The 57,671-nt window shown below is 48.2% G+C and carries 51 protein-coding genes and 2 tRNA genes (2 of these 53 cut by a window edge); 25 read left to right on the forward strand and 28 right to left on the reverse strand.

The window, feature by feature from the left end; all coding sequences use genetic code 11:
• On the forward strand, positions 1-248 hold the 3' portion of the coding sequence (locus BACPLE_RS07415) for an HpaII family restriction endonuclease (protein WP_007560425.1). Its footprint begins 838 nt before the window's first position; the window shows 248 of its 1,086 coding nt (coding positions 839-1,086); its start codon lies off the left edge, out of view; the stop codon is at positions 246-248.
• 85 nt (positions 249-333) lie between these two features.
• Here the strand turns inward: BACPLE_RS07415 and BACPLE_RS07420 are convergent, their stop codons facing one another.
• From BACPLE_RS07420 to BACPLE_RS07435, 4 genes are all read right to left on the reverse strand, one after another.
• Positions 334-1,311 carry a dihydroorotate dehydrogenase-like protein gene (locus BACPLE_RS07420; RefSeq protein WP_040312633.1) on the reverse strand — a complete coding sequence of 326 codons (978 nt, stop codon included), beginning with the start codon at positions 1,309-1,311 and terminating at the stop codon, positions 334-336.
• Positions 1,312-1,324: 13 nt separating this feature from the next.
• Entirely contained in the window at positions 1,325-1,993 is a 669-nt protein-coding gene (locus tag BACPLE_RS07425) for a YggS family pyridoxal phosphate-dependent enzyme (RefSeq protein WP_007560428.1), read from the reverse strand.
• 18 nt (positions 1,994-2,011) lie between these two features.
• Positions 2,012-2,494 (reverse strand): DUF4494 domain-containing protein, encoded by a 483-nt coding sequence (locus BACPLE_RS07430; RefSeq protein WP_085930674.1) that lies wholly within the window; start codon positions 2,492-2,494, stop codon positions 2,012-2,014.
• Positions 2,495-2,574: 80 nt separating this feature from the next.
• Complete coding sequence (locus BACPLE_RS07435) at positions 2,575-3,813, reverse strand: hypothetical protein (protein ID WP_007560432.1); 1,239 nt, start codon at positions 3,811-3,813, stop codon at positions 2,575-2,577.
• 205 nt (positions 3,814-4,018) lie between these two features.
• On the opposite strand from BACPLE_RS07435, the gene BACPLE_RS07440 reads away from it, so the two are divergent.
• The 3 genes from BACPLE_RS07440 (at position 4,019) to proS (ending at position 8,049) form a co-directional block, all read left to right on the forward strand.
• The gene (locus BACPLE_RS07440; RefSeq protein ID WP_007560434.1) at positions 4,019-5,221 is read left to right on the forward strand and encodes a pyridoxal phosphate-dependent aminotransferase; all 1,203 of its coding nucleotides are present in this window, start codon (positions 4,019-4,021) and stop codon (positions 5,219-5,221) included.
• Entirely contained in the window at positions 5,218-6,468 is a 1,251-nt protein-coding gene (locus BACPLE_RS07445) for an ABC transporter permease (protein WP_007560436.1), read from the forward strand. The genes BACPLE_RS07440 and BACPLE_RS07445 overlap by 4 nt, the downstream gene beginning before the upstream one ends.
• Positions 6,469-6,558: 90 nt before the next feature.
• Positions 6,559-8,049: a proline--tRNA ligase gene (proS, locus tag BACPLE_RS07450; RefSeq protein WP_007560437.1), complete on the forward strand. Its 1,491-nt coding sequence runs from the start codon at positions 6,559-6,561 to the stop codon at positions 8,047-8,049.
• Between the two features lie 75 nt (positions 8,050-8,124).
• Here the strand turns inward: proS and aat are convergent, their stop codons facing one another.
• From aat to BACPLE_RS07475, 5 genes are read right to left on the reverse strand one after another with little or no spacing between them, the layout of a single operon-like run.
• Entirely contained in the window at positions 8,125-8,766 is a 642-nt protein-coding gene (gene aat, locus BACPLE_RS07455; protein ID WP_040312638.1) for a leucyl/phenylalanyl-tRNA--protein transferase, read from the reverse strand.
• A gap of 10 nt (positions 8,767-8,776) precedes the next feature.
• A complete protein-coding gene (locus BACPLE_RS07460; protein ID WP_007560442.1) occupies positions 8,777-10,993 on the reverse strand; it encodes an AAA family ATPase in 2,217 nt (738 codons plus the stop codon).
• A gap of 14 nt (positions 10,994-11,007) precedes the next feature.
• Entirely contained in the window at positions 11,008-11,316 is a 309-nt protein-coding gene (locus BACPLE_RS07465) for an ATP-dependent Clp protease adaptor ClpS (RefSeq protein ID WP_007560443.1), read from the reverse strand.
• A gap of 33 nt (positions 11,317-11,349) precedes the next feature.
• A complete protein-coding gene (locus tag BACPLE_RS07470; RefSeq protein ID WP_007560444.1) occupies positions 11,350-12,018 on the reverse strand; it encodes a glycine zipper family protein in 669 nt (222 codons plus the stop codon).
• 21 nt (positions 12,019-12,039) lie between these two features.
• Entirely contained in the window at positions 12,040-12,834 is a 795-nt protein-coding gene (locus BACPLE_RS07475; RefSeq protein ID WP_007560445.1) for a M48 family metallopeptidase, read from the reverse strand.
• A 74-nt stretch (positions 12,835-12,908) separates the two neighbouring features.
• Here BACPLE_RS07475 and BACPLE_RS07480 point away from each other — a divergent pair, with 74 nt between their 5' ends.
• The 9 genes from BACPLE_RS07480 to BACPLE_RS07520 all read left to right on the forward strand — a co-directional run bounded on the left by BACPLE_RS07480 (position 12,909) and on the right by BACPLE_RS07520 (position 26,847).
• Positions 12,909-15,353 carry a S9 family peptidase gene (locus tag BACPLE_RS07480; RefSeq protein ID WP_040312657.1) on the forward strand — a complete coding sequence of 815 codons (2,445 nt, stop codon included), beginning with the start codon at positions 12,909-12,911 and terminating at the stop codon, positions 15,351-15,353.
• Between the two features lie 5 nt (positions 15,354-15,358).
• Positions 15,359-16,573 carry a metallophosphoesterase family protein gene (locus BACPLE_RS07485; protein ID WP_007560447.1) on the forward strand — a complete coding sequence of 405 codons (1,215 nt, stop codon included), beginning with the start codon at positions 15,359-15,361 and terminating at the stop codon, positions 16,571-16,573.
• Positions 16,574-16,576: 3 nt separating this feature from the next.
• On the forward strand, positions 16,577-20,011 hold the full coding sequence (locus tag BACPLE_RS07490) for an AAA family ATPase (protein ID WP_007560448.1): 3,435 nt from the start codon (positions 16,577-16,579) through the stop codon (positions 20,009-20,011).
• Positions 20,012-20,255: 244 nt separating this feature from the next.
• Positions 20,256-21,245 (forward strand): quinone-dependent dihydroorotate dehydrogenase, encoded by a 990-nt coding sequence (locus tag BACPLE_RS07495; protein ID WP_040312658.1) that lies wholly within the window; start codon positions 20,256-20,258, stop codon positions 21,243-21,245.
• 220 nt (positions 21,246-21,465) lie between these two features.
• A complete protein-coding gene (nrfH, locus tag BACPLE_RS07500; protein WP_040312659.1) occupies positions 21,466-22,026 on the forward strand; it encodes a cytochrome c nitrite reductase small subunit in 561 nt (186 codons plus the stop codon).
• 17 nt (positions 22,027-22,043) lie between these two features.
• The gene (nrfA, locus tag BACPLE_RS07505; protein ID WP_007560451.1) at positions 22,044-23,519 is read left to right on the forward strand and encodes an ammonia-forming cytochrome c nitrite reductase; all 1,476 of its coding nucleotides are present in this window, start codon (positions 22,044-22,046) and stop codon (positions 23,517-23,519) included.
• A 5-nt stretch (positions 23,520-23,524) separates the two neighbouring features.
• Positions 23,525-24,751, forward strand: coding sequence for a cytochrome c biogenesis protein ResB (locus BACPLE_RS07510; protein ID WP_007560452.1), 1,227 nt, complete (start codon positions 23,525-23,527; stop codon positions 24,749-24,751).
• A gap of 10 nt (positions 24,752-24,761) precedes the next feature.
• Positions 24,762-25,550: a cytochrome c biogenesis protein gene (locus tag BACPLE_RS07515; RefSeq protein WP_040312661.1), complete on the forward strand. Its 789-nt coding sequence runs from the start codon at positions 24,762-24,764 to the stop codon at positions 25,548-25,550.
• Positions 25,551-25,566: 16 nt separating this feature from the next.
• The gene (locus BACPLE_RS07520) at positions 25,567-26,847 is read left to right on the forward strand and encodes an alginate export family protein (RefSeq protein WP_007560454.1); all 1,281 of its coding nucleotides are present in this window, start codon (positions 25,567-25,569) and stop codon (positions 26,845-26,847) included.
• 63 nt (positions 26,848-26,910) lie between these two features.
• Here the strand turns inward: BACPLE_RS07520 and BACPLE_RS07525 are convergent, their stop codons facing one another.
• Positions 26,911-27,600 (reverse strand): Crp/Fnr family transcriptional regulator, encoded by a 690-nt coding sequence (locus BACPLE_RS07525; protein WP_040312642.1) that lies wholly within the window; start codon positions 27,598-27,600, stop codon positions 26,911-26,913.
• A 194-nt stretch (positions 27,601-27,794) separates the two neighbouring features.
• On the opposite strand from BACPLE_RS07525, the gene BACPLE_RS07530 reads away from it, so the two are divergent.
• From BACPLE_RS07530 to BACPLE_RS07550, 5 genes are read left to right on the forward strand one after another with little or no spacing between them, the layout of a single operon-like run.
• The gene (locus BACPLE_RS07530; RefSeq protein ID WP_007560458.1) at positions 27,795-28,310 is read left to right on the forward strand and encodes a pyridoxamine 5'-phosphate oxidase family protein; all 516 of its coding nucleotides are present in this window, start codon (positions 27,795-27,797) and stop codon (positions 28,308-28,310) included.
• A gap of 36 nt (positions 28,311-28,346) precedes the next feature.
• The gene (locus BACPLE_RS07535) at positions 28,347-29,495 is read left to right on the forward strand and encodes an aspartate aminotransferase family protein (protein WP_040312663.1); all 1,149 of its coding nucleotides are present in this window, start codon (positions 28,347-28,349) and stop codon (positions 29,493-29,495) included.
• Positions 29,479-30,288, forward strand: a complete 810-nt coding sequence (gene thiD, locus BACPLE_RS07540; protein ID WP_040312664.1) for a bifunctional hydroxymethylpyrimidine kinase/phosphomethylpyrimidine kinase — start codon at positions 29,479-29,481, stop codon at positions 30,286-30,288. The genes BACPLE_RS07535 and thiD overlap by 17 nt, the downstream gene beginning before the upstream one ends.
• A 23-nt stretch (positions 30,289-30,311) precedes the next feature.
• Positions 30,312-30,845, forward strand: a complete 534-nt coding sequence (locus tag BACPLE_RS07545; RefSeq protein ID WP_007560464.1) for an HD domain-containing protein — start codon at positions 30,312-30,314, stop codon at positions 30,843-30,845.
• Positions 30,846-30,863: 18 nt separating this feature from the next.
• Complete coding sequence (locus tag BACPLE_RS07550; RefSeq protein WP_007560466.1) at positions 30,864-32,399, forward strand: glycoside hydrolase family 28 protein; 1,536 nt, start codon at positions 30,864-30,866, stop codon at positions 32,397-32,399.
• Between the two features lie 96 nt (positions 32,400-32,495).
• Here BACPLE_RS07550 and BACPLE_RS07555 read toward each other — a convergent pair whose 3' ends face one another.
• A complete protein-coding gene (locus tag BACPLE_RS07555) occupies positions 32,496-33,749 on the reverse strand; it encodes a GTP-binding protein (RefSeq protein WP_007560468.1) in 1,254 nt (417 codons plus the stop codon).
• Positions 33,750-33,922: 173 nt separating this feature from the next.
• On the opposite strand from BACPLE_RS07555, the gene ric reads away from it, so the two are divergent.
• Positions 33,923-34,651: an iron-sulfur cluster repair di-iron protein gene (gene ric / locus BACPLE_RS07560; RefSeq protein ID WP_007560470.1), complete on the forward strand. Its 729-nt coding sequence runs from the start codon at positions 33,923-33,925 to the stop codon at positions 34,649-34,651.
• A 69-nt stretch (positions 34,652-34,720) separates the two neighbouring features.
• Here ric and hydF read toward each other — a convergent pair whose 3' ends face one another.
• The 6 genes from hydF to BACPLE_RS07590 form a co-directional block, all read right to left on the reverse strand.
• Positions 34,721-35,905 carry a [FeFe] hydrogenase H-cluster maturation GTPase HydF gene (gene hydF / locus BACPLE_RS07565; RefSeq protein ID WP_007560472.1) on the reverse strand — a complete coding sequence of 395 codons (1,185 nt, stop codon included), beginning with the start codon at positions 35,903-35,905 and terminating at the stop codon, positions 34,721-34,723.
• Positions 35,906-35,933: 28 nt separating this feature from the next.
• Positions 35,934-37,352, reverse strand: coding sequence for a [FeFe] hydrogenase H-cluster radical SAM maturase HydG (gene hydG, locus BACPLE_RS07570; protein ID WP_007560474.1), 1,419 nt, complete (start codon positions 37,350-37,352; stop codon positions 35,934-35,936).
• A gap of 14 nt (positions 37,353-37,366) precedes the next feature.
• On the reverse strand, positions 37,367-38,413 hold the full coding sequence (gene hydE / locus BACPLE_RS07575) for a [FeFe] hydrogenase H-cluster radical SAM maturase HydE (protein WP_007560476.1): 1,047 nt from the start codon (positions 38,411-38,413) through the stop codon (positions 37,367-37,369).
• A gap of 4 nt (positions 38,414-38,417) precedes the next feature.
• Complete coding sequence (locus BACPLE_RS07580; protein ID WP_007560478.1) at positions 38,418-39,893, reverse strand: 4Fe-4S dicluster domain-containing protein; 1,476 nt, start codon at positions 39,891-39,893, stop codon at positions 38,418-38,420.
• Between the two features lie 62 nt (positions 39,894-39,955).
• Positions 39,956-40,495 (reverse strand): FHA domain-containing protein, encoded by a 540-nt coding sequence (locus tag BACPLE_RS07585; protein WP_007560480.1) that lies wholly within the window; start codon positions 40,493-40,495, stop codon positions 39,956-39,958.
• Positions 40,496-40,514: 19 nt separating this feature from the next.
• The gene (locus BACPLE_RS07590; protein ID WP_007560482.1) at positions 40,515-41,639 is read right to left on the reverse strand and encodes an HU domain-containing protein; all 1,125 of its coding nucleotides are present in this window, start codon (positions 41,637-41,639) and stop codon (positions 40,515-40,517) included.
• A gap of 115 nt (positions 41,640-41,754) precedes the next feature.
• Between BACPLE_RS07590 and BACPLE_RS07595 the strand changes: the two genes are divergently transcribed.
• Positions 41,755-42,543 (forward strand): DUF4738 domain-containing protein, encoded by a 789-nt coding sequence (locus BACPLE_RS07595; RefSeq protein WP_007560484.1) that lies wholly within the window; start codon positions 41,755-41,757, stop codon positions 42,541-42,543.
• 68 nt (positions 42,544-42,611) lie between these two features.
• Here the strand turns inward: BACPLE_RS07595 and yihA are convergent, their stop codons facing one another.
• The gene (gene yihA, locus BACPLE_RS07600) at positions 42,612-43,223 is read right to left on the reverse strand and encodes a ribosome biogenesis GTP-binding protein YihA/YsxC (protein ID WP_007560486.1); all 612 of its coding nucleotides are present in this window, start codon (positions 43,221-43,223) and stop codon (positions 42,612-42,614) included.
• 145 nt (positions 43,224-43,368) lie between these two features.
• Between yihA and recR the strand changes: the two genes are divergently transcribed.
• Genes recR through BACPLE_RS07615 form a run of 3 tightly spaced genes read left to right on the forward strand, consistent with a single transcriptional unit; the run spans position 43,369 to position 44,983 of the window.
• Positions 43,369-43,986, forward strand: a complete 618-nt coding sequence (gene recR / locus BACPLE_RS07605) for a recombination mediator RecR (RefSeq protein ID WP_040312670.1) — start codon at positions 43,369-43,371, stop codon at positions 43,984-43,986.
• 12 nt (positions 43,987-43,998) lie between these two features.
• Positions 43,999-44,460 carry a hypothetical protein gene (locus BACPLE_RS07610; protein WP_007560491.1) on the forward strand — a complete coding sequence of 154 codons (462 nt, stop codon included), beginning with the start codon at positions 43,999-44,001 and terminating at the stop codon, positions 44,458-44,460.
• 7 nt (positions 44,461-44,467) lie between these two features.
• Positions 44,468-44,983 carry a GNAT family N-acetyltransferase gene (locus tag BACPLE_RS07615; protein ID WP_007560493.1) on the forward strand — a complete coding sequence of 172 codons (516 nt, stop codon included), beginning with the start codon at positions 44,468-44,470 and terminating at the stop codon, positions 44,981-44,983.
• A gap of 252 nt (positions 44,984-45,235) precedes the next feature.
• Here BACPLE_RS07615 and BACPLE_RS07620 read toward each other — a convergent pair.
• From BACPLE_RS07620 to BACPLE_RS07645, 6 genes are all read right to left on the reverse strand, one after another.
• Positions 45,236-45,310, reverse strand: a tRNA-Pro gene (locus BACPLE_RS07620).
• A 35-nt stretch (positions 45,311-45,345) separates the two neighbouring features.
• A tRNA-Pro gene (locus tag BACPLE_RS07625) sits at positions 45,346-45,420 on the reverse strand.
• Positions 45,421-45,580: 160 nt separating this feature from the next.
• Positions 45,581-47,707, reverse strand: coding sequence for a S9 family peptidase (locus BACPLE_RS07630; protein ID WP_007560495.1), 2,127 nt, complete (start codon positions 47,705-47,707; stop codon positions 45,581-45,583).
• 23 nt (positions 47,708-47,730) lie between these two features.
• On the reverse strand, positions 47,731-48,621 hold the full coding sequence (locus tag BACPLE_RS07635) for an ion transporter (RefSeq protein WP_007560497.1): 891 nt from the start codon (positions 48,619-48,621) through the stop codon (positions 47,731-47,733).
• Between the two features lie 134 nt (positions 48,622-48,755).
• A complete protein-coding gene (gene yidC, locus BACPLE_RS07640; protein ID WP_007560499.1) occupies positions 48,756-50,615 on the reverse strand; it encodes a membrane protein insertase YidC in 1,860 nt (619 codons plus the stop codon).
• Positions 50,616-50,644: 29 nt separating this feature from the next.
• A complete protein-coding gene (locus tag BACPLE_RS07645) occupies positions 50,645-52,243 on the reverse strand; it encodes a CTP synthase (protein ID WP_007560500.1) in 1,599 nt (532 codons plus the stop codon).
• A 339-nt stretch (positions 52,244-52,582) separates the two neighbouring features.
• Here BACPLE_RS07645 and BACPLE_RS07650 point away from each other — a divergent pair, with 339 nt between their 5' ends.
• Together BACPLE_RS07650 and BACPLE_RS07655 are read left to right on the forward strand one after the other, a co-directional pair.
• Positions 52,583-54,049 carry a DUF3078 domain-containing protein gene (locus tag BACPLE_RS07650; protein ID WP_007560502.1) on the forward strand — a complete coding sequence of 489 codons (1,467 nt, stop codon included), beginning with the start codon at positions 52,583-52,585 and terminating at the stop codon, positions 54,047-54,049.
• 28 nt (positions 54,050-54,077) lie between these two features.
• On the forward strand, positions 54,078-54,695 hold the full coding sequence (locus tag BACPLE_RS07655) for a trimeric intracellular cation channel family protein (protein WP_040312672.1): 618 nt from the start codon (positions 54,078-54,080) through the stop codon (positions 54,693-54,695).
• Positions 54,696-54,706: 11 nt separating this feature from the next.
• Here BACPLE_RS07655 and mtgA read toward each other — a convergent pair whose 3' ends face one another.
• The 4 genes from mtgA to BACPLE_RS07675 all read right to left on the reverse strand — a co-directional run.
• Positions 54,707-55,402, reverse strand: coding sequence for a monofunctional biosynthetic peptidoglycan transglycosylase (gene mtgA, locus BACPLE_RS07660; RefSeq protein WP_007560507.1), 696 nt, complete (start codon positions 55,400-55,402; stop codon positions 54,707-54,709).
• A gap of 82 nt (positions 55,403-55,484) precedes the next feature.
• Complete coding sequence (locus tag BACPLE_RS07665; protein WP_007560509.1) at positions 55,485-56,201, reverse strand: OmpA family protein; 717 nt, start codon at positions 56,199-56,201, stop codon at positions 55,485-55,487.
• A 24-nt stretch (positions 56,202-56,225) separates the two neighbouring features.
• Positions 56,226-57,506: a serine hydroxymethyltransferase gene (gene glyA, locus BACPLE_RS07670; protein ID WP_007560511.1), complete on the reverse strand. Its 1,281-nt coding sequence runs from the start codon at positions 57,504-57,506 to the stop codon at positions 56,226-56,228.
• Positions 57,507-57,536: 30 nt separating this feature from the next.
• Positions 57,537-57,671 carry the end of a porin family protein gene (locus BACPLE_RS07675; RefSeq protein ID WP_007560513.1) on the reverse strand. Its footprint extends 603 nt past the window's final position, so the window shows 135 of its 738 coding nt (coding positions 604-738); the start codon falls outside the window, past its right edge; it ends in the stop codon at positions 57,537-57,539.

Raw genomic sequence — 57,671 nt, forward strand, 5'->3', positions numbered from 1 at the left:
TGGGACTTCGTCCGGCAAAGCTGTATAACGGAACAGACTCTGCCATTGCAGGGTTCCTTTTCGTGACGGGTGACGGGGAAGTGTTGTGCTATCAGCGTGCTTTCCGCCAGACATTTGCCGATTTCCTTTTCCAGAACAGTCGCTTGGAGAAAGGTTCTACGGAAAAAGACAAGTATGGTTACCTGGAACGTGAAAATGGGGTATATTATTTTAAACTGAACCTGAAAATCGGTTTGTTGAAGCGATAAAGTTCGGATAGTAGATAAATGAAAAACGGATTCTCCGACCGTCGAAGTCAGGGAATCCGTTTTTTATGCATTTCCGCGAAGAGAATTATTCTTCGTGGTTGCTGTAATATTTCATGAACTGTGTACGTTCGAACGGGTTGATGTCACCTGCGGCTGAGGCATTCATCTTTCCTTTGAACTGTGCAATGGAATCATAGCCTTTGTCGTCCATCCATTCAGCCAGTTCTTTCTTCATCTCTTCAATCATCTGGTTGCCATGCTGGTAGATAACGCTGCAAACTTCTACGGCAGCAGCGCCTGAAAGCAGAGACTTGATAACGCCTTTTCCGTTGTGTACGCCACCTGAAACCGCATAATCCAGTTGAGGAACTTCTGCCGAAGCAATGGCTGTCCAGCGAATGCGGTCAGACAGTTCAGAGGGTGAACTCATGACGTTAGCTGTAGTGAAAGTCAGGTTGTCAATCTGGATGTCCGGCTGGTAGAAGCGGTTGAACAATACCACAGCGGCAGCACCGTTGGCATACAATTGGTTGATAAGTGCAACCGGGTTAGTCAGATTGCTGCCCAGTTTCATGATAACCGGAATGCGGACTACTTTCTTGATGTGGCGCAGGATGTCGATGTGACGCTGTTCAAAACTTCCCGGTGTATAATCCTTGCTGGTCTGCAAAGAAAGGATGTTCAGTTCCAGTGCATCGGCTCCGGCTTCTTCCATCAGGCGGGCAAAGTCAGTCCATTCGCTGTCACTATAGCAGTTGATGCTGGCGATTACCGGAATCTTGCAGTGTTTCTTTACGTCTTCAATCAGGGTGATATGTTCGTTCAGCGCATGTGAGCGTACGTATGCTCCCAGGTAATCGTCGGCTTCTGGTGAGCCATAGCCCTGCATGCTTCCTGCCTGCATGTTGATTTGTTCTTCGAATACTGATTTCAGTACTACTGCACCGGCTCCGGCTTCTTCCAGTTTCTGAATTTTAGCCAGGCTGTTAGTCAGTCCAGAACTACTGATAATGATCGGGTTGTTCAGAGTTAACCCTGCAAAAGTTGTTTTTAGTTGTGCCATATTCTTCTCGTTTTTAATATACTCTATCTCCAAAAATCTTGCTGCCTACACGCACCATCGTGCTTCCGGCCTGAACAGCCAGCATATAGTCGTGCGACATGCCCATGGAAATTTCCTTGAAGGTGTCACAATCTTTAAAATAGGTAGCTTTCAGTTCGGTAAAGAAACGGTGAAGGCTCTCAAATTCGTTGATGATTTGTGATTCGTCGTCTGTATTGGTGGCCATTCCCATGACTCCGCTGATGCATACATGAGTCAGCTCTTTCCACGGGGTGGTTTCCAGCATCTCGCGACAGGCTTCAAAAGAAAATCCGTATTTGCTTTCTTCTTCTGCGATATGGATTTCCAGCAGGCAAGGTATCACCCGGTTGCATTTAGCCGCTTGTTTGTCGATTTCAGCCAGCAGCTTGTAACTGTCTACGGCATGAATCATGGCGATGTAGGGTGCGATGTACTTCACTTTATTGGTCTGCAGGTGGCCGATGAAATGCCACTGAATATCGGCGGGCAGGGAAGCCTGCTTCTTGCTCAGTTCCTGCTCCTTGCTTTCTCCGAAGATGCGCTGCCCGGTTTCGTATGCAGCCAGAATCGCTTCGTTCGGGTGAAACTTGGAAACAGCAACCAGACTGACCTGGGGAGGAAGTTGTGCCCGTACTTCTTTTAAATTAGACTGAATATCCATGGTGTGGTAGGTGTTTGTTTATCGTTTGTCTGCATCCGGGAACTCCGGTTTTACGTCAGGCTCTGCAGAGTAGGGATATACGTCCATCAGTGCGGTTTCGGCAACCGATGCGATGACGTAGTCGGCCATTGTACCCTTCATGCCTTCGTCTAGTTTCTTCACGGCATCGCGCAGGTCGGCAGCCTGTACCAGTACGTTGGTAGCTGTTTTCTTTTCCGCACCGCTTTTCTCATCGAGGGTGATGAAGTAGAGCTTGCACTTGAACCAACGGTCAGCAGCTTCCTCGTCGCTGGGGAAGAGCTCGCTATAGTTGGCGCGTTTGATGTCGGATACAGTGAATTCTCCGCTGATGAACGGAGTGATTTCTTCGATAATACGCGATTCGGCTTCGGTAAAGCTGAGTGCGTCCACCAGATAGGGTTCCGTTACTTTCTTGTTCATTCCGTTTTCGGCTACTTTCTCGTAACGGATCTTGCATTCAAACCAATTATGCATCATAATTTTTCTTGCTTTTCAATTTGTAATATTTCACACAAAGATACGATTATAAATTGAATGAGAGAATAAATGGTTTTGAAAAATCAGTCAATTCTCGGTTTGCAGCGGTTTTGTTGCATGAATTCCTGAATGAGGTCGGTGTAATTCCCTTGAATCAGGATGTGGTGGTTGCCCAGCGGATTATGCAGGAAATAGTCAGCCGGCTTATCCAGGCGTACCTTTAGCTGTGTGCGACAACAGGTCACCATGTTGGTATTTTCGATGCAATGTCCAGAACTCAGATAATATTCGTCCAGACATTCTCCCCCGCATTTGAAGAGGGTGACTTCGCCCGGATGTACAATGCCTTGAATGGCGATGCCGCTTTCTGTTTCAAAATGGTTGCGGATAATAAACTCTTCGGTCATTTTGGTAGGAATGGAGCAGTGTGCCAGTAGTACTTCGTTGCGGGCAAGGTCTACAAACGAAGGATTGGCCATAAAGCCGGGCTTTCCGATGAGTTCTTTTACCATCAGCAAGGTCATGATGGATTGCAGGTCGCCTTCGCATCCGGCAGGTATTCCTTCGTCATTCAGCAAAGAAAGGGCCAGGCAGCCTGTGGTCTTCAGGCTCTGGATCAGCGAGAAGCAGGACAGGGTAAGAGCGTCCAGGTTTTCTTCCTGGCATACACGTCGGATAGCTTTGTACAGGCGCATGGCCCGAAGCAGTTCTTCCGGAGTAGCCTCCTGAATCCCTTTGGCGCGGTGGGCAAACAAAGAGGCTTCTGGTCCTATTTCATCTTCCGTAATCTCGTGGAAAGCTTTTTCTACGGTCTCAATGGAGATGTCCGTGTAAGTCACTCCCCAACGTTGTCCGGCTAACAGATAGTCTACGTGGCTGGCTACCAGCCAGGAGGCCGGAGTGCCGATTACGCCGATGCGTTTTTTCTTCAGGGAACGTTTGGCGGCAAATGCCTGGTGATGTAAAAGTACCTGATTTACCATGTCGGGCACTAATCCATGGATGATTTTGACCTTCATGTCTCTCGACTGAATCCATGCCGAGATTTCAAGGGCGGCAGCCAGTGAGTTGTTCAGGCCGTCTGTCAGTAGGGTGATGGGATAGGGCAGGATGCTGAAAAAACGCACCACTGCATTTTCCACGCCCCCGCTGGCAATGAAAGCCATTTTGTATTCATGACTGGGAATGCTTTCAGAGTCTGTATAGTTGACAAGGTGAAGGGTAAAATGTTTTTCCAGTTCCACGAACAGGTCTTTATGCTTTTCGTAGACTTGCTCCACCTTGTATGTGCCGGCTGTAAATATAATTAGGTAAAGGTTCATAATGCTTGAGTGTTTGGTTATCGATAGCAAACATACGGATTTTTTGGGTAGAAGACTTGGAAAATGCCTGAAAAGGCGTTAAACTTTACTTGGAGGGCCTTTTTCTCAAAAGAAAGGAGTAGTCGTATTTTTCTGAGCACAAAGTTGTTTAATTTCGACATTCGCTTTATCTTTGCATTTCAGAATCTTTTTTAAACTATAAAATATGCCAAAAATATCCATCAGAGGAACTGAAATGCCGGAGTCGCCGATACGTAAGCTTGCGCCTTTGGCTGAAGCTGCGAAAGAGAGAGGAATTCATGTATATCACTTGAATATTGGTCAGCCTGACCTGCCTACTCCACGAGCGGCCCTCGATGCGATTCGAAATATTGACCGCAAGGTGTTGGAATATAGTCCCAGCCAGGGATACAGAAGCTACAGAGAGCGTCTGGTGGGATATTATGAAAAGTACGACATTCACCTGGATGCCGATGACATTATCATTACTACCGGAGGGTCGGAAGCTGTGCTGTTTGCGTTTATGAGCTGTCTGAATCCGGGGGATGAGATTATCGTGCCGGAACCGGCGTATGCCAACTACATGGCGTTTGCGATTTCGGCAGGAGCAGTTATCCGTACGGTGACGACTACTATCGACGAAGGTTTCTCTTTGCCGAAGGTAGAGAAGTTTGAGGAGTTGATTAATGAACGCACCAAGGGTATCTTGATTTGTAACCCGAATAACCCGACAGGGTATCTGTATACTCGCCGGGAGATGAACCAGATTCGGGATTTGGTAAAGAAGTACGACTTGTTCCTCTTCTCTGATGAAGTGTATCGTGAATTCATCTATACAGGTTCTCCTTATATTTCAGCCTGTCATCTGGAAGGCATCGAACAGAATGTGGTATTGATTGACTCCGTATCGAAACGGTATTCGGAATGTGGAATTCGTATCGGTGCGCTGATTACGAAGAATCCGGAAGTGCGCAAGGCGGTGATGAAATTCTGTCAGGCTCGTTTGAGTCCACCGTTGATTGGCCAGATTGCAGCTGAGGCTTCGCTCGATGAACCGGAAGAATATGCTCGCGAAACATACGATGAATACGTGGAACGTCGTAAATGTCTGATTGATGGATTGAACCGTATACCGGGTGTTTATTCTCCAATACCGATGGGAGCTTTCTACACTGTGGCTAAACTGCCGGTGGATGATTGTGAGAAATTCTGCGCATGGTGTTTGTCTGATTTCAATTATGAAGGAGAGACCGTTATGATGGCACCTGCCAGCGGATTCTATACCACACCGGGCGGCGGTAAAAACGAGGTGCGTGTGGCTTATGTATTGAAGAAAGAAGACCTGGTACGGGCTTTGTTCATTCTGCGTAAGGCGCTCGAGGCCTATCCGGGAAGGGTGGATGAATGATGAGCAACTGGAAATTTTTTATTGCCCGACGGATTTACCGTAGCAGGGAAGGAGAGAAAGAAGTATCAAAACCGGCCGTACGCATTGCGATGGCCGGTATTGCTATCGGACTGGCTGTGATGATTGTGTCGGTGGCGGTGGTCATCGGCTTCAAGCATCAGGTGCGCGACAAGGTGATAGGTATGGGTTCTGATATTGTGGTTTCCAGCATCGAAGGAGCTCAGCTTTACCAGATGAATCCGGTAGTGGCAAACGACAGCCTGTTGTCGGTGATACGGAATATTCCCCAGGTGAGCCACGTACAGCGTTACGCTACGAAACCGGGCATGATTATGACCGCTGATAACTTTCAGGGAATGATTGTGAAAGGGGTGTCGCAGGAGTACGATTGGACGTACCTGAAGGCACATTTGCAGGAAGGAGAGATTCCTGCACTGACGGACTCCGTAGCTAGCAACCGTGTGCTGGTTTCCCGCTCCATGGCCGACAAACTTGCATTGAAGGTGGGTGATAAGCTTTATACCTATTACATAGAAGGCAATGTGCGTGCCCGCCGGCTGACGGTGAGCGGGATTTTCCAAACCAATTTCTCTGCTTTCGATGATTATTTCCTGATAACTGACATGTATACGGTCAACCGTCTGAACGGATGGGAACCAGATCAAGTAGGAGGTGTAGAAGTGGCTGTGTCGGATTATCGTTTCTTGAATTCGGTGAATGATGACATTCGTGGTCATATTCAGGAGCAGACAGACCGTTATGGGGCAATCTATTGCTCTCGCACTTCAGAGGAGCTTTATCCTCAGATCTTTGCATGGCTCGACTTACTGGATACTAATGTATGGGTCATTCTGATTCTGATGACCGGAGTGGCGGGTTTTACCATGATTTCCGGATTGCTGATAATCATTCTTGAACGTACGCAGATGATTGGGGTACTAAAAGCCTTGGGAGCCGACAACGCTTCCATTCGTCAGATATTCCTGTCGTTTTCTGTTTTCCTTATCGGAAGGGGAATGTGCTGGGGAAATGTCATTGGGCTGTCGTGTTGTCTTATTCAGTATTTTTTCGAACCGATTAAGTTGGATCCGGCTACGTACTATGTCAATGCAGTGCCCGTGGAGCTTCATTTGGGTTGGATTGTATTGTTGAACGTGTGTACCTTGCTGGTATCGGTAGGTATGCTGGTCGGTCCTTCTTATCTGATAAGTCATATTCATCCTGCAAAATCCATCCGTTTTGAATAAATCCTGCTTTAAAATCAAGAGCAAACGAATCTTTTTTACTAATTTTGCACTCTCAATTGATATTAAAGAATAAAATAACTACATAAAGTTATGGCAAAAGAATTAAAAGACCTAACCAAGAGAAGTGAAAACTATTCACAATGGTATAATGATTTGGTGGTAAAGGCCGATTTGGCTGAACAGTCTCCTGTGCGTGGCTGTATGGTAATTAAGCCTTACGGATATGCCATCTGGGAAAAAATGCAGCGTATCCTTGACGATATGTTCAAGGCTACAGGACATGTGAATGCGTATTTCCCGTTGCTGATTCCGAAATCTTATTTGAGCCGTGAAGCTGAACACGTAGAAGGCTTCGCTAAGGAATGTGCGGTAGTAACTCACTATCGTTTGAAGAATGCAGAAGATGGTTCGGGTGTGATTGTAGACCCGGCTGCCAAACTGGAAGAAGAACTGATTATTCGTCCGACTTCAGAAACTATTATCTGGAGTACTTATAAAAACTGGATCAACTCATACCGTGACCTGCCTATCTTGTGCAACCAGTGGGCAAACGTAATGCGCTGGGAAATGCGTACTCGTCTGTTCCTGCGTACAGCTGAGTTCTTGTGGCAGGAAGGTCATACGGCTCATGCTACTCGTGAAGAAGCTGAAGCAGAAGCACAGAAGATGTTGCACGTGTATGGCGATTTCGCTGAAAAATACATGGCTGTGCCGGTTATCAAGGGTGTGAAGTCTGCAAACGAACGTTTTGCCGGGGCATTGGATACTTATACTATTGAAGGATTGATGCAGGATGGTAAGGCATTGCAGTGTGGTACCTCTCACTTCCTGGGACAGAACTTTGCCAAGGCATTCAACGTACAGTTCGTCGACAAGAACAATAAGCTGGATTATGTATGGGCTACTTCATGGGGTGTATCTACTCGTCTGATGGGTGCCTTGATCATGACACACTCTGACGACAACGGTCTGGTTCTTCCGCCGCATTTGGCTCCGATTCAGGTTGTTATCGTACCTATCTATAAGAACGACGAACAGTTGAAGCAGATTGATGCCAAGGTAGAAGGTATCGTCAACAAACTTCGCAGCATGGGTATCTCTGTGAAATACGATAACGCTGATAACAAGCGTCCGGGATTCAAGTTCGCAGACTATGAATTGAAGGGGGTACCTGTACGTCTGGTAATGGGTGGTCGTGACCTGGAAAACAACACGATGGAAATCATGCGTCGTGATACACTGGAAAAAGAAACTCGTTCTTGCGACGGCATCGAAGAATACGTACAGAACCTGTTGGAAGAAATTCAGCAGAACATCTACCAGAAAGCATTGAATTATCGTAACGAACATATCTATAAGGTGGATACTTACGAAGAATTCAAGGAACAGATTGAGAAGGGTGGATTTATCTTGGCTCACTGGGATGGTACTCCGGAAACAGAAGACCGCATTAAGGAAGAAACGAAAGCAACTATCCGCTGTCTGCCTTTCGAAGCAGATGAAGAAAGCCTGACTCCGGGTGTGGATATGCTGACTGGTAAACCTTCTGCACGTCGTGTATTGTTTGCCCGTGCATACTAATTGGCTATACTTACAGTAATATCATAAAAAAGTCCGGTTCTCTTGAAAGAGGGAATCGGACTTTTTTGATGGGCTTTATTCCGCTTTCAGGCATTCCATATATTCTTCGTAACTGATGAACCGGCCACCCATTGACTTGAGGTGAGGCGTTTCAAACTGACAGTCGATGAGGGTACCTCCGTGCGCATGGAGCAGTTGGGCCAGTCGAATCAGGGCAAGCTTGGAAGCGCTGGGTACGAGCGAGAACATGCTTTCGCCGAAGAAACACGTACCCAAAGTTACTCCATACAGACCTCCGACCAGCTTATCGCCTTCCCATACTTCTACGCTGGCGGCCAAGTTTTGTTCGTACATGCGGATGTAAGCTTCAATCATTTCTTCTCCCAACCAAGCTCCTTCTTGTTCGATGCGGAGCTTGGAACAATTCCGTATCACCTGTTCAAATGCATGGTTGAAAGTTACCTTGTATTTATCTTTATTCATCAGTGTGCGCATGGAATGGGAGATATGAATCTCTTCCGGAAAGATGACGAAACGCTGCAACGGGCACCACCATTGGATAATTTTCTCGCGGAAGGCATACCAGGGAAAGATACCGTTGGAGTAGGCCAGGATAAGGCGGTCGACGGACAAGTCGCCTCCAATGGCCAGCAGGCCGTCAGGGTCTCCCCAGTGCGGGTCCGGAAAAGCCAGTCTTTTTGTCAATTGGAAAACCATGTCATCGAAATTATTTGAGAATACTCAGTTGATTGTTTTCGGCCGTTACCGTGATGTTGCCTCCCTGCTTTAGCGAGCCGAACAGAATCTCACGCATGAGCAGCGGCTTCAGGTGGGCGGCGATGGCACGGTCCATTTCGCGGGCTCCGTATTCCGGTTTGAAACCCTCTTTCAGCAGCCATTCATGTGCTTCAGGTGTCAGGTGCAAGCAGACGTGACGGCGAGCCAGCTTTTCATCCAGTTGGCGCAACTTTTTGTCGAGCACTTGCGTAGCCATTTCCCGACTCATGTCATGGAATACGACGGAAGCCGACAAACGGTTGAGGAATTCCGGCTTAAATGTTTTCTTTACCTGGCGAAGCATAGCCTGTCCGGTACTTACTTGGCTGTTGAAACCAATGGAAGCCTGATGTGCATACTGAGCACCGGCGTTGGAAGTCATGATAAGAATCAGGTGTCGGCAGTCCGATTTCCGTCCTTTGTTGTCTGTCAGCACTGCATAGTCCATCACCTGCAACAGGATGTTGAAAATGTCGGGATGAGCCTTTTCGATTTCATCCAGTAGCAGCACACAGTTGGGTGTTTTCCGGATGGCATCTGTCAGTAAGCCACCATCCTCGTATCCGATGTAACCAGCCGGAGAACCGATAAGTTTGGCGATGGTATGCTTTTCCATGTATTCACTCATGTCGAAGCGTATCAGTGAGATACCTAATTCCGAGGCTAATACTTTGGCTACTTCAGTTTTTCCCACTCCCGTAGGACCGACAAACAACAGACTGGCCAGCGGCTTGTTCTCGTCCAGCAATCCGGCTTTGGCCATTTGTACCGCCTCCACTACCTGACGAATGGCTTCGTCTTGTCCGTAAATCTGTCCGGATATGCGTTCGTACAATGCTTCCAGTGAAGCGTTGTCTTCCTCCTTGAGTGCATTAGCATCAATCTTGCAGGTACGTGAAAGTACTTCGGTAACCAGCTTTCTGTCCACCGTCTTTGTGCCGTCTGTAGCCGGGTGAATTTCGCGGTAAGCACCGGCCTCATCAATCAGGTCGATTGCCTTGTCAGGCAGGAAGCGGTCGCTGATGTAGCGGGCACTGGCCTTTACAGCATACTCAATTACTCCCGGTTCATAGGTCACGTGGTGATACTCCTCATATTTTTCCTTCAATCCTTCTATGATACGGATAGCCTCATCGATGCTGGGCTCCTGAATGTCGATTTGCTGGAAACGGCGTACCATTCCTTTGCTGCGTGAGAAATAACGGTTGTATTCCTCATAAGTGGTAGAACCGATGAAACGGATGTCTCCCTGTTCCAAGTAAGGTTTCAGCATGTTGGAGGCATCCATCGACCCATCGCCGATTTGTCCGGCTCCGATAAGATTGTGTATCTCGTCAATATAGAGAATGGCTTTCTTCTCTGCGCTGAGGCTTTTCATTACACTTTTCAACCGCTGTTCGAAGTCGCCCCGATATTGTGTACCGGCCAGCATACTACCCAAATCCAGTTCGTAAATGCGGCTTCCTTTCAGACGCTCGGGCACCTCTCCAGCTTCAATGCGGGCTGCCAGTCCGTAAGCCAAGGCTGTTTTTCCCACTCCTGGTTCACCGATGTGCAGCGGGTTGTTTTTGTCTTTCCGGCACAGCACTTCGATGGTACGTTCCAGTTCCATTTCTCGTCCTATCAGCGGATTGTGATTTTCCAGCTGTTCGTTCAGGCAGGTGATGAAATTTTTGGAAATACCATGAGGTTCGTCCGAATCATTCTCATCCAGACTAAGGTCGTCTCCATAAATGACCACCAGTTGGCTGATGAAATCCGGAATCCGTTCCTTCAGGTGTTTTTTCAGGAAGTAGCAAGCCCAGGATTCCGGCAACAGTAGCATGGCCTGTACTACGTGAGGAATGTCCAGCACTTCGGCATTGGATGATTCCACGAAGGCATACGCATTCTGAAACAGCAGGTTTGATTGTACGGAAAACTGTAGTTCATAGTTGGTATCTTCCGGCACCTGTTCCATTTTCTGTGCCAAATATTCGTCCACTTCCTCTTCCATCACCGGGATGTGACAGAAACATTCTTCTACGGCCTCCACAAAAGGGTCCTGGTTAAAGAGTGCGCTGAGAATATGCTCCGGAGTAATGAATTCATGGCGATAACGGAACGCCAGTCCCTGAGCAAACGACAGCGCTTTGTCTACATATACAGATTTTTCGATGTGACTCATTGATTGTTTACTGTTTAATTATCTTCGGGTTCTACGGTCAGTCGCAGAGGAAATCCTTCCTCACGTGCCATCTGGGTGGCTTTCTGTGCTTTGGACTGTGCCACGTCGTAAGAATAGACGCCTGCCGTGGCCGATTGCTGCTGGTGTACTTTCAGCATCAGTGCCTCGGCTTCCTCCTGCGATTTGAAAAACACGATTTTTAGGACCTTCACCACGAAATCCATGGTGGTGAAGTCGTCGTTGTGGAGTATCACCTTATAATGTTTGGGTTCGTGCAGCTCCACACGCTTTTTTTCTTTGCATAACGATTGTTCTTTTTCCATTTGTCTACTTTGATATAGCGATTCAGACTCGCATCAACGTGCCGTGTTCAGCGTAAATTCCTTCTGGTCGTACATTTGTCCACGGGTATCGGTCACAGCCAGTCGGAAAGTCACAGTACCCGTTTTGATACGTTTTCCAGCAGTGACGGTAGCCGTATACTTTACCCCGTTTCCCGGCAAAATCTGTTCCACCAGAATGGAAGGGGAGATATGCAGATGTTTCATTCCGCTGATTTCTGCCACGCTGGGAATCACGTTGTAGGCAATTTCATTTCCTTCATTCATGATTTCGAAGATGATTTTGCTACTTTCTCCCGAGCTGATGACATGGTCGCGGTCGTTATCAATGAAACGGATGTTTCGGATGTATAAAGAGGAGAGGGCAGACTGTGTATAGTCCGGCTCGGCGTACACCTGTTCCACCGGATAGTTTGCCCTGTTTTCTTCACGCGATTTAGGCGCTGTCAGCGCACCCCCAATAGCAGCTCCGGCCAGTGTGCCGACAATGCTTCCAATGGCAGAACCCCTGTAGCTTCCTCTCCAGCCATGACGGGAGTCGCCCACCAGTCCGCCGATGGCACCTCCCACACTATTGCCGATGGCGGCACCGCCTACAATGGCACCGGTACGTTCCGGTTGCGTAGTTCCGCATCCGCTACTCAGTAGGGACACAATTAAAAATAAAATTGCGACTTTTTTCATGGATGTTTTTTGATAAAAGTTTTATTTGCGGTATTTAGCTTTAATAGCTGGAAGTTCCTTCTGTATGTCACTGATACGGCGTGCATCACTGGGGTGCGTGCTCATGAACTCGGGAACCTTGCCGCCTGAACTGGCCGACATTTTCTGCCAGAAAGTCACGGCCTTGTCGGGGTTGTAGCCCGCCATGGTCATCAGAACCAGTCCCATGTAGTCTGCTTCCGTCTCGTGCTTGCGTGAGAAAGGAAGGGTTACTCCGTATTGCGCTCCCACACCGTACACCGTGCTGGCGATGGCTTGTACCATCTCGCTCTTTTGTGAGAGGCTTTCTCCCAGTAGTTGTGCTCCGTATTGAGTAAGCATCTGTTGGCTGATGCGCTCGTTGCTGTGCTTGGCTACGGCATGTGCTACTTCATGCCCTAATACCACGGCCAGTTCATCGTCCGACGATACCAACTTCATCAGTCCTTCGTATACCACAATTTTTCCACCGGGCATACAGAATGCGTTGACTTCGTCACTCTTTACCAGATTGAATTCCCAGGAGAATTCCTTGATTTCATCAGAAAGTCCGTTGCTGCGCAGGTATTGTTCTGTGGCTGCGGCAATGTTCTTTCCTACTCGTACCACCATGGCCGTTTGGGTGGCATTGGTTGATTTCTGGGCACTTTTTATGTAGTCATTGTACTGGGTCAGGCTGGAAGAAAGCACTTCCTGGTCTGAAACCAGTAATAACTGTTTACGTCCGGTGAGCGGTACCGAACTGCATCCTGCCAGCATCAGCAAGGAAAGGACATACACACTTAGTTCTTTTTTCATAACGGTTTCGTTAGTTATTGTACAAACATAGCAAAAAAATGATTATGTTTGTGGCAATAAACTGTAAAAAAGAGATGAAAAAGGAACTTTTTATAGCATGTTCTCTATGCGGGACCATGCTGGTGAATGCTGAGAATATAGAGGTCACTTCGTTTAAATACGCAGGACCGTATGCGTTGATGCAACCTTATCAGGTTGATAGTGTGGATGTTAATTCCAAATTGTGGAAGGCAGAGTCGCTACTGGATACGCCGGTGTCGTTTTCTTTGCTCGAAGGAGCAGAAGTAAAGCAGGCGAGTCAATTATCTCCCTCGTCGGGCTATGCTCTTCACCTTATGGGGTTTGTGTTGGAGAATACACACTATGGAGAAGTATCGCTGAAGGTGGAAGGGGCTGAACATTATCAGGTGTATGTGGATGGAAAGCGCGTGGAAGATGCGTCGCTATCGCTGGATCCGGCCACGCATCAGGTGGTCATCAAGTATCTTTCCATGCCGGGTGAAAAGAACGTGCCGAAGGTGAGTCTGGATGCCAAGCAGGATGGAGTGTTTACCTTGCGTACCGAGCAGGGACGTCTGTTTACACTGGCCGATGTGCTGCACGGTACTCGCTTTACGGGCACTGAATTATCAGCCGACGGAAAATACCTGATTACGTCGTATACTGTCACAAAGGAAGGTGGGGAAACGATTTCGCAGACCAAGGTAAAGGAACTGAAGACTGGAAAAATATTGGCAACCCGTGGGGAAACCCTGCACTGGATGCCGCGTTCCGTAAAATATTACTATGTACGTCAGGGTGTATCCGGCCGGGAGCTGGTAACGGTAGACCCTGTATCCGGACGCGAGGAAGTGTGGGTGAGCCATCTTCCGGAAGGCAACTTTCAGGTAGCACCTACAGAGGATTATCTGCTGTTTACTCTTGTACAGAAGGGACCGGAAGAGAAGAAGGAAATCTATGAATTCATTGACCCGGACGACCGTCAGCCGGGATGGCGCAACCGTACGTACCTGGCCCGTTTTGATGTGAAGACTGGCGTGTGTCAGCCTTTGACCTTCGGTTACAAGAATGTATGGGCTACGGACATCTCTTCCGACGGACGCTTTATCCTAATGATGGCTTCCAACCACCGTATGGGAAAACGCCCGACCACTCTGTTCTCTGTGTACAAGATGGATGTGCAGACCTTACAGGTGGAAGAATTGGTGAAAGATGACGGTTTCCTGACCAATGCGCAGTTCTCACCCGACGGCCGCCAGGTATTGCTGGCCGGTACACCGGAGTATCTGGGTGGCATCGGCAAGAACGTGAAGGAAGGACAGACCCCGAGCATGATTGACAATCAGCTTTACCTGATGGACTTACAGAGCAAGCAGATTGAACCGCTGACCCGGACATTCAATCCGAATGTGATGCAGACGGTATGGTCGGCTGTAGACAATTGTGTGTACTTCACCGCCGAAGACCGTGACAGCATCGCGCTGTTCCGCCTGAATCCGGCAAAGAAACATTTTGAAAAGGTGAATGTGCCCGAAGAAATGGTATTGGGATTCTCTGTGGCTGAAAAAGCCTCCTCATTATCGTTCTACGGAGAAAGCGCTTCCAATTCTCACCGTTTGTATGTGGTCGATTTGAAGAAGGATGCCTCCAAACTGGAAGAAGATTTGAATGGGGAATTGAAAGATGTGCTGCTGGGTGAATGCAAGGCCTGGGACTTTGTCAACTCCCGTGGGGATACCATTTGCGGACGCTACTACCTGCCGCCTCATTTTGACCCGAACAAAAAATATCCGATGATTGTCAACTACTACGGTGGATGCAGTCCCACAAGCCGTAATTTTGCCAGCCGTTATCCGCATCATGCGTATGCCGCATTGGGTTATGTGGTGTATGTGGTAGAACCGAGTGGAGCGACCGGTTTCGGTCAGGAATTCTCTGCCCGCCATGTGAATACGTTCGGTGATTATGTGGCCGACGACATCATCGAAGGAACGCGTAAGTTTGTGGAAGCTCATTCCTTTGTTAACGGCAAGAAAATCGGTTGTATCGGTGCTTCCTATGGTGGCTTCATGACTCAGTACCTCCAGACAAAGACCGATTTGTTTGCGGCTGCTATTTCCCATGCCGGTATCAGCGACCACACCAGTTATTGGGGCGAAGGCTACTGGGGCTATTCTTACAGTGAAGTGTCGGCAGCCAATAGTTATCCGTGGAAGAATCCGGAACTCTTTGTCGACCACAGCCCGCTGTTCAATGCCGACAAGATACACACTCCGTTGCTCTTCCTGCATGGAGCGGTAGACACCAATGTGCCGGTGGGCGAAAGTATCCAGATGTTTACGGCCCTGAAACTGTTAGGACGTGAAACGGCATTGGTGGTGGTAGACGGACAAGACCATCACATCAAGGATTATCAGAAACGCATCCAGTGGCAGAACACCATCTTTGCTTGGTTTGCCAAATGGTTGCAGGATGACCCGACCTGGTGGAACACGCTCTATCCTCCTAAAACCTTGTAAATCGGATGAAAATATTACATACCAGTGACTGGCACTTAGGGCAGCAACTGTTTGAATACGACCGCAGCGAGGAACAGCAAGACTTTCTGCGGCAGTTGCGCCACTGGGTAGCCACAGAACAGCCCGACGCGTTGATCGTGTCGGGCGACGTGTTTCATTATTGCACCCCTTCGGCAGCCGCCCAGCGGTTGTACACGGATGCGCTGGTGGAATTTCATGAAACTTGTCCCTCCATGCAGATTATCATCACGGCAGGCAATCACGACAGCAGTTCCAAGCTGGAAATCAACCGGAATCTGTGGAAGTATGCCGGAGTCACCGTGGTGGGGGCTATCCGAAGAGACGAAGCCGGTCAGGTAGACCTGGAACGTCATATTGTGGAAGTAAAGAACAGTTGCGGCGAACTGAAAGGCTATGTGATAGCCCTGCCCCATGTGTATCCGCAAAACTTTCCGGCGTTCGATGAAGAAGTTCCGCATGAAGAGCGGCAATCCCATTTCATCCAAACCTTGCTGAACCGTGTGAAGGAACGCAACCAGGGGAACCTTCCGGTGGTGCTGATGGCCCACCTGGCCCTGATGGGAAGTGACATTACCGGACAGGACGACGGACGCGGCGGCATGGAATACACGGATATCCGTCTGATGGGTGAGGGATACGATTACCTGGCCTTAGGACACATTCATTTTCCGCAAACCTTATCCGGCGGACGGGCCCGTTATTGCGGTTCCCCGCTTCCGGTCAGCTTTGACGAGAGTTACGGGCATTCCGTCAGTCTGGTAGAACTGGCTGCACACGGTGCTATGCCCGAAGTGCGTACCTTGCCGGTGCGGAATACGTGGCCCTTGAAGGTACTGCCTTCGCAGGCCGTGCCGCTGGAAGAGGCATTGGAGGTGTTGCAGGCCATCCCTGATGAGGAAAAAATGTATGTGCAGTTGCACGTCCGTATTCAGGACGTACCTCCGGGCTATTGCATGGAGCGGGCCTACGAACTGACCCGTGGCAAGCAGTGCCGTTTCTGCCGCTACAAATGGGAACGGGAAGTAGTGGAAACGCAGAAGGAGATTACAGAGCTGGACGTAGACCGTTTGCAGACTTTTTCTCCGTCGCAGGTAGCAGCCATCTATTATCAGGACAAGTTTCAGCGGGACATCGCTCCGGAAATGCTCGACATGCTGGAGGAAGCCGTGAAACGGGTACGAAGCCAAGAGGAGGAATAGCACATGAAATTACAGAAACTGATTATTGAAAATATAGCCTCTATCGAGAAGGCGTGCATTGATTTTGAGCACGGGCCGTTGGGCGAGGATTCCATCTTCCTGATTTGCGGACCGACGGGAGCCGGAAAGTCGACGTTGCTGGATGCGGTGTGTCTGGCACTCTATAACACCACTCCGCGCTTGAAGCAGGCGGCCAATGAACGCTACCTGGACGAGAACGACAGCTTTTCCGGCACGGGTGAAGTAAGCATCGACGATTCACGCATGCTGATGCGGCGCGACAGTGTGTCGGCACAAGTGGAGCTGTGGTTTACGGATGCAGCAGGAGATGCCTTGCGGGCCGTGTGGAGCGTGGCAAGGGCGCGCAACAAGGCCGGAGGGAAAATTCAGAAAGTGGTCTGGACACTTTCCTTGCAGGACGGCACTCCGCTCACGAATAAGTCGACCGAAACACGTACGGAGATAGAGCGGCGTATCGGTCTCACCTTTGAGCAGTTCTGCCGGACCACGCTGCTGGCACAGGGAGAGTTTACCAAGTTCCTGAAAAGCAAGGAGGAGGAAAAATCGAATATCCTGGAGAAACTGACGGGTACGGAAATCTACTCGCGCATCAGTCGGGAAATCTACGTGATGAAGACCGAAAAGGAGGCGGAGTTGCAGGAACTGAAGGCGCAGACGGGCGGCATTGTGTTGTTGACTGATGAGGAACTGGCCGCGCTCCAGACGGAACAGCGCCAGGTGACGGAAGAGACCGCCACGCTCCGCACGCAGTTGAAGCAGGAGCAGGACCTTCGGAAATGGATGACCGACGAGCAGAAGTTGGCACATGATCTGGAGGAGACCGGAAAGGCGCTTCAGTCACTGACGGAACGGGTAGAGTCGGAAGATTACAAGCGCAACAAGTCGTTGCTGGATGACTGGGACCGTACGGCTGATGTGCGTTTTCAATGGACAGAACAGGCGGCCTTGCAGCAGCGCATCCGTACGTCGGAAAAAGAACTGGAACAATTGAAAGAGAAGTACTGTTCGCTGAGTACCGGCCTGGGTCAATTGGAGCGTATGCAGGTGCAGTGCCGGGAACAGTGGGCGGCGTGCGAGACCTATCTTACCGGTGTGCAGGAAAAGGTGCCGGTGTACGAATCGTTGCAATCACTTTCAGCTTTATCCGATCAGATTCAGCGCGCGCTCCAGCAGTCGGAAGATTACCGGAAAGAAAAGGCACACAAGGGCGCAATCCATCAGAAAACGCTGGAAGTCCGCCAGGGAGCTACGACATCGTATGAACAGGCCCGAAAGGTAGCGGAAGAAAAGCAGCAGGAGGTGGCAGCGTGCCGCACGCAGTTGGAGGAATTACAAGTCGAGGAACTCCGACAGAAGAAGCAGGAAGCAGACGCCCGACTGGACGGATGGAAGAAATTGCGGGAGGCACTTTCTGTCCGTGCAGAAAAGGAACAGGCCTGGCTGGATGTGCAGAAGAATCGGAAAACTTTGCAGGACGATTGCCGACAACAGCAACAGACGGTAGCGCAACTGAAAGCGCAGGCTGAGGTCTGTCGTAAGGAAAAGGAAGAAGTGCAGCAGGTGTACGACAAGCAGCGGATGTCGTGCGAGGACTGGGCACGCGAAGCCCGCGCACGTCTGTCAAAAGGTGATGTATGTCCGGTTTGTGGCAAGGAGGTAGGTGATGACTTGAAGAGCGAAGCTCATTTTGTGTCGTTGCTGGAACCGGTCCGTGCGTTGCTGGAAGAAAAGGCACGTCGGGTGGAAGAAGTCTTGACTGCGCTGGCACGAGCGGAAGCGGAGGTTCGCTCCCTGATGCGACTGGAAGAAATGGAGGCGAAGAAGGAAACTGCGGCAAAAGAAGCTTATTTTCTGGCGGAAAAGGCCGTGGCAGATATGCCGCTTTATGCCACCGTGAAAGAAGCGGACGAGGTAGTATCTCAGGTAGAGCAAGCCTTGACGGCGCAGCTGGAAGTATGCGACCGGCTGGAAGCGCAGTGGAAACAAGCCGAGGAAGGACAGCAACGCCTGAACCGTCTGACGAAGGAACGGGAGGAACTGACCACTGCCAGCGAGCAATGGCACCGGAAGGTAGAGGAAGCCGACAAAGCCGTGTCACGTTTGGAAACCGAACTGCGTATGCTGGAAGAGGCGCTTTCGCGTGAGGCACTGACCGTCTCCCAGTGTGTGGAGAAAGGGGAGATCTTGATTGTCTTTACGCCTTGGCAGGAAGCTTGGAAGACCGACCGGGAAAACTTCATTACCGCCTTGAAGAAAGAAACCAATCGGTATGTGGAACAGCAGACGAGGAGAGAGCAACTCTCGCACAAGGTAGAGTCGCTGGCTTCTCAGGTGGAGCAGGTGCAGTCCGTCCGTCAGTCCATCTTGTCGGAACTTCCGGCCTGGGGGCAGGCGACGGCAGAAACGATACCCGACGGGCCGTGTCCGGAAGGGCTTCCGGGACAATGGAACGCGCTGAACACTTCCGTACTTTCTGTCTGCCATGCCATAAAGACATCGCAAAAGTTGAGGGAGGAAAAAAGCGCTGGAGTGGAAGCTTTTCTTGTCGGTCATCCTGAGATTTCCCGTGAGTATTTGGAGAAACTGGCCGGACTGGAAGTGGAAAAGGTGAACATGGCACGCCGTACTTTGCAGAAACTGGACAACGACCTGACGAGCCGGCGGGCAGAAATGGAACGGGTCGGTAGGGAACTGGCACAGCATCGGGCACAGCGTCCGTCGGAAACCGAAGGGATGACGCTGGCAACCGTAGAGGAAACCATTTCCCGACTGGAAGAACAGCAGACCGGGAAGTTGGCTCGTTTGGGAGCCATCGCACAGATGCTGGCACATCACGAAGAGTGTCTACAGCGTATCCGGAAAGTGAAGGAACAGATAGAAGTGAAGCAAAAGGAAGTGGACAACTGGGCTGGAGTGGCTGCCTTGTTCGGCAGTGCCGACGGCAAGAAGTTCCGTAACATTGCCCAAAGCTACGTGCTTCGCCAGTTGCTGGCCGGTGCCAATCATTACCTGAGCCGGCTGACTGACCGTTACCGTATGGAGTGTCCGCCGGGGGGACTTACCATTCTGTTGCGCGATGAATACCAGGGCGGGGTGAAACGTCCCACATCCACCATTTCAGGTGGAGAGAGCTTCCTGGTGTCACTGGCCTTGGCATTGGGATTGTCTTCACTCAACCGGAAAAGTCTTTCGGTGGATGTGCTGTTTATCGATGAAGGTTTCGGCACGCTGGACAGTGACTACCTGAATACGGTGATGGAAGCCCTTGAGAAGTTACACCAGATAGGAGGCAAGAAGGTAGGCATCATCAGTCACGTGGAAGCCCTGCGCGAACGCATTGCCACCCAGATTCATGTGGAGCGGGTAAACCATACATTAAGCCGGGTGGAGGTTGTCAATACGATGGGAAATATGTAAATTTGTGGATTTTGTAAATATTTGATTCTTAGTAGATTAAAATTTGACAAAAAACGCCTTTGCGTTTGAACTAAAACGCAAGGACATTTCAGATGAAACGCAAGTACGTTTGAAGTAAAACGCACTTGCGTTTTGTTTCAAACGTACTTACGTTTTTTCAGGTAATAGGGGATAACTTTTTTTTATGACAAAAATCCAGATAGATGTCGTACTTTTGTGTCACGAAACTAAAAACATTATGATTATGTACAAATCTATTCTTCGTCCCTGGTTGTTCCGTATGGATGCCGAGAAAATTCACGGTCAGATTGTTGCTTTACTTCATGTTTATCGTCATTTTCCACCGGTGAAATGTCTTCTTCGTGTATTTTATCGTCCGAAGGCAACTCCGTTTCAATGGCGGAATCTGACTTTTGCCAATCGGGTGGGACTGTCGGCCGGATTCGACAAAGAGGCGAATTGCTTTGACGAGCTGAGTGATTTGGGTTTTGGTTTTCTGGAAGTGGGAACCGTTACTCCGGAAAAGGTTGCAGGAAATCCTTTCCCCCGAATCTTCCGTTTGCCGGAGGATCATGCGCTGGTTTCACGCACGGGCTTCAATAATCCCGGAAAAGAGGTTGTCCTGAAAAATCTGCAGCGGAAACGGGAAGGGAAATACATTCTGGGAGTGAATATCAATACCAATACTCCGACCGATGCGGAGCGGGCCGTGACAGATATTACAGATTTGTACGAGACTTTCAGTGCCTATGCGGATTATTATACGATAAACTGGGGCAGCATGACGCCTGAGATTCTGGCTGACGTGCTGACGGCACTCGAGAGCTACAAGCAGCGTTTCCACAGACCGGTCTTCCTGAAGTTGCCTGCCGATGTGCCGGCGGAGAAACTGGATACGGTGATTGAATTTGCAAAGGTGCATCATATTGACGGCTTCATTGCTACGGGACCTACACAGGACCGTTCGCTTCTGATTCATTCCGCACAGACTGAAGTGGAACGGGTAGGAGCCGGAGGCATCAGCGGACTTCCGGTCATTCACAAGTCTTTGGAGGTGATGAAGCATTTGTCGGCACATGCTCCCAAGGATATGTTGCTGATTGGTGCGGGAGGTGTGATGACACCGTTTGAGGCAAAGGCAATGCGGAATGCGGGAGCTCACCTCGTACAGGTGTATTCCGCTTTCATCTATGAAGGTCCTGGTGTGGTAAAGCGTATTGCCGAGAAAATATGAGCAGTGGCGTACATGTTATATAAATGATGGTGGCCGACCTGTAAGATATAATCTTATGGGTCGGCTTTAATTTTATAGGGAGGTTTCAGGGTTGTCTTCAAATTCTTTGTGATTTTTGGGTAGGAATCGCATGTTATATGTCTGCAAAATTGGGCTGGGTGTCATATTTATTACACCTGAATTTGAAATAATATCTTTTTTTTGCAAAAAAGTATATTATATGATGCTATCCAAACGACAAAAAATGATAACGGCTCTCATTGCAGGAGTGGTGGCAGGCGGTGGACTGTACTTCCTTTACCTCTTGAGAGCACATACGTATCTCACCGACGAGCCTTCGGCTTGTGTGAATTGCCACATCATGTCACCTTATTATGCCACTTGGATGCACAGCTCTCATTCGCGAAATGCGACGTGTAACGACTGCCATGTGCCACATGAGAATTTTGTGAAGAAGTGGACGTTCAAAGGGATGGACGGCGTGAAGCACGTGGCTGCTTTTCTAACCAGTTCGGAGCCTCAGGTCATTCAGGCACATCCGGCCAGTTCACAGGTCATCATGAACAATTGTATCCGCTGTCATGAACAGTTGAATACGGAACTGGTAAAGACCGGCCGCATAGACTATATGATGTCGGAAGTGGGAAAGGGTAAAGCCTGCTGGGATTGTCACCGCGATGTGCCCCATGGAGGAAAGAACAGTCTGTCGTCCACACCGGCGGCCATTGTGCCACTGCCGGATTCACCAGTTCCGGAATGGTTGAGAAAGATGAAAGAATAATTTAAAACTCGTATAGTATGATTCATAATTTTAAATCTTGGCAGGGATGGCTGTTGTTTGGTGCATCAATGGCCGTCGTGTTTTGTTTAGGACTTGCCGTGTCTGCGTTGTCAGAACGCAGGGCCGAAGTGGCAAGCATATTTAATAACCGGAAGAATCCGATGAAAGGGATTGTGGCTCAGAATGAGAAATTCCAGGGAGATTTCCCGAGAGAATATCAGACTTGGACTGAAACTGCCCGCACAGATTTTGAAAGTGAATTCAACGGAAATGTGCAGGTGGATGTGCTGGCACAGCGGCCGGAGATGGTGATTCTTTGGGCAGGCTATGCTTTTTCAAAAGACTATGCCACTCCTCGTGGCCACATGCATGCCATTGAAGACATTCGTGCCACGTTGCGAACAGGAGCACCTCAGGGTGAAAAAGACGGCCCTCAGCCCTCTACTTGCTGGACCTGCAAGAGTCCTGATGTGCCGCGTATGATGCAGGAGATAGGGGTAGATTCATTCTACAATAACAAGTGGGCTGCTTTCGGCAATGAGATTGTGAATCCGATAGGCTGTTCAGATTGTCATGATTCAGAAACAATGGATTTGCATATCAGCCGTCCGGCCCTGATTGAAGCTTTTGCCCGTCAGGGAAAAGACATCACAAAAGCCACTCCTCAGGAGATGCGCTCGCTGGTGTGTGCACAGTGTCATGTGGAATATTACTTTAAAGGAGACGGCAAGTACCTCACTTTCCCATGGGACAAGGGCATGACGGTAGAGGCCATCGAGCAATATTACGATGAAGCCGGCTTTTCTGACTATACGCATGCTTTGAGCCGCACACCGATTCTCAAGGCACAGCATCCTGACTATGAAATTTCGCAGATGGGCATTCACGGACAGAGAGGAGTATCGTGTGCCGATTGTCACATGCCGTATAAGAGTGAGGGAGGAATGAAATTCAGTGACCATCACATCCAGAGTCCGCTTGCCATGATAGACCGTACGTGTCAGGTGTGTCATCGTGAAAGTGAAGAAACATTGCGCAATAACGTGTATGAACGTCAGCGTAAGGCTAATGAAATCAGAACCCGTCTAGAAAAGGAACTGGCTTCGGCACATATCGAAGCTAAATTTGCCTGGGATAAGGGAGCGACAGAGAATGAAATGCAACCGGTATTGAAACTGCTGCGTGAAGCTCAGTGGCGCTGGGATTTTGGAGTAGCCTCTCATGGAGCTGCTTTCCATGCACCTCAGGAAATTCAGCGAATCCTGTCGCATGGACTGGACAGAGCACTGCAGGCCCGTCTTTCTCTTGTCCGTATTCTGGCTAAGCACGGTTGCACGGAGAGTGTGCCGATGCCGGATATTTCTACCAAGGAGAAGGCGCAGAAGTTTATAGGCCTGGACATCCCGGCTGAAAAAGCTGCTAAAGAACGTTTCTTGAATGAAACGGTTCCGAACTGGTTGAAAGAAGCAAAACTGAGGGAACGTATCATTTAAGTGTTATGTGGAAAAATACTTGGGGGATAAAAGAAGGAATAATGACCTGTGCGGGATTGTTCGTCATAGGTCTTATTCTTCATTTGATGACGGGTGGAGTAGACTGGAACAGCTTTTCCTGGCCGTTGAATTTGTATGTGGCAGTGGCTTACCTGGTGGGGCTGGTAGTATTGTATTCTTTGCGGAAAAAGCTTTATTTCGTGCGCTGGGCCATGTCGTACAAAGCGGCGATTCCTTCGCTGGCAGCTGTGTCGGTCCTTACATTCTGTATGGGTATGATTAAGCAGGTTCCGGGACATGTACCTGCCGAGGGTATTTCCATGTTTAACCGCATGATTTCATGGTGGCCTTTCGTGTTGGAGTATTTTTGGATGACGTCCATCGTAGGACTGGTATCGCTCACGCACCTGTTTTCATTCCGGTTTCAGAAGATACCGTTTCTGCTGAATCATCTTGGGTTATTCGTGGCGTTGGTATCTGCCACATTGGGTAGTGCCGATATGAAACGGTTGACGATGAATACACGTGTGGGGCAGACTGAATGGCGTGCTACGGACACGAACGGGCAGTTAATCGAGTTACCACTGGCCATCGAACTCAAGAATTTCAGTATAGAAGAATATCCTCCCAAGCTGATGCTGATAGACAATGCTACCGGAAGAGCTTTGCCAGACAACACACCTGCCCATCTGTTATTGGAAGAGGACGTCAGTCAGGGTATGTTGTCCGGGTGGAATATTGAGGTACGTAACAAGATAGATATGGCTGCCTCCGTGTCAGGGGAAGATACGGTGAGGTACGTGGAATGGCCGAGCATGGGAGCTACGTGTGCCGTCCATGTCAGGGCTACTTCTGCTGATGGGAAGCAGATGGCAGACGGCTGGGTAAGCTGCGGAAGTTTTCTGTTCCCGTATCAGGCGCTCCGGCTTGATAGTGTCTGCAGCCTGGTGATGCCCGACAGAGAGCCACGGCGCTTCTCGTCTGAGGTGACAATTTATACAGAGACAGGAAAAAAACTTGAGCAGACAATTGAAGTCAATAAGCCGGCGAAAGTGGAAGGCTGGAAAATCTATCAGTTAAGCTACGATGAGAGCAAAGGCCGCTGGAGTGATGTCAGTGTGTTTGAACTGGTGTCAGACCCATGGCTTCCGGTAGTTTATGTGGGAATTGTAATGATGATGTTGGGGGCTGTATGCATGTTCGTAACGGCCCAGAAGAATAATAAGTGTTGAGAAGAATATGCTGAATTGGGACTGGTTTAGTTATTTTGCCCTGGTGGCTGTGCTGTGCTGGATAGCCGGTGCATGGAGTGCCTTTAAGGGGAGTCGTCTGCGCGCATGTGTGTGTACGGTGTTAGGGCTTGTGGTGTTTGGTACGTTTATCGGCTTGTTGTGGCATTCACTGGAGCGTCCTCCTCTGCGTACGATGGGAGAAACCCGTTTGTGGTATTCGTTCTTTCTGCCTTTTGCCGGACTGATTACTTACATAAGGTGGAAATATAAATGGATATTAGGATTTGGCACATTGCTGTCGGTTGTTTTTATCTGTGTGAATATTCTGAAGCCGGAGATACACAATAAAGCGCTTATGCCTGCCTTGCAAAGTCCTTGGTTTGCTCCTCATGTCATTATTTATATGTTTGCCTATGCCATGCTGGGAGCTTCTGCCGTGATGGCTATTTACCTGCTCTGGGTCAGAAAGAACCGGTGCGACGAGAAGGAAATGGCCTTATGTGATAACCTTGTATATGTCGGATTGTCGTTTATGACACTGGGAATGCTTACCGGTGCCTTATGGGCGAAGGAAGCCTGGGGACATTACTGGGCGTGGGACCCCAAGGAAACTTGGGCGGCTGTGACCTGGTTTTCGTATCTTACTTACATTCACATGCGAATGGGGTTACAGCAGAAGCGCCGGTTGTCATTGTCGGTCTTGCTGATTTCTTTTGTTTTTTTACAGATGTGCTGGTGGGGCATTAATTACCTGCCCTCCGCACAAGGGAGCAGTATTCACACCTATAATATGAACTGATAAAAACGCTGAGAGTATGAGAAAAAGAATTTTGTCTGCATGGGCGGTGGCTTGGCTTCTTGGGCAGGTGTCCTTGGTCCATGCTCAGGAGAATGAAGAAAGTCATTTTTGGGCCTCAGCCCAGATTCGTACAAGAGGAGAATACCGGAATGGCGCGCTGTCTCCCCGCGGTGAGGGCGATAAACCTGCGGGGTTTATCAATGAACGTGCCCGACTGACGTTGGGATATGAACGCAAGAAGTTGTCGTTGAAGTTCTCGGCACAGCATGTCGGTGTGTGGGGGCAGGATGCGCTGGTTGACAAAAACGGGCGTTTTATATTGAACGAGGCTTGGGCTGCATTCCATCTGAATGACTCGTGGTTCATGCAGCTGGGAAGGCAGTCGCTGGTGTATGATGATGAGCGCATTTTGGGAGGACTGGACTGGAACGTGGCAGGGCGCTATCATGATGCCCTGAAAATAGGCTACAGACATGGAGGGCATCAGCTGGATGGTATCTTTGCTTTCAACCAGAATGACGAGACCCTGATAGGCGGAACATATTATGACAGCAGCAAGACCAAACTTTATAAAAATATGCAGTCCTTGTGGTATCATTATGATTTCGCATATGCACCTGTGAAACTTTCTGTGCTGGTCATGAATCTGGGTCAGGAAGGAGGTGATGCCGAAACCCGAGAGTCGGATACACAATATATGCAGACGGTGGGCACGTACGTACAATTCACCCCGGCCTCATGGAATCTGTCAGGATCTTTCTATTATCAGACAGGAAAGAATGTATCCGCACGCAAGGTTTCTGCTTTCATGGGAAGTGTGCGGGCTTCGTATTCTATCAATGACAGTTGGACGGTCAATGTGGGAACTGATTACCTGAGTGGTAGTAAGAAGTCCGATGCCACTTACCGGGCTTTTAATCCGCTGTATGGCACCCATCATAAATTTTACGGAGCAATGGATTATTTTTATGCGTCCGATTTTGTGAACGGCTATGCACCGGGACTTTCTGACACGCAGATAGGAGTAGGTTATAAGGTATCTTCTTCAGTATCGATGGGACTGAATTATCATTATTTCGCCACAGGCGTGAAGCTGGAGAGTCTGAACCGTACCTTAGGGTCTGAACTGGATTATCAGCTGGACTGGAAAATCATGAAAGATGTCAGCCTTTCGGTGGGTTACTCGCTGATGAGAGGAACCTCGACAATGGATGTCGTGAAAGGAGGAAATCACAAAAGCTGGCAAGACTGGGGATGGGTGTCTTTGAACGTCAATCCGACTCTTTTCAAAAAATGATAATTACGTGCGCAATAAAGAAGGACAAGGGCTGTTCCACATTGAAGGAGCGGTCCTTGTTCTTTATATAATGCCTTTTATGGCTTTTCGGTTCAGTTCGATGTAATTGCCTTCTTTCCTTTTGAGAATGCCTTCTTTTTCCATCTTATTGAATTCGGTAGACAGGGCCGGACGTGTCACGTTAATGTATTCGGCCAGTTGCGTAAGGGTATGCGTCAGTCTCACGGTAGAAGTGTCTTTATCCAGCCGTTTCAGTAAATAGACCAGGATTCTTTCGCGAATGGTTTTTCGTGACAGCACGTCCAGTCGCATGGTGGTACACACGTTGCAGTTGCCTGATACGCAGAGAAAACTTTTCAGCATATCCGGATATTTGCTGATAAGATGGAAAGTGGAGTCTTTGGTGGCAGTCAGGAGGATAGATTTTTCCAGCGTGCGGAATGTGGCGGGGAAACGGTTGTCTTTCTTGAACAGATGAGGGGTGGCGAAAGCCCTGGGCGACTCAATGTGTTCGATTAAGACTTCATTGCCGTTGGCATCGATGATGTTCACCTCCAAGGTTCCTTCAAGCAATACATACAGATTACAGCATATATCTCCTTGTTCCAGAATAACCGTATTCTCGTTGATTTCCTGAAGACGGAAGTCAAGTCTTTTTAGAATCTCACTTTTCAGGTAATCCGGCAGTTCCTTAAAGAGTGGAATAGAAAAAAGTTTTTCCTTGTAATAATCGTTGAATGGTATGCTTTTCATTATCTGTCTTTCTGCATTTTCTTTTGCAAAAATATGTTTTTTGTTTATTACTTTCAATAGAAAGGCAGGATTAATCTGTTTTTGTGGGAATGTTAATTAATCCCCTTGTCATAAATCTTACATGCAGATTGGCTGGCAAGCCGTATTTTTGTGAAACAAATAAAAAGGAAAAATCTGAATAAAAGGAATTACAGATGAGAAAAGCAAGTAGAGAAATGGATAGTCAGTGGGCTTTGGAGGTTATGCGCAAGGCCCCTTACATCACGGTCAGCTTTACCCGGGTCGACGGAAGTGCATACGGGGTGCCGCTTTCACTGGCTTGTACAAGTGATGACGTGTGGTATTTTCATTGTGCTCCTGAAGGGGATAAACTGGATGCCATTGCCGTGCATCCGGAAGTATGTCTTTCGGCGGTTACGAAGTGCCAGCCTACTGTGGGGCCGAAGGACGGCACGTTTACACTTCAATATCGTTCGGCCATCGCTTTTGGCAAGGCGGAACGGGTGACGGATACGGAAGAAAAAATTGAAGCGCTTCGGGTCATCAGTCAGCGTTTCCTGCCCAAGCACATGGATGCGTTTGATGAGGCGGTGCAGAGAAGCCTTCATCGTACGGAGGTGGTACGGATTACTTTATTAAGCCCTCCCACCGGCAAGCGTAAGCAATATGACAAGAATGGAGATGAAATGAAATACGGCAGGATGGAATGACCTTGCCGCAGGCTATATCGTAAAATGTAAAGGATGATGGAATTGTTTGATGTGTATTCGGTTTTTCCCGTGAATATCGTAAGGGGAAAAGGTTGTGAGGTATATGACGAGAAGGGGCAGGCCTATCTTGATTTGTATGGCGGACATGCCGTGATTTCGGTGGGACATTCGCATCCGTATCTGGTGAAGTGCATGAGTGAGCAGCTGCAACAGCTGATGTTTTATTCGAATTCTGTCATAAATAAGTTGCAGGAAAGACTGGCTAATGAGCTGGGTGAGCTGTCGGGGTATCCTGATTATCGGGCGTTCTTTGTCAACTCGGGAGCAGAAGCCAACGAAAATGCCCTGAAACTGGCTTCGTTTCATACGGGGAAAAAACGGGTAGTGGCTTTCAGAAACTCTTTTCATGGGCGTACGTCGGCGGCTGTGGAAGTGACGGACAATCCTGCCCTTCATGCACCGATTAATACGAATCATAACGTGTATTTTGCAGACTTGGATATAAAGGAAGTGGAAACGGAGTTGGCCAAGGGGGATGTGTGTGCCGTAATTCTAGAAGGAATTTCAGGAGTAGGGGGAATCCAGGTCCCCGATGAGGACTTTCTGCGGCAATTGAGGGAACTGACGAGACGTTATGGGGTGGTATTGGTTCTTGATGAAATACAGTCGGGCTATGGTCGTACGGGGAAGTTCTTTGCTCACCAATGGGCTGGCATCAAGCCGGACCTTATCACTGTGGCCAAGGGTATAGCTAACGGATTTCCTTTTTCGGGAGTCTTGATTAGTCCGATGTTTGCCGCCCGAAAAGGAATGCTCGGTACGACGTTTGGTGGCAATCATTTGGGATGCGCCGCAGCCTTGGCTGTGCTGAAAATTATCCGCGAGGAGAAACTGATAGAGAATGCTCTTCATACGGGAGCGTATCTGATGCAGCGGTTGCAGGAGCTGGACTCTCCGCTTATAAAAGAAATCCGGGGACGTGGGCTGATGGTGGGGGTGGAACTGACCGTGCCGGTGAAAGGGGTACGCGAACCCCTGCTGTTTGAGGAACGGATTTTTACCGGCTATTCCGGGCTGTATACATTAAGAATACTTCCTCCGCTGGTACTTTCAAAGAAAGAAGTGGATATATTTGTAGGGAGTTTGAAGAAAGTGCTGGATGGATATTATGAAAATAGCAGATAAGCTTTATAAAGTTTTCGTTGTTGCGGGTAGCGAACCTTTAGGAACAGCGGGGATTCAGGCCGATATGAAAGCCATCGTGGCTTGTGGAGGGTATGCGGCAGGAGCAGTGACATGTATTGTAGATGAGGATACAACTCATGTAAAAGGAGTACACTTGATACCGGCAGATATGATTGCAGGACAAATCCGTTCTTTCCTTGGAGATGTAGGGGCAGATTGCATAAAAACCGGTATGTTGTATTCTAAAAATATCATTAGGCTTGTTGCAGGCATATTAGATGAATATAGCTCGATTCCAGTTGTCGTTGATCCGGTCATGGTTACTTCTTCGGGTGATAAATTGCTGGAAGAAGATGCGGTGCAAGCCTATAAAGATTACCTATTCCCTCGTGCTTCTATTCTAACACCGAATAAGAAAGAGGCTGAGTGGTTGTGTGGAAAGGAGTTGAATGAGGGTAATATAGAGGAATGTTTGAAGGATTTGAGCCGTTGGGGAAATAGTGTAGTTATAAAGTCGGTGGAGAATCGTGATTTCTTTATCGATTATTATTATAATCCGGTGGAAAAGGTGATGAAGGTTTACAAGAAGGAAGGAATTCGAACCCGAAATGTAAATGGAACTGGAGATAGTTTTGCTTCTGCAATAGCGACTTTCTTAAGTAAAGGTTATGGAATTGAGTTTGCTGTTGCTGAAGCAGAAAGGTTTATTCAGCAGTCCATTGAGTTAGGAGCCCGCTTTAAGTTTGGAAGAGGATTCGGTCCTGTATATCCTTATTATGAAGTACAAGAATAAATGTGTAACAATACGAGAATAATATGAAAACAACTGAATTTATCGGGGCTGCGGAACGGCAGCTTCATGAACTGGCAAGCAGAATGGTAGCCTATAATGCAGGTGACCCGAAGCGTATACAACATTTGATAAAAGTACATTATTTTGCCCGCATGATTGGTTTGGCAGAGCATGTGGATGAGGCTACTCAACTGATTTTGGAGGCAGCAGCCATTGTGCATGACATTGGTATCCGGATTTGTGAGCAGAAATACGGAGTCTGCGATGGAAAGCACCAGGAGCAGGAAGGTCCGGCCGAAGCCCGGAAACTGCTGACGGATATGGGAACATTTTCTGAAGCACAAATAGAACGGATATGCTGGCTGGTAGGGCATCATCATACGTATGACTCCATTACAGGAATAGACTATCAGATTCTGGTGGAAGCTGATTTCTTGGTCAACATTTACGAAGATAATCTGCCGGCCGATGCCATTCGCAAGGTGAGAGAAAAGATTTTCAAAACCTCGGCAGGACGGGCATTGCTCGAGACGATGTTTGGAGTTGAAAAACAGTAAATAGAAATTGATAATACCATGAAAAAACAATTTATCTTCATTTTATGTGGCTTGTTTTTATGCGCAGGTACGATAGCCGCCACAGATTACAACGTGCTTCAGCAGGGAGCCGTCGGTGACGGAAAGACATTGAATACGCAGTCTTTGCAATCGGCCATTGACGCACTTCATGCAAAAGGGGGCGGACAGTTGTACTTCCCTGCCGGACGTTACTTGACCGGCAGCCTGCAACTGAAATCGAATGTGACACTTTACTTGGAAAAGGAAGCGGTGCTGTTAGGAAGTACGAGTCCTTATGATTATCCGGGCTTCAGTACCGAAAAGGAACTGAAAGTCAACAATGACCATTTTGACCAGGCGCTGATTTATGCGGAAGGGGCAGAGAATATCGGAATTATGGGAGAAGGATGTATAGACGGACAGGGTAGGGAACTGGCCCTGACGATTGACAGTTTGCATCATACGGGGGAACTGGTGGACAAGCACTATAATACGTATCGCAAGCGGCCGAATACACGACCCAAGTTGCTTTTTATGCGTAATTGCCGGAAGGTGGAGCTTCGGAAGACTAATTTCCGGAGCGGTGCGGCATGGGGGCTTTCTTTTTCTTTGTGTGCCGACCTGACGATTGATAGTCTGCATGTGGAAAACAGGGCATATTGGAACAATGACGGGATTGACATCAGCGATTGTAAGGATGTACGTATCTCCAATTGTTTCATCAACTCGGCAGACGATGGCATTTGCCTGAAGTCGCACAACCGGGGGGCATGGAACGACCGGGTATCCATTTCCAACTGCCACATCATCAGCAGTGCCAGTGCCATTAAGTTTGGTACGGAATCGTTGGGTGGATTTAAGAATGTGACAATTGACAATATTCGGATTAAAGATACTTTTCGTTCGGCCATAGCTATTGAGTCGGTCGATGGGGCGGAGATTGAAAACGTGCAGGTGTCCAACGTGCATGCGGTCAACACGGGAAATGCCATCTTTATCCGTCTGGGTCACCGTTCGGGTGAGCAACCGGGATATTTGCGGAATGTGACGATTAAGAATGTGTATGTGGAAGTGCCTTTCGGTCGTCCGGACATCAACTATGACTTGCGCGGACCAGCGGTGACGTTCTTTCATAATCCCTTCCCGAGTTCCATCTCAGGCATTCCGGGGCATGATATTGAAAACGTGAAGCTGGAGAATATAGAGATTGTGTGTCCGGGACGTGCTACGCGCGGAATGGCCTATATGTCGTTGAGTCGTTTGAAAGATGTGCCGGAAAATGAAAAAGGATACCCGGAGTTTACCATGTTCGAGGAATTGCCTTCATGGGGATTCTATGTGCGCCATGTGAAAGGTATCCAGATGCACAATGTCAAGTTGCGTTTGCAGGAAGATGATTTCCGTCCGGCTTTTGTGTTCGACAGGGTAAGCGATGTAAATCTTTCGGGTATCAGCTTACCGGAGAATAAAAAGGAGGGACAGGTGGTGCTGCGGCAGACAAGTTTGCAATCGGCCGATGATGCGGTGAAGGAGTATATCATGGAGGTGGAATAAGGTTTCCGGGCTTTGGGCAGATAAAAGCATGATGCCTTCCTGAGTCACGGAATGAATGGACTCGGGAAGGCATCATTATTTTTATGGCCGTCGGATTTATTCCAGACAGGCATCCAGGTCTTTGATGAGCTGTTCCTTGTCAAGGTGCTGGCCGATGAAGACAATTTTCTGCATGCGGTCGCCATAGTGTTCATCCCAGTCTCTCAGCAGGCCGGGTTCGCGCTTCATCAGTTCCACGATTTTTTCTTCCGGCTGGGTGGCATACCAGAGTCCGGCTTCTGAAATCTGTTTCTGCCGTCCGGCCTGTTCGAACAGGAACGACATGTCGCGGTTGTGGGCGAAGTAGCATACTCCCTTGGCACGAATCACGTTGCGAGGCCATTTTGTCATCACAAAACGGTCGAACTTATGGATGTCGAAGGCAGGGCGGCGATAATACACGAAGCTGCTGATGCCGTATTCCTCCGTCTCACCTTCTTCATGGTGGTGGTGATGGTGGCAGCCTTCGTGTGAGTGTTCATGTGCATGTGTGTGCTCGTGCTCTTCCTCGTGGTGATGCTCGTGTTCCTCATGGTGCTCATGTACTTCATGGTGAGGATGCGCTTCTTCTTCGGATACGGGACGTTCTATCTCCCGAATCCATCCGGCAGAAGTGGCCACCCGTGCATAGTCGAAACGGCGGGTACCCACAATCTTGTCGAGGTCTACCTTGGCATAGTCGCATTCAATGATTTCCGCACGGGGCTGTAGGGTACGGATGATGCTTTTGATGCGCTCCCGTTCTTCGGGAGTGACTTCCGATACCTTGTTCAGCAGCACGGTGGTACAGAACTCAATCTGCTGGATGAGCAGGTTGGCAATGTCTTCTTCTTCCAAATCCTTTCGGGTAAGTTCGTTGCCACCGTCGAATTCACTTTGCAGGCGGAGGGCATCGACCACGGTCACGATGTTGTCAAGGCGGCAGGTTCCGTACTTGGTGTAGGCACCGCCCAACTGAGGAATGGAACAGATGGTCTGGGCAATCGGTTCCGGTTCGCAGACACCACTCGCTTCGATGACGATGTAGTCGAAGCGCTGCATTTTCATCAGCTCGAATATCTGTTCGATGAGGTCGGTACGGAGGGTACAGCAGATGCAGCCGTTCTGCAAAGCCACCAGACTCTCTTCTTTCTGGCCTACGATACCGCCTTTCTGTATCAGTTCCGCATCGATGTTGATTTCGCCGATGTCGTTCACGATGACGGCAAACTTGATGCCTTCGCGGTTGCTCAACAGGTAGTTGAGCAGGGTCGTTTTTCCGCTTCCCAGGTATCCGGTAAGCAGAAGTATAGGTATTTCTTTTGTTTCCATGTGCAAATGTTTTTTTACGTGCCTGCAAAGTTAGTGTTTTTCTGCAAACGGTGTGCGCTTCTTTTTCGCAGAAGCAGGTTTAACTTTCGTTATAGGTCGGTGTCACGTATGTGACAAAGTTTCTCTGCCGGAGGGCCTATCTTTGCACCCGTAATCAATAAAACGAATTAAATATGAAGACAATAGACTGGAAGCATACGAGTGTGGGACAAATTGTGGCCGATGATTTTGCAGCAGCAAGCGTATTTAAAAAATATGGCATTGATTTCTGCTGTCATGGGGAAGTGACGCTGGGAAAGGCCTGTGCAGATTTGGGACTGGCTGTAGAAGAAGTGGAACAGGCATTGCTCCATCAGGATGAAGCTGGTAACGGACGGATTCCGTTTGCTTCGTGGCCGCTGGACTTGCTGATGGATTACATTCTGAAGATACATCATCGGGGAATTCGTGCCCGTGGACCGGAACTGCTGGCGTTGCTGGAGAAGGTGGAACGAGTACATGGGGAAGCGCATCCGGAACTGCATGAGTTGAGAGCACTGGTCAGTGAATCATTGGAGGACTTGGAAATGCATCTTCAAAAAGAAGAGAACGTGTTGTTCCCATATCTCTATGAATTGTACGCAGCAAAAGAACAGGGACAGCGTATGGCCCCGATGCATTGCGGTACGATAGCGAATCCTATCCGGGTGATGAAGATGGAACACGAGGGGGAAGGAAACCGCTACCTGCACATCATTCAGTTGACGAATCACTTCTCCGTACCTCAGGACGGTTGTGCCAGCTACCGTCTGCTGATGCAGGAACTGGAAGTGTTTGTGGATGCCTTGTTTGAGCATATCCACCTGGAAAACAATCTGCTGTTCCCTCGCTTTGAGGACATTGAACGGGAAATCGTATGTTGATAGTTTGATATTAGAAAGAAGAAATAAGGATGTGGCGCATGCAGGGAAGTATGCGCCACATTTCATAAATTAGTAATCGATTTTATCCAAAATCCCTGCTAAGTAAGCAATAGTCACTCCGTAGTTGGTCATGGGAACCTGCTGGGCGCGGGCTTGACCGATGCGGTTCAGCACATACTTGCGGTTGAACATGCAGGCCCCGCAATGGATAATCAGGTCGTACGGGGTCAGGTCTTCTGGGAAGTCCGTGCCCGACACGATGTCGATTTGCAGGGCTTCACCGATGCGCTTGCGGAGCATATTCGGGATTTTCACTCGCCCGATGTCTTCTGTCAGCGGGGCATGCGTACATGCTTCGGCAATCAGCACCCGTGATTCCGGTGTCAGTTGGGCAATGGCATTGGCTCCTTCCATGTAGTAGTCGATGTCGCCTTTGTACTGGGCAAAGAGGACGGAGAAAGAGGTAAGCCGGCTTTCGGCAGGCTTCTTGTCATATACCGTGCGGAACACCTGTGAGTCGGTGATAATCAGTTTCGGCGGACGGGCTAATGCGGCCAGCATGGCATCTATCTTGTCGGTGGTACAGCTCATCACTAGGCATTTGCGGTCCAGCAGCTCGCGGATGGTTTGTACCTGAGGCAGGATAAGGCGGCCTTTGGGGGCCTGGATGTCCTGTGGCATGACCAGCATGACGGTATCATTTTCTTCTACCAGCCGGCCTACGATGCCTTGTGCCATGGTTTCATCCGGCAATTTGTTCCGCAGGCTGCGCAGAATGTCGTCCAGACCTTTTCCGGTGAGGGTGCTCACCAACAGAGGAACCTGTCCGCATTGATGTTCGATGCGGCGCATGGTCTGTTCGGCATCGGACAATAAGTCACATTTGTTCAGTATCCAGATAACAGGCACATTCTTTTCCTTTAACAAGCGTTGCCAGTGTAACTCTTCGTCCAGGTGTTCATCGGTACAGACCATCAGGGCGATGTCAGTTTTCTCCAGTGCACGTTGTGTCTGTCGGATGCGGAGTTCGCCCAGTTCACCTTCGTCGTCGAAGCCGGCCGTATCTATGAATACGCAGGGACCAAGACCATGGATTTCCATGGCTTTAAAGACCGGGTCGGTAGTCGTGCCGGGAATATCCGACACGAGGGCTGTGTCCTGATGCGTCAGGGCATTAATCAGCGATGACTTACCGGCATTTCGCTTGCCAAACAGACCGATGTGCAGCCGGTTGGCACGGGGAGTATCGTTCATACGTTTAATCAGGCTTTAAGTTCACACATTAGAAACGGAAGTCGCGTTTTCCTTCGGCAATCCGTTCCAGATTTTCCAAGGCTCTTTTGCGGATGGCGGGATTCGGGATCTCTTCCATCTGCTTGCGAATCATGTCTTCAGCCAGTCGGCGTGTTTCGGGCGAAGCGTAGTCGCAGAGGTATTCTTGAAGTGTCATCAGGGCATTGGGGGCACAGCAGTTGGCTATCTGGCCCGTCTTGACCAGCGACATGAAACGGTCGCCCGTACGTCCTTCACGGTAGCAGGCCGTACAGAAGCTGGGGATGTAGCCCAATTTCAGCAGCCAGGCCACGATTTCATCCAGGCTGCGGTGGTCGCTTACATCAAACTGAGCAGAGTTTTCTTCCGGCAGTTCTTCGGTAGCATAACCTCCCACGCTGGTGCGGGAACCACCGCTGATTTGTGACACACCGAGGGCAAGTACCTTTTCGCGTGAACGCTGCGATTCACGTGTAGAAATAATCATACCCGTATAAGGCACGCTGATTCGGATGACGGCTACAATCTTCTGGAATATCTCGTCGGAGATAGCGTTCTCGAAGGTAGAAGCGTCAATGTCGTCGGCCGAGCAGATACGGGGCACACTGATGGTGTGCGGACCTACGCCGTAAGTCGCTTCCAGGTGTTCGGCGTGCATCAGCAGTCCCACAAAATCGTAGCGGTAAGTATTCAGGCCGAACAATACGCCGATACCCACGTCGTCAATGCCTCCTTGCATGGCGCGGTCCATAGCCTCCGTATGGTAGGCATAGTTGCTCTTTGGACCTCTGGGGTGAAGCTTTTCGTAATTCTCCTTGTGGTATGTTTCCTGGAACAGAATGTAGGTACCGATACCGGCTTCGTGCAGGCGACGGTAATTTTCTACCGTGGTCGCAGCAATGTTTACGTTTACTCGGCGGATGGCTCCGTTCTTGTGCTTGATGCTATAGATGGTCTTTATCGATTCCAGAATGTATTCGATAGGGTTGTGAATCGGATCTTCTCCTGCTTCCAGTGCCAGACGCTTGTGTCCCATGTCCTGCAGGGCGATGACCTCACGACGGATGTCTTCCTGTGTCAGTTTCTTGCGGGCAATGGTCTTGTTCTTTACGTGGTAAGGACAGTAGGTACAACTGTTTACGCAATAATTTGACAAGTAAAGAGGGGCAAACATTACGATGCGGTTACCATAGAATTTCTGCTTGATTTCACGGGCCAGGCAGTAGATTTCCTCCACCAGTTCCGGGTCGTTGCATTCCAATAATACAGCAGCCTCGCGGTGAGAAAGTCCCTTGCACAGGCGAGCTTTTTCAATGATGGAACGTATCAGTTCCTTGTCCTGGCTTTTGCTTTGGGCATATTCCAGGGTATCGAGAATTTCTTCGTGGCAGATGAATTCTTCTGCCTTTTGAGAATCAATCTTGTACATAGCTGTAATGTAATTTATAGTGTTTTGCCGGGATAATCCCCTCGGCTTTTATCTATTTCGTAACCAATGGCAGCCAGCCGTTGTGCAAGCAGACGCAGTCCTTCGGCTGCTTCTGAGCCCATAGAGGCTTTATTGTCATACAAGGCATAATTCTTTCGCTGTTCTACCGGCGAGAGGTTGGGCATTACTACATTGGCACCTGCCAGTATGCCTTTCTCGCGCCCGTCGGGTGTAAGGCTTGCCAGGGCGGTGGTAGAAGGAATCAATGCCTGCGGATGCATCAGCCGGAAGATGGAAAGCAGCGTGAGTGTCTGCGTGAGACTGCCGGGCAGGCAGGAAGCGAAAGGAGTGTCATGATGAGGCAGGAAAGGACCGATACCAATCATCTGGGGACGGAATTGTTCTATGAAAAGAATGTCTTCCACCAGGTGGTCGACAGTTTGTCCTGGACTTCCCACCATGATGCCGGTTCCCGTCTGGAATCCGATGCGTTTCAAATCGTTCAGACAACGCAGGCGGTTGGATAGTGACATGTCTTCAGGATGCAAGCGACGGTAATGTGCTTCGTTGTGCGTTTCGTGGCGCAACAGATAGCGGTTGGCACCTGCCTGAAAAAAACGTTCGTAGGAAAGTGTAGGGCGTTCACCAAGTGAAAGGGTGATGGCTGCGTCGGGGAATTCGGTTCGTATCGCAGTAACCACTTCCGTTACCCTGTCATCGTTCATGTAGTTGTCTTCTCCTCCTTGCAGGACGAAGGTACGGAATCCCAACTCATATCCATGCCGGCAGCAGGCCAGAATGGTCTCCACATCCAGTCGGTACCGCTTCAGGTGGCGGTTACTTTTTCGGATGCCGCAGTAGAAACAGTCGTTGTGACAACAGTTCCCTATTTCAATGAGTCCACGGATATAGATTTTGTTTCCGAAATGGCTTTGTGCTACGGCACGTGCCTTTTGCATGAGAAAGTCGAGGTCTTCCCCCCGGCACTCCAGCAGAAGGGTACGCAATTCACCGGGAGCCAGTGTCTGCTCCCGGTAAAGGCGTTCAATAAGTTCCCTCATGGGTTTATTCCTGATTATTGTTTTCGTACTTCAAGGTACGTTTCAGCAAGTCTTGGTTCAACTGGCGTTTTCCGGCTACAGGATCGTTGTGTGCGCTCGGGCCGGTTACGCATCCGCCTTCGCAAGCCATCATTTCGATGAACTGTGCATCCACTTTTCCGGTCTTGGCGTAAGCGCGGAGTACACCGATGTTCTTCTTCGTGAAGTCAGAGAACTGCATAATCTTGATGCCGTTGGCTTTCGGTCCCAGGTAAGCTTTCACTGCTCCAGCTACACCGCCCGCCTGTGCAAATCCGTGTGCTTCACATACAGATTCGTATGCCACTTTGTACGGGTTGGCCTGTTCCAGTTCGATGCCTAAGCCGCGGAACATCGGGTGAAGTTCTTCGAAAGTCAGCACGTAGTCTACGCATTCGTCACGCTGTGCTTCTTTTCTTTTGGCGATACACGGGCCGATGAAGACCACCTTGGCATTCGGGTATTTCTTTTTGGCAATGCGAGCCGCATAATACATCGGAGAGCCTGTGCTTGATACGTAAGGCTTCATGTCTGGGATGTGCTTGTTTACCAGTTCGATGTATGACGGACAGCAGGAAGTAGTCATGAACTTTTGTCCTTCTTCCAGCTTTTCCAGCAGTTCGTGTGCTTCGTTGCTGGTAGTGTGCATGGCACCTTCGGCCACTTCAATTACATCAGCAAAACCAATTTCTTTCAATGCTCCGTACACTTGTTCGATGGTAGCCTTGAACTGTCCCAATACGGACGGAGCCGGAATGGCAATTACCTGTTCTCCCTTACGGATAGCTTCCAATACATCGAACACCTGAGAAATTTCGAAGATGGCTCCAAACGGACAGGCATTCAGACATTTTCCACAATAGATACACTTGCTTTCATCGATGTGTTCGATGTAGTGTTCGTCTTTGCTGATGGCTTTCACCGGACAAGCTTCCTCACAAGGCACCGGAATGTAAACGATGGCGTGATACGGACAGCTCTTGTGGCAGATACCACAGCTGATGCACTTGTCGTGGTCAATCTGTGCCTGACCAGTCTTCTTGTTAAAGTGTACGGCACCCTTCGGACAGTTCATGTAGCAGCTTCTAGCCACACAACCCCGACAAAGGTTACTTACTTCATAGTTTACCTGCACGCAAGAAGAGCATGCTTCGTCGATGACACAGAGAATGTTTTCTTTGATTCTTTCCTTGCGTTCCAATGTTTTGCGGGCATATTCAGAAAGCGGAGTCAGTTCGTCCGTTTCATCGGTCATATCCCAGCCCAACAGCGGGAGCAACTTATATTTAGTAACGGCACGTTCCTTGTGGATACAGCAGCGTCCCACCGGTTGTGAACGTCGAGGACTGATTTCCAAAGGAATGCGGTCAATTTTTTCTACTAATTGATTTTCTTTCCATAAAGCAACCAGGTTTTCCAGCAATTTATGCCGGACAATCATTACGTTGTTTGTAAAAGCCATAATCGAAATAAAAAGGTTTGTTAGTTATTAGTTATCCTAAAATTATAGAGTCCGTGTGCGGTTTACTCTTCCGTTTGTCCCTCGGCAGCTCTTAAAATCAAGGTTGTAGCTCCCAAGGTAATAATAGCTCCGTCTTCAATGCGGATTTGGTCTTTCGGTCCTAAAATTTCATTCATCAGGAAAGTTCCTGTGATGCTGTCATTATCGCGCAGGGTGTAAATGATTTTCCCTTGCTTGTTCTTCTTGACGTTGATGTAACAATGCCGACGGTCCAGACTCGGATCATTACTTTCGATAGGGATGTCGATGTCGTTACCTTTGCATCGGCGGCCGATGAGGTTATCTCCCTCATGCAGCGGAAGCACCTGCTTGTAGGCAAATACGTTTTCCACGGCCAGTATGTTGCCGAAATCCTGCATGCCTTCTTTCTCGTCGATTACTTCCTCCTTACGGTTGGCGGCATTCAGTTTCGATTTCCCGATACGGATGCTGAACTGCTTCTTGCAGTTGTCACAGATAAAAACGAGTGACTGTCCTTCTCCATACTTGGTTTCATCAAACTGGATGAAGTTGTCACATTTGGGGCATCTTACTCTTTTCATTCTGTTTTAAAGGGCATATTTATTTTGATGTGAATACCCAGGCACTCTTGAATTCTTCCTGTTTACGCAGCGTCTGCACTTTCTGGTAAGCTTCGCCTGAAGTGGCATAACTATCCAGTGCGATGCGGAAACGTCCGTTCGATTCAAGCACCTGACAATTCTTGTATCCTTTCTGCTGGAATTTTTTCAGTTCACGTTGTGCATCGTCCGATGTCGGCAGACTGGCTACGATGATGTAGGCCGTCTTTTTACTTGCAGCGGGTTGTGTAGACACTTGCTTAGATAATTTGGCAGCCTTTGTTTCAGCTTTTGCTGTAGCCGTTTTAGCTACGACTGTTTTTGCAGCAGGTGCCGCTGCAATTTTTTCCGTCTTCACAACTACCGGTTTCAGCGTGTTCACGTTGTTACGGACACGCTTTTCGCCCGTCTGCTTCTTTATAGCCTTCTGTGCAACTACTGTGTGAGGAGTTGTTTGTATGCTGGTGGCCACCGACTGGTTGCGGATGGCATCAAACATGCTGATAGAACCTAAAGAGGCGTAGTTCGCATCGTCCATGTACGTGTTTTCTACCGGAACGGAGAGTACGAAGAACAGACATACGGCTGCGGCTATCGCTACTATGTTGCGTGTGAAGTGACGCAGGGAGAAATGCTTCTTCGATTTTCCTGTCTGCTCGTTTACTTTTGGAAGCAATTGTTTAGGAGAAGACGATACAGGAAGAGGTTGTAACTGTGGAAGCGTGAAACTTTCCAGTCCGTACAGACTTGGAGTGAAATAAGATGCGGCTGCCGGTTCAAAGGCATAACCGCCGTTCATGTTATAATAAATCGTACCTACGTTGTTCAGTGTGACCTGACCTTGCTGGTACAATTGGTCTTTCAGTTCAGCCACTGTCTTTTCAATCCGGCGGGTTGCATCGGGAAAGTCGGTGTTAAAAGCCTGCATGTACGACTGTACCAGCAGCCCATCGTTCATTATCAGTTGCGGATTGAATCCAATGGTGCGGAGGGGCGGCATGAATTCTCCTTTTTGGATGGAATATGCGGCCTGCCGTTTGTGGGCAATGAATCCTCCCAGGCCGGGAACGATGACACAATCATTCTCCAGCAATAATACTTCTATATGTTTTGCCAATTCAATCATATTGCAAAAATAATACATTTTTCTCTTATGTGGAGTATCTTTCAACGGGCATTTTTCGGAGGAAAACCAAATTTGTTGTATTTTTGCCGGAGAAAATGTAGAAATTCATTTACGCATGAAAAAAATGGGCTTGGGAATGCTCCTTGGGGGATTAGGAATGCTGGCAGGATGTCTGTCTCCCCAGCAGCACGGAGCAGAAAAGCAGAATGAAAATCAGGAAGTCATACAACGGCTGCAAGGCATCTGGCTGGATGACAACACGGAGGCACCTTTATTCAAAATTCAAGGCGACAGCATTTATTATGCCAGCCAGATTAATGCCCCGATGGCTTTTTCGGTACACAATGATACCATGACGGTGTACAGTGCCCAGCCCATTCATTATTTCATAGAAGAATGCTTGTCGTACAGTCTGCGCTATCGCACGTCGGTGGGCGAGACGGTGAGCCTGCATAAATCCGAATCGGATACCTTGTCGTTTGGTACGGTGGTTCCGGTGAAAGTGGTAGAAAACGGGGTGTTTGAGAAAGATTCGGTTATTTTTCACGGAGGAGAACGCTACAGAGGTTATGCGTACATCAACCCGACCAAGAAGCGGGTAACCCTTGTCAGCATCAATGAAGAAGGTCTTCCGGTGGAAAATATCTACTATGACAATATCATCCATATCTGTGTGTACAAAGGAAAGGAACGCTTGTTCTCCAAAGATATAAATAAGGAAATGTTTGCCCGCGTGGTTCCTGCCGATTTTCTGAACAACGCCATCCTGAGCGATATGGACTTTGTGAGAGTGGATGAAAAAGGTTATCGTTACGTGGCTACACTTTGTATTCCCGACGGAGCGGCTTGTTATAATGTCCGGCTGGACGTGAGCAAGGAAGGAAACATCGTTTTCTCTCGTTGAACGGGAAGGTATAATGAAAAAATATCCTCCAGACTGTTTGGATGAAAATCGCAGTCTGGAGGATATTTTTATTCTGCCTGCTCTTTGAGCGAACGGTTTACTTGTTCTATGTAATCGAGGATTTCCTGCCGTCCGGTCTTGTTCTCCGAAGAAGAGATGAAATGCGGAGGCAGCTCTTCCCATTGTTCTTTCAGTGTGTCCAGGAAACGGTTTACGCTGGCCTTCGTCTTTCCCACGCTTTGCTTGTCGGCTTTGGTGAAAATCAGGGCGAAGGGGATTCCGTTTTCTCCTAACCACTCGATGAATTCCAGGTCGATGCGCTGCGGTTCCAACCGGCTGTCGATGAGGACGAACAGGCAGGTCATCTGTTCTCGCTCCAGCACGTAGTATTCAATGAGTTTCTGGATTTTCTCCATCATCTTTTTCCCTCGCTGGGCATAGCCGTAGCCGGGAAGGTCTACCAGATACCATTCCTTGTTGATGAGGAAATGGTTGATGAGCAAGGTTTTTCCCGGTGTGGCCGAAGTCATGGCCAGTTTGGGATTCTTGGTCAGCATGTTGATGAGACTGGATTTTCCCACGTTGGAGCGCCCGATAAAGGCATATTCCGGAAGATGAGTCTGGGGGCACATGTCGGCCCGTGAGTTGCTTACGACGAACTCTGCGCTGGTTATGTCCATAGGTTATATCTGTGAGTTGTTTTATGCAAAGGTAATATAAAAACGGGATTCGGTGGAAGACTTCCTTGAAAATAATGTCCGCGAAATGGAGGTCGGTTCTCGTTTTATCCGTATTTTTGCCATTCGTATTAAAGAAACGATAAACATGAATCAACAATATCCTTCAGTTTTACTGGAAAAAGCGGTGGGGGAGTTTGCCAAGCTTCCCGGAATCGGACGGAAAACGGCCATGCGCCTTGTGCTGCACCTGCTGCGTCAGGATACAGCTACGGTAGAAGCCTTCAGCAGTGCCATTTCTACCTTAAAGAAAGAGGTGAAGTATTGCAAGGTGTGCCACAACATTTCTGATACGGATGTGTGCCGCATCTGTTCCAATCCTTCGCGCGACGTGACCACGGTGTGTGTGGTAGAGAATATACGCGATGTGATGGCGGTAGAGAATACCCAGCAGTATCGCGGACTGTATCATGTGCTGGGCGGGGTGATTTCGCCCATGGACGGTATCGGTCCTTCAGATTTGGAGATAGAGAGTTTGGTGAATCGTGTGAAAGAAGGTACCGTCAAGGAGGTAATCCTGGCGCTGAGTTCTACGATGGAAGGAGATACCACCAACTTCTACATTTTCCGCAAACTGGTGGGCTGCGATGTGAAGATAACCGTCATTGCCCGTGGAATCTCCATCGGTGATGAATTGCAATATACGGATGAGGTGACGCTGGGACGTTCCATCGTGAACCGTGTGGCATTTACCGGAACCCTTTAAAAATAGAAAGAAATGGAAAAAAGAATGACTCGTCTGCTCCGTGTGCTGGAAGTGGAATTTGCCTTGTTCTGGATACTCGTCGTGGCAGGGTGTGTGTTGTATGAAACGGATGTATTGCCTCAGGGAAGTATGGTAGGCGATGCGCAGGCAGAATACATCTTGCAGACTGTCGGCATCTTGCTGACGGTATGTCTGATACCATTGTCGCTGCGCATGTTCAGCCTTTCGCTGACACGCTATGTCCGTCAGCTGTCCTTGCCCGAAGCGTTGGTGAGCTACCGCCGCTGGTGTGAAATCCGTCTGGCCATGCTGCTGGCTCCGGCACTGTTTAATCTGACCGTGTATTATACTACGCTCGATGTTACTAGTCTGTTGTGTATGGGCATGTTGCTGGTAGCTTCGCTGTTTTGTGTGCCGGGACGCGGCCGCCTGATGCGGGAGCTTGATTTGCAGAAAGACGAACCGGAAAAATGAGAAGGTTATGAAACAGGGAAATGTCAGTCTTCGCGCACCCGAGCCGGAAGATTTGGAGGTGATGCTCTCGTTTGAGAACGATGCGGCACTTTGGGAACTGGGTACGGCTACGGGTCCTTATTCCCGTTACCAGATGAAACGCTACATTGCCGAGAATCAGAATGACTTGTATGCCGACGGGCAACTGCGGCTGATGATAGTATGTGAGGAGCAGGGAGTGGCCGGCATTGTGGATGTGTTTTCTTTTGATGCGCGTCACAACCGGGCGGAAGTAGGAATTGTGGTACGGAAGGACTTGCGGGGGCAGGGAGTGGCGCAGGCGGCGCTTTCTCTTTTGGAATCGCATTGCTTCTCTTTGCTGGGGCTCAGGCAATTGTATGCCTATGTGCCGGTGGGGAATGTGGCCAGCCGGAAGCTGTTCACTTCGGCAGGCTATACCGAACGTGGCATCCTGAAGGACTGGATACGGGTAGGCACTTCTTATCAGGATGTGTGTTTCTTTCAGAAAATCAACGAATTGTAGACTTGTAAAGACCTGATTCTGAAAAGGATTGGAAAAAAGACTTACATTCGGATGAAAACGCCGAAGAGTTTAGAATGAAACGCCCTTACGTTTTAGGTGAAACGCAAGGGTGTTTCACTTTAAATGTACTTGCGTTTGAAAGCAAACGCTTAGGCATTTTTGAAGGTCGCTTGAAAGGACTCTTTTTGAGGAGAAATGAATATAAAAAGAAAGGCAACTCATCGTACTGGATAAGTTGCCTTTCTTTTTTTGTCGGGGTAGCGGGATTCGAACCCACGACCCCCTGCTCCCAAAGCAGGTGCGCTAACCGGACTGCGCTACACCCCGAACAATGTAATAACTTTTACTCTTTTTGACTTCTGTCGGGGTAGCGGGATTCGAACCCACGACCCCCTGCTCCCAAAGCAGGTGCGCTAACCGGACTGCGCTACACCCCGAAGTGTCTTTCTCAAAAGCGATGCAAAGGTATGGCTTTTTATTTTAATATGCAAATCCGGACGCTCTTTTTTTGCAGGAATTTTTCTGATATTTTTAAAATCGTTTGAAATTCAATGGAATAGAAAAAATCTTTTTTTAGGGCGTCCGGATGGGCGTGACTTATTTCTGTGGTTTCAGCCAGCGATCAAGCCAGTTGAAGAAAGTGCGTTGCCACAAAATACCGTTCTGCGGTTTCAATACCCAGTGGTTTTCGTCCGGGAAAATCAGCAGTTCGGCAGGAATACCTCTTAGTTTGGCAGCGTTGAATGCGGCCATACCCTGCGAAGCCAGGATACGGTAGTCTTTCTCGCCGTGGATGCAGAGGATAGGCGTATCCCATTTGTCGACAAACAGGTGAGGAGAGTTGGCATAGCTGCGCTTTACAGCTGGGTTGTTCTTGTCCCAGTACGGGCCACCCAAATCCCAGTTGGTGAACCAGAGTTCTTCGGTTTCGAGGTACTGCTGCTCCATGTTGAAGAATCCGTCGTGTGCGATGAAGGCCTTGAAACGCTTGTTGTGGTGTCCGGCCAGCCAGTATACAGAATATCCTCCGAAGCTGGCACCTACGCAACCCAAGCGGTCTTTATCTACGTACGGTTCCTTGGCGATGTCGTCGATGGCGGTCAGGTAGTCGTCCATGCAGTGTCCGCCGTAGTTGGTGCTGATTTCTTCCAGCCATTCCATGCCGAATCCCGGCAAACCGCGACGGTTGGGGGCGATGATGATGTAATCGTTGGCAGCCATAATCTGGAAGTTCCAGCGGTAGCTCCAGAACTGGCTGACGGGGCTCTGCGGACCGCCTTCACAGAACAGCAGGGTAGGGTATTTCTTGTTCGGGTCGAAGTCTACCGGATAGATTACCCATGAGAGCATGTCTTTACCATCGACAGTCTTTGTCCAGCGGGCTTCTACTTTACCTAACTTCAGCTGCTTGAAAATGTGGTCGTTTTCCTGCGTGATGCGGGTTACCTCATTGGCCTTGTTCAGGTTGACAGTGAACAGCTCGTCGGCTTCGCTGATAGAGTGACGCTTGGTGAGAAGTTGTCCGTCGCCCAGCATTTCTACAGAGGCATAGTCGTACATGCCTTCTGTAAGCTGTTCCACTTCTCCCTTCAGGTTTGTGCGGTGAATCATGCTGGTGGCATGCCATACACCGGTGAAATAGAGAGTCTGGTTATCCGGAGCCCAGCAGTAGCTGTCCACACCCGACTGGAAGGATTCAGTAACGTAAGTCTTCTTGCCGTTCTTCAAGTCCATTACGCAAAGGCGGTTGCGGTCGCTTTCGTATCCGTTGCGCTCCATGCTTTGCCAGGCAATGAATCCGCCGTCGGGGGAGAACTGCGGGTTCGTGTCGTAACCCATGTTCTTGTCGGTAGCGTCTTCCTTGCAGAGGTTGCGGGTCTGCTTGGTTTCCAGATTATACAGGTAAATGTCCGAATCGGTAGAGATGGCGTATTCCAGTCCGGTTTTCTTGCGGCAGGTATACGCAATGCATTTGGAGTCAGGACTCCACGTAAGTTGTTCGATGCCACCGAAAGGCTTCATCGGCGATTCGTAGGGGGCGCCAGCCAGGATGTCGGTCGCTTCGCCTACCTTGTTTCCGGCAAATGGAGCCACGAACGGATGCGGTACGGTTTGCACCCACTCATCCCAGTGCTTGTACATCAGGTCGTCTATCACCATTCCGCTGGCCTTGTCCAGATCAGGATACTTGTCGACGGTGCGTTCGCCGTATTTCACCTGTGAGATGAAGAGCACCTTGCTCTCGTCGGGTGAGAACTTGAATCCGTCAATTCCTCCGGCAAATGAAGAAAGCTGTACGCGTTCGCTGCCGTCGGGATTCATTTCCCAAATCTGGCTGTTACCGTCGGCATCCGGTGCCAGGAAAGCAAGCTTGCTGCCGTTCTTGATCCATGCAGGTTCTCCCTCGCTGGCAGCTGTAGTGGTGAGCAGCTGGTTGCCTGAGCCGTCGGCATTCATTACGTAGATAACCAGGTGGCTCTTGTTTTCTTTCACGCTGTAGTAAGACACCGTGTAGGCAATGCGTTTGCCGTCGGGCGATACACAGGAACTTCCGATGCGTCCCATGGCCCAGAGTGTTTCAGGGGTCATACGGCCGTCTTTTACCGTAACCTCCTGCTTGCCGATGATGGGGCCATCTGTCTGTGCGGCTTTTTCAGGACCTACACAGGCCGATGTGGCGAGCATCATGGCTGCTGTCATAGTCATAAAATCTGTTTTTTTCATGTGTTTATTTGATGGTTTGATGATTAAAATTCTTCGTTGTGGATTTTTCTTTTTGAGTCACTCTCGAGTTCCTTTCCGCAGTATTTGCAATAGACGGCTTCTGCGTCGTGGCCTGTCTGGTGGCAATGCGGGCACTGGCGTTCTGCCTGCTTTTTCTGCTGGCTTACCATGGCCGCCGATACGATTCCTGTAGGTACGGCAATGATGGTGTAACCGGTGAGCATGATGATGGCCGACAGAAATCGTCCTACCGGAGTAACGGGAGTGATGTCGCCATAACCTACGGTGGTCATGGTAACAATGGCCCAGTAGATGCTGTTGGGAATGTTGTTGAACTCAGATCCGGGCACGTCGCCTTCAATCATGTACATGACTGTTCCCATGGAGGTAACCAAGATGAGGACAAAAAAGAAAAATACGGATATTTTCGGTGCGCTGATGCGCAGGGAGCGCAGTAGCAGATTGCCTTCACTGATGAAAGAGAACAGTTTGAAAATGCGGAATATCCGGATGAGCCGGAAGGCCCGGATGACCAGCAGGTAGTGTGCTCCCTTCAGGAAGAAGCTCAGGTAAACCGGCAGGGTGGCCAGCAAGTCCACCAGCCCGAAGAAGCTGAATATGTATTTCCGGGGATTTTTCAGGCAGTAAATACGGGCCAGGTATTCTATGGTAAAGAAGAGAGTAAGAAGATACTCTAATAATCGCAATACCCAGTAAGCCGTGGGAGAAAACAGGTGCATGCTTTCTAGTATGACCATCAGTACGCTAAGAATGATGCTGCTGATTAATATGATGTCGAACAGTCTTCCTTTTGGCGTGTCTGATTCGAAAACGATGGAATATACTTTCTGCTTCAATGTTTCATTGTGCAGGAAATGCTGCCATCGGGTATAGAGTTTTGAAAAGTAGTTCATGGCTTTACCTTTGTTTTTGCAAAGGTAAGACAATAAATGGAAAAAGAGGAATGTAGCAGAAAAAAGCGCGCCCCTCGATGGCTTGTCTGTATGCCATTGAGGGGCGCGCTGCTATATTAAGTGAGATAATCTTTTTATTTTTTCTTACCTCCCATGCGTTCCTGACGTTCTTTCTGGAGACGTTCCTGTTCTTTCTGCAGGGCTTCCAGTTTGGCCATCAGTCCGCTTGCCTTTTGCTGTGAAGGTTCCTTCTTGTTGGCTTCCAGCTGGGCGAGCAATTTCTTTTCATCGGTCATGCGGCGCATAATCCACATGGTAATGATACCAATCAGACCGGAGATGAAGTAGTAGTAGCTCAATCCGGATGCGTAGTCATTGAAGATGAAGAAGAACATCACAGGCATGATGTACATCATCCATTTCATGGCAGCCATCTGCGGATTGTTGCCCATATCCTGCTGTTTCATCATGATGATCTGGTTGAGCACCGTAGTGATGCTGAACAGCAGACAGAACAGACTCAGGTGGTTGCCTAACAACGGGATGTGGTAGCTCCAGCTAATCAGGTCGTCGTAAGCCGAAAGGTCATCAGCCCACAAGAATCCCTGCTGACGCAACTCGATAGCGTTCGGCACAAAGAAGAAGAGGGCCATGAAGACCGGAGTCTGCAACAACATCGGCAGACAGCCGCCCATCGGACTGACATTGTACTGGCGATAGAGGGCCATGGTTTCCTGCTGTTTCTTCAGGGCATCTTCCTGCTTCGGATATTTGGCGTTAATCTTATCTACATACGGTTTCAGGGCACGCATCTTGGCAGATGATATGAAAGACTTCCAGGTGGTAGGGAGTACCAGTACCTTGACGATGATAGTCATAAGCAAGATAACCATACCCATGCTCAGTCCCCAGCCTGACAACCAGTCGAACAGGTTGATGGTGAACCAGCGGTTAATCAGGCGGATAATCGGCCATCCCAGGTAAACCAGATCTTCCAGTTCCTGATCTTTATCTTTAAAGCTCAAGTCATTGCTGGCCAGTAGTGTCTTGAAGTGGTTCGGACCAAAGTAGAACTGCATGTGCGAAGCTTTGGCACCTGTCGGGTCGAAAGCTGTCTTCATGTCGGCTGCATAGTTCTTCATGTAGCCGCTTCCCTGCTGTTCCATTTTTGATTCGAGTGTGGCATTGTCAAAGTTCTGCTCAGCCATGAACACACAGGAGAAATACTGATTCTTGAAAGCTACCCAGTCGAGTGATTCAGGAATGGTTTCTTTCTCATCTTTTGTTTCGCTCAAGTAATCGAAGCTGTCGTCCACCGGCTTGTAGGTCAATGACGTGTAACGCTGTTCGAAGTTGTAACCTTTCTCCATCTGGCGGGCACGCTGTTTCCATTCGATGTTCATGCTCTTGGTAGAAGGAGAGAAGAAATTCTGCATGCCGCTGGCCTGAACGGTAAGGTCTACCATGTACGAATTGGGCAGCAGTCGGTAGTTGAAGTCCAGATGTCCGCCGTTGGCTGCGTTCAGTCGCATGGTCACGGTAGAATCGGTCACATTGGTCGCCTCGAAATACATTTGCTGGCTGAGGATGTTCTCGTTCTTTCCTTCAAAACCGAAATTCATGGAAGCATCTTCGCCGTCGAACAGAACGAGAGGCTGCTTCTTCTGGTCTTTATACTCTTTCAGCAGGGCCTTGCTTACTCGTCCGCCTTTGTTGGAGAAAGTCAGCTGAACCAGCTCGTTCTCCAGTACGGTAAACTGTTCCGTACCCTGTGCGGCTTGGAAGAAGAGGGAAGTGCTGTCGGGGCGTGCCGCCTCAATGGCTGCAGCAGCCTGCTTTTCCTGAGCTTCTTCTTGTTGCTTGATAACCTGTTGAATAGAGTCCTGATAGTGCTGTGCGCGTGCTCTTTCTTCCTGGCTGGGGCGGTTGTAGATACCGAATCCCACGATGACCGCTCCAATCAGGATAAAGCCCACTAACGTGTTTTTGTCCATTTCTATTTTTTTACAATGTTATGTTTGGTTTATTTGCTGATAGCTGCCTTGATGAACGACAGGAACAGCGGATGTGGTTTCAGTACCGTACTGCTGTATTCCGGATGGAACTGTGTACCGATGAACCATTTCAGGGTCGGGATTTCCACGATTTCCACCAGGTCAGATTCCGGATTGATACCTACACATTTCATGCCCGCCTTTTCGAATTCTTCCTTGTAGTTGTTGTTGAATTCGTAGCGGTGGCGGTGACGTTCCTGGATGTGTTCACTCTGGTAAGCCTCATAAGTCTTGGAGTTCGGGTCGATAACACACTCGTAAGCTCCCAGACGCATGGTACCACCCATGTTGGTGATGGATTTCTGTTCCTCCATGATGTCGATTACATTGTGCGGAGTCTTTTCGTCCATTTCACGGCTGTTGGCATCGGCATATCCCAGTACGTTTCGTGCGAATTCGATGGCAATGCACTGCATACCCAGACAGATACCGAATGTCGGTACGTTGTGTGTACGGCAGTACTTGATAGCTACGAACTTACCTTCGATACCACGCTGTCCGAATCCCGGGCAGATGATGACACCATCCATGTCTTTCAGGTGCTCTTCAATGTTGTCGTCGGTTAGGTTCTCACTATTGATAAAGTGAATGTCGGCCTTGCGGTCATTATAAGTTGCTGCTTGTGAAAGGGCTTCCAAGATTGATTTGTAGGCATCCTGCAAATCGTATTTTCCTACCAGTCCGATTCTTACCTTCTCTGTCGCATTGTGACGACGGTTCAGGAAGTCTCTCCACGGGCCGAGGGTAGGAGTTTCGCCTACCGGAAGTCCCATCTTTTCAAGGATAGTTACATCCAGTTTCTGTTCCTGCATACGCAAAGGTACTTCGTAGATGGTCGGCATGTCCATTGACTGGATAACGGCGTTGTCGTCTACGTTACAGAACAAAGCAACTTTCTTTCTCAGTCCCATGCTGAGCTCGTGTTCTGTACGAAGCACCAGAATATCCGGCTGGATACCTACAGACTGCAGTTCTTTAACAGAGTGCTGTGTCGGTTTGGTTTTCAATTCACCGGCAGCAGCCAAATAAGGTACATAAGTCAAGTGTACGCACAAAGCGTTCTTCCCTAATTCCCATTTCAGCTGGCGGATGCTTTCCAGATAAGGAAGTGATTCGATATCGCCCACAGTTCCTCCGATTTCAGTAATGACGAAATCGAATTTGTATTTGTTGCCCAGCAATTTGACATTGCGTTTAATTTCGTCAGTGATGTGAGGGATAATCTGGATAGTCTTGCCAAGATAGTCTCCACGACGTTCCTTGTCGATTACACTCTTGTAGATACGTCCGGTAGTGATGTTGTTGGCTTTGGTAGTTTGGATGCCTAAGAAGCGTTCGTAGTGTCCTAAGTCAAGGTCGGCTTCATGTCCGTCTACGGTTACGTAGCATTCTCCGTGTTCATAGGGATTCAGGGTTCCCGGGTCGATGTTGATATACGGGTCGAACTTCTGGATGGTTACGCTGTAGCCTCTGGCCTGCAGCAACTTACCGATAGATGATGAGATGATTCCTTTTCCTAATGAAGAGGCTACACCACCTGTTACGAAAATATACTTTGTTTCTGCCACAATATGAATATTTAAAAATTAAATTCAACAGTTTAATGTAGTCTACTTTCTTTTCTCTTAAAAAAGTAACTACAGGAAAGCGGGAAACGATATTTTTCCCACATGGAAGAACTACTTCTTCAAGTTTGCAAAATTATAAAAAAAAGCTGAACCCACAAAAGTAAGAAGAGTAAAACCGTGTTTAACTTCAAATATCCTTAAGTTTTCCGGTAGATGTACAAGTAAAATTTTAAACAATGGAGGACAGAAAATAGTTTATTGTGTAATTAGTAGGTACGAAAGCAAACTTCTTTGGGAAATAAATCGTACTTTTGCACAAGATTTTAAGAATGACGAATAATGAAAAAGACGGGTCTTTTTGTGGTATTATTAACAATGTGCGGTGGGTTGGCTGCACAAAATATTGAGGTTTCTTCGGATTCTGTAAAAAATGAGGTAGATTCTTTGAGTGTGACCGCTTCTATGGATAGTTTGCGGACGCCCTTAGAAAAAAAAGTAGTTCCGGTAGTGAAAAAGAAGGTGGAATTACCTCCTTTGGAAGTACGAAATTTCTGGCGGATGTTGCAGAATTTCCGTCAGGATTATAATGCCCAGCTGGAGCGCTGGGACGATATTTACTTGTTGATTACAGGTATTCGTCCTAATCCGGATTATTATAAATTGTCGATGCCGGCCACTTATTATGAGGCACCGATTGAGCAGGCTTTCAGTATTTCTGATTGGAAGCCTCAGATACCTTTTATAAAAGAGAATGTACTGGAAAAACAGTTGCCTCAGGTAGCCGATTTGCGCCATTCTGTTCAGGTAGATAAGGCTGTAAACCGACAGTTGCTTTCTTTTTACTTGTCTTATCCGAACTTGGTGAAACAAAATGAGGAAAATTTAAAAGGGTTAAAACCAATATATGGTGAAGTGATTGTGGATCAGCCGCGAACAGAGAATTTGCTCGATATGATGCAGAATGATGAACTTCCTAATCGGGTGACGGAAAAAGACTTGCTGGTTATCAAACCTAATTTCTGGACCTTTGGTGGAAACGGTTATCTGCAGTTCTCGCAGAACTATATTTCCAAGAACTGGTATAAGGGTGGTGAAAGTACAAAATCATTACTCTCCGGATTTACCTGGCAGGCTAACTATGATGACAGACAACGTGTTCAGTTTGAAAATAAGATTGAGTGGAAATTAGGCTTTATTACAGCTCCTTCAGATACAGTGCATAGTTACAAAGCTAATAATGACCTCCTTCGTTTGAGCTCTAAACTGGGTTATAAGGCATTCAGTACATGGTACTATACATTGTCGGCAGAATTCAAGACACAGTTCTTCTCAAACTATGAGACTAACTCTGACAACTTGGTTTCTGCTTTCTTCTCGCCGGCTGAACTGAACGTCGGTCTCGGTATGGACTACAAGTTCGTGAAGGATGGAGTTTGCAACTTGTCTGTGCTGGTGAACCCGATAAACTACACCTTGTATAGTGTGGCCAGTGACAGGGTAGACCCGACGAAGTTTAACATTGAAGCAGGTTATAAACGAGAAAGTGTATGGGGTTCTCGTTTGGAATCCACATTGAAATGGAAAATGTTTTCAATTTTGATGTGGGAGTCTCGTCTTTCTTATACTACCAACTATGAGAAAGTGTTGGGTGAATGGGAAAATACGTTCACTTTCACAATTAATAAATATCTTTCGACGAAATTGTTTGTCCATGGCCGATTTGACGATGGGGTGACTCGTGAAGAAGATAAAAGCTATTTTCAGTTACAGGAACTGCTTAGTTTTGGTTTAAGTTATACTTGGTAAAATATTTGCTATGGACGTTTTTTTTCAGATGCCTTCGTTTGTAACGATACTGGATTTTGTGGGGACTTTCGCTTTTGCCATTAGTGGTATACGGCTTGCCTCTGCCAAGCGGTTTGACTGGTTTGGTGCCTATGTGGTTGGATTGGCTACTGCTATTGGGGGAGGAACGATTCGTGACTTGTTGCTGGATGTAACTCCAGCCTGGATGACAGACCCGATGTACCTGATTTGTACGGCCTTTGCCATGTTTTTTGTTATTTTGTTTGGAAAATATGTCATTCGACTGAACAATACGTTCTTTATTTTTGACACCATTGGTTTGGCGCTGTTTACAATCGTCGGATTCAGTAAGGCGTATACATTAGGGTATCCGTTCTGGATTGCTATTATTATGGGAAGTATTACCGGTGCAGCAGGAGGGGTGTTGCGTGATATATTTATTAACGAAATTCCGCTGATATTCCGTAAAGAGATTTATGCTATGGCCTGTGTGATTGGCGGACTGGTTTACTGGATTTGTCTGATGCTGGATATGGAATCTGTGCTTGCACAGATTATTGGAGGAATCACAGTGTTTGTAGCCCGTATTCTGGCAGTCAAATATAAAATTACTCTTCCGATTTTGAAAGGAGATCCGGAGCCCTGACTCCGGTTCCTTTATTTCTTGGACTTTTCCGGAAAAGTAGGAACGCATTTCATCAGATACATAATTTTCCGCTGGCGTTTGTACATGTAAGGACTTGGTTTCCCGGAATTATATTTTCTTGGATTCGGGAGACTGGCTGCAATAAGCGCACATTGTTTGCGGGTAAGTTGAGAGGCCGTGGTGTGAAAGTGAGCTTTCGCCACAGCTTCTGCTCCATATATACCATCTCCCATTTCGATGGAGTTCAGATAAACTTCCATGATTCTTTCTTTATCCCACATCAGTTCTATCAATACCGTGAAATACACTTCGAAGCCTTTTCTGATCCAGGAAGAAGAGGGCCATAAAAATACGTTCTTGGCTGTCTGCTGACTGATGGTACTTGCGCCTCTGGCTTTTTTGCGCTTTTTGTTTTCTTCAATAGCCTTGCTGATTTCTTTAAAGTCGAATCCGTTGTGGCTGGCAAAGCGGTTGTCTTCAGAGGCTATGACTGCCATCGGAAGATGACGTGATATTTTTTCTTTTGGTACCCATTTGTGCTTCATGACCAGTTCCTCGCCTTTTACCAGTTGTTCAACACTTCTTATCACCATCAGGGGAGTGATATAGACTGGGATAAATCTTAACGCAATGACGGAAAGGATGGTTGATGCAAAGAAAAAGATAATCAGATTACGTAGGTATCTTAGAATTCGTTTGCTGTTCATTAGTGCCGAGTGTTGGGATGAAAATTATGCCGAGTCTGAAAGACCCGGCATAATGAATGTTTGTTACTATGAAATTTGTAATTTATTGTAAAGTTCCAGCTTCAGCTTGCTGAATCATTTGCTGGCTGGCATACATATATACTTCTACTCGGCGGTTTTCCTGACGTCCGGCAGCAGTAGAGTTGTCTGCTACGGGATTTTCTTCACCCATACCTGTTACAGACTTAATCTGGCTGGAAGAAGCACCACAAGCCAGCAGATAGCTTGATACACTTTGGGCGCGTTCTTGTGAAAGGTCCAGATTCTTCTGACGGCTTTGTTCTGCTGTACTGTTTTTCCAGCCGGTATTATCAGTATACCCGTAGATGGCTACGTCCATATCTTTGTTCTGGTTCAGCACGTTATTGGCAAATTTACTTAGTGCAGATTTCGCAGAAGAACTCAACGTAGCACTGCTGGTATTAAACAGGATACCAGAGTCGAAAGTTACTTTTACAGCCTGCAAGCCGTTGTTGTCGGTTACCTGTTCTACTTGGGCACCTTCAATCTGTTCTGCCTGTGCAGCAGCTTTATCCATTTTTTTACCAATCAATACGCCAGCACCTGTACCCACAGCTGCACCTACCGCAGCTCCGATGGCAGCTCCTTTTCCGTGGCCAACGACACCTCCGATTATTGCTCCTAAAGCAGCACCACTTCCACCGCCAATCATTCCGCCTTTGGCTGTATTTGTCATTCCGCATCCGCTAAATACCAAGCATGCGCTCAGTAAAATAGCCATTGAATTCATTTTTTTCATTTTGTTTCGTTTTTAATCGTTTAGTTAATATGCAAATATAGGATAGTTTTTCATCGTTTCATTTACCCGATGGCGTACAGAAGCAATTACCTCTTCATTATCTACATTTGACAGCACAGTTTCAATCATTTCTGCAATTTCATACATTAATTCTTCTTTGGCTCCACGGGTAGTAATAGCTGGAGTTCCCAGACGGATACCCGATGTCTGGAATGCAGAACGTGTGTCAAACGGTACCATATTTTTGTTTACTGTGATGTCTGCTGCTACCAGTGCTTTTTCAGCCACTTTTCCTGTCAGATCCGGATATTTGGTGCGCAGGTCTACCAGCATGGAATGATTATCAGTTCCTCCTGATACAATGGTGAATCCACGGTCCATTAGGGCCTGAGCCAATACACGTGCGTTCTTCTGTACCTGAATTTGGTATTCTTTATATTCTGGCTGCATACATTCGTAGAATGCTACAGCTTTAGCTGCAATGACATGTTCCAGCGGACCACCTTGAATGCCCGGGAATACAGCTGAATCCAGTAGCTGTGACATCATCTTGATTTCACCCTTCGGAGTTTTCTTTCCCCATGGGTTAGGGAAGTCTTTTCCCATTAAGATGATACCTCCGCGCGGGCCACGTAATGTCTTGTGAGTGGTAGATGTTACAATGTGTGCGTATTTTACCGGATTGTCAAGCAAACCTGCAGCAATCAGTCCGGCCGGATGTGCCATGTCAATCATCAGGATGGCACCTACCTTGTCGGCAATTTCACGCATACGTTTGTAATCCCATTCACGTGAATAAGCTGATCCTCCACCCACAATCAATTTTGGGTGTTCTCTCAAAGCTATTTCTTCCATCTGGTCATAATCTACGCGACCTGTTTCCTTGTTCAGGTTATATTCGCATGGAGTGTATAGAATACCTGAAGTATTCACGGCAGAACCATGAGACAGATGTCCGCCGTGTGCCAGATTCAAGCCCATGAACTTGTCGCCCGGATTCAATACTGCCAGAAATACTGCAGCATTAGCCTGTGCACCTGAGTGAGGCTGTACGTTTGCCCATTCAGCACCGAAAATCTGTTTGATACGGTCGATGGCCAGCTGTTCACTCTGGTCTACTACTTCACATCCTCCGTAATATCTTTTCCCTGGATATCCTTCTGCGTATTTGTTGGTCAGGCAAGAGCCCATGGCTTGCATAACTTGTTCACTTACGAAATTCTCTGAGGCAATCAGTTCAATACCTTTCAATTGTCTCTGGTGTTCTTTCTCAATGATGCTAAAAATAGAATCGTCTCGTTTCATGATATAGTTGTTTTAAAGTGAAAATTCCTGTTAGAAAATAACTCCAACTGAGAAGCTTAGGATATTTTTCCGTTGCTCCAGCTTAATCTTTCCTTCATTATATGGAGCTTCGGTCTGATTCGTGTCATAAGTGATGGAGCGAATGGTATTATGAAGTCCCACTTC

The organism is Phocaeicola plebeius DSM 17135, from assembly GCF_000187895.1.
GTDB lineage: Bacteria > Bacteroidota > Bacteroidia > Bacteroidales > Bacteroidaceae > Phocaeicola > Phocaeicola plebeius.

Bases quoted from the DNA above. Each gene is read 5' to 3' on its own strand.
- BACPLE_RS07470 (WP_007560444.1), bottom strand. From the start codon at position 12,018: ATGAAAAAAGTCGCAATTTTATTTTTAATTGTGTCCCTACTGAGTAGC.
- BACPLE_RS07655 (WP_040312672.1), top strand. From the start codon at position 54,078: ATGCCTTCGTTTGTAACGATACTGGATTTTGTGGGGACTTTCGCTTTT.
- BACPLE_RS07510 (WP_007560452.1), top strand. From the start codon at position 23,525: ATGTGGAAAAATACTTGGGGGATAAAAGAAGGAATAATGACCTGTGCG.
- BACPLE_RS07460 (WP_007560442.1), bottom strand. From the start codon at position 10,993: ATGAGTCACATCGAAAAATCTGTATATGTAGACAAAGCGCTGTCGTTT.
- BACPLE_RS07485 (WP_007560447.1), top strand. From the start codon at position 15,359: ATGAAAATATTACATACCAGTGACTGGCACTTAGGGCAGCAACTGTTT.
- BACPLE_RS07590 (WP_007560482.1), bottom strand. From the start codon at position 41,639: ATGATTGAATTGGCAAAACATATAGAAGTATTATTGCTGGAGAATGAT.
- BACPLE_RS07490 (WP_007560448.1), top strand. From the start codon at position 16,577: ATGAAATTACAGAAACTGATTATTGAAAATATAGCCTCTATCGAGAAG.
- BACPLE_RS07615 (WP_007560493.1), top strand. From the start codon at position 44,468: ATGAAACAGGGAAATGTCAGTCTTCGCGCACCCGAGCCGGAAGATTTG.
- nrfA (WP_007560451.1), top strand. From the start codon at position 22,044: ATGATTCATAATTTTAAATCTTGGCAGGGATGGCTGTTGTTTGGTGCA.
- hydE (WP_007560476.1), bottom strand. From the start codon at position 38,413: ATGAGGGAACTTATTGAACGCCTTTACCGGGAGCAGACACTGGCTCCC.
- proS (WP_007560437.1), top strand. From the start codon at position 6,559: ATGGCAAAAGAATTAAAAGACCTAACCAAGAGAAGTGAAAACTATTCA.
- BACPLE_RS07630 (WP_007560495.1), bottom strand. From the start codon at position 47,707: ATGAAAAAAACAGATTTTATGACTATGACAGCAGCCATGATGCTCGCC.
- mtgA (WP_007560507.1), bottom strand. From the start codon at position 55,402: ATGAACAGCAAACGAATTCTAAGATACCTACGTAATCTGATTATCTTT.
- BACPLE_RS07650 (WP_007560502.1), top strand. From the start codon at position 52,583: ATGAAAAAGACGGGTCTTTTTGTGGTATTATTAACAATGTGCGGTGGG.
- BACPLE_RS07535 (WP_040312663.1), top strand. From the start codon at position 28,347: ATGGAATTGTTTGATGTGTATTCGGTTTTTCCCGTGAATATCGTAAGG.
- BACPLE_RS07610 (WP_007560491.1), top strand. From the start codon at position 43,999: ATGGAAAAAAGAATGACTCGTCTGCTCCGTGTGCTGGAAGTGGAATTT.
- BACPLE_RS07665 (WP_007560509.1), bottom strand. From the start codon at position 56,201: ATGAAAAAAATGAATTCAATGGCTATTTTACTGAGCGCATGCTTGGTA.
- aat (WP_040312638.1), bottom strand. From the start codon at position 8,766: ATGGTTTTCCAATTGACAAAAAGACTGGCTTTTCCGGACCCGCACTGG.
- hydF (WP_007560472.1), bottom strand. From the start codon at position 35,905: ATGAACGATACTCCCCGTGCCAACCGGCTGCACATCGGTCTGTTTGGC.
- BACPLE_RS07475 (WP_007560445.1), bottom strand. From the start codon at position 12,834: ATGAAAAAAGAACTAAGTGTGTATGTCCTTTCCTTGCTGATGCTGGCA.
- BACPLE_RS07550 (WP_007560466.1), top strand. From the start codon at position 30,864: ATGAAAAAACAATTTATCTTCATTTTATGTGGCTTGTTTTTATGCGCA.
- BACPLE_RS07545 (WP_007560464.1), top strand. From the start codon at position 30,312: ATGAAAACAACTGAATTTATCGGGGCTGCGGAACGGCAGCTTCATGAA.
- BACPLE_RS07525 (WP_040312642.1), bottom strand. From the start codon at position 27,600: ATGAAAAGCATACCATTCAACGATTATTACAAGGAAAAACTTTTTTCT.
- yihA (WP_007560486.1), bottom strand. From the start codon at position 43,223: ATGGACATAACCAGCGCAGAGTTCGTCGTAAGCAACTCACGGGCCGAC.
- ric (WP_007560470.1), top strand. From the start codon at position 33,923: ATGAAGACAATAGACTGGAAGCATACGAGTGTGGGACAAATTGTGGCC.
- BACPLE_RS07435 (WP_007560432.1), bottom strand. From the start codon at position 3,813: ATGAACCTTTACCTAATTATATTTACAGCCGGCACATACAAGGTGGAG.
- BACPLE_RS07595 (WP_007560484.1), top strand. From the start codon at position 41,755: ATGAAAAAAATGGGCTTGGGAATGCTCCTTGGGGGATTAGGAATGCTG.
- thiD (WP_040312664.1), top strand. From the start codon at position 29,479: ATGAAAATAGCAGATAAGCTTTATAAAGTTTTCGTTGTTGCGGGTAGC.
- BACPLE_RS07440 (WP_007560434.1), top strand. From the start codon at position 4,019: ATGCCAAAAATATCCATCAGAGGAACTGAAATGCCGGAGTCGCCGATA.
- BACPLE_RS07465 (WP_007560443.1), bottom strand. From the start codon at position 11,316: ATGGAAAAAGAACAATCGTTATGCAAAGAAAAAAAGCGTGTGGAGCTG.
- BACPLE_RS07495 (WP_040312658.1), top strand. From the start codon at position 20,256: ATGTACAAATCTATTCTTCGTCCCTGGTTGTTCCGTATGGATGCCGAG.
- yidC (WP_007560499.1), bottom strand. From the start codon at position 50,615: ATGGACAAAAACACGTTAGTGGGCTTTATCCTGATTGGAGCGGTCATC.
- BACPLE_RS07420 (WP_040312633.1), bottom strand. From the start codon at position 1,311: ATGGCACAACTAAAAACAACTTTTGCAGGGTTAACTCTGAACAACCCG.
- BACPLE_RS07425 (WP_007560428.1), bottom strand. From the start codon at position 1,993: ATGGATATTCAGTCTAATTTAAAAGAAGTACGGGCACAACTTCCTCCC.
- glyA (WP_007560511.1), bottom strand. From the start codon at position 57,506: ATGAAACGAGACGATTCTATTTTTAGCATCATTGAGAAAGAACACCAG.
- BACPLE_RS07480 (WP_040312657.1), top strand. From the start codon at position 12,909: ATGAAAAAGGAACTTTTTATAGCATGTTCTCTATGCGGGACCATGCTG.
- BACPLE_RS07635 (WP_007560497.1), bottom strand. From the start codon at position 48,621: ATGAACTACTTTTCAAAACTCTATACCCGATGGCAGCATTTCCTGCAC.
- BACPLE_RS07585 (WP_007560480.1), bottom strand. From the start codon at position 40,495: ATGAAAAGAGTAAGATGCCCCAAATGTGACAACTTCATCCAGTTTGAT.
- BACPLE_RS07520 (WP_007560454.1), top strand. From the start codon at position 25,567: ATGAGAAAAAGAATTTTGTCTGCATGGGCGGTGGCTTGGCTTCTTGGG.
- BACPLE_RS07555 (WP_007560468.1), bottom strand. From the start codon at position 33,749: ATGGAAACAAAAGAAATACCTATACTTCTGCTTACCGGATACCTGGGA.
- hydG (WP_007560474.1), bottom strand. From the start codon at position 37,352: ATGTACAAGATTGATTCTCAAAAGGCAGAAGAATTCATCTGCCACGAA.
- BACPLE_RS07530 (WP_007560458.1), top strand. From the start codon at position 27,795: ATGAGAAAAGCAAGTAGAGAAATGGATAGTCAGTGGGCTTTGGAGGTT.
- BACPLE_RS07580 (WP_007560478.1), bottom strand. From the start codon at position 39,893: ATGGCTTTTACAAACAACGTAATGATTGTCCGGCATAAATTGCTGGAA.
- recR (WP_040312670.1), top strand. From the start codon at position 43,369: ATGAATCAACAATATCCTTCAGTTTTACTGGAAAAAGCGGTGGGGGAG.
- nrfH (WP_040312659.1), top strand. From the start codon at position 21,466: ATGATGCTATCCAAACGACAAAAAATGATAACGGCTCTCATTGCAGGA.
- BACPLE_RS07445 (WP_007560436.1), top strand. From the start codon at position 5,218: ATGATGAGCAACTGGAAATTTTTTATTGCCCGACGGATTTACCGTAGC.